Raw genomic sequence first — 56296 nt, forward strand, 5'->3', positions numbered from 1 at the left:
GGTTGCAGCGCTGACTATTCCGATACCCGGCGAGATCAACCGCTTCGTGTTCGCGATGCCCGAGCAGTTGGGCCGGGTGTACCTCGGGCTCACCGACGAGGACGCCCCAGGCCCGGTCCCCGACGTGCCCGAACCCGCGCCCGAGGAGGTCTCGTTCCTGCTCGACACGGTGAACACCGCCCTGGATGTCGCGTTGAGCCCGTCCGACGTGATCGGCGCCTACGCGGGTCTGCGTCCGCTGATCGACACCGGCGCGGGCCGCACCGCCGACGTCTCACGCGAACACGCGGTCGTCGAATCACCCTCGGGCGTCATCAGCGTCATCGGCGGCAAGCTGACCGAGTACCGCTTCATGGCCGAGGATGTGCTGGACCGGGCGATCGAGTGGCGCGGGCTGACCGCGACCGACTGCCGCACCCGTAACCTGCCGCTTGTCGGGGCGCCGTCGAATCCGGTTGCCACGCTGCGTCACCCGACGGAGATGCCGGGTTCACTGGTGGCCCGCTTCGGCGCCGAGGCGCCGAATGTCATCGCCGCCGCCGCGTGCGAGCGGCCTACGGAAGCGGTCGCCGAGGGGATCGACGTCATCCGTGCGGAATTCGAGTACGCGGTGACCCATGAGGGCGCGCTGACCGTCGACGACATTGTCGACCGCCGCACCCGCATCGGCCTGGTCGAGGCCGACCGCGAACGGGTGCTGGCGGTAGCCGACGAGTTCTTGGTGTCAGCGCGCGAACGGTAGCCTCGCGCCTCTTTCGCCGGGGCCGACGAAATGGTCGATTCCGCGCGCGCATTCCCGCCCAAACGTCGGTTTCGACGCTGAAGGTTGCGGCGCCGCTGGAGGTTACAGCGGGATGTTCTTGTGCCGGCCGCGGCGTGCCGGCGCCTCGGCCAGCGCCTGGGTCAACTTGCTGCGGGTGTGCGCCGGGTCGATCTTCTCGTCCACGACGCCGATGTCGATCGCGGAATCGACTCCGCCCGCGATCTTCTCGTGCTCGACGGCCAACTGCTCGTGCAGGGCCTCACGCTCGGCGAGATCTTCCACGGCGGCCAGCTTCTTCTTGTGCAGGATGCCGACCGCGGCCTTGGCGCCCATGACGGCGACCTCGGCATCCGGCCATGCGTAGACCTTCGTCGCACCCAGCGAGCGCGAGTTCATCGCGATGTAGGCGCCGCCGTAGATCTTGCGCGTCACCAGCGTGACCCGCGGGACCGAGCACTCGCCGAACGCGTGCAGCAGCTTGGCTCCGCGCCGCACGACGCCGCCCCACTCCTGATCCACGCCGGGCAGGTAACCGGGAACGTCGACAACGTTGATGATCGGAATCCCGAACGCGTCGCACAGGCGCACGAATCGCGCTGCCTTCTCGGCACTTTCGGAATTCAGGCAGCCGCCGAGACGCAGCGGGTTGTTGGCGATGACGCCGACGGAGCGGCCGGACAACCGACCGAGACCGATGACGATCGACGGGGCCCACTTGGCCTGGAACTCCTCGAACGGCACGCCCTCGTCCAACAATGCCTCGACGAGCGGGTGCACGTCGTAGGCGCGTCGCGCCGACTCCGGCAGCAGCGCGTGCAGGTCGGTGTCGCCCGCTTCGGCCTTGGCCCGGTCGAAATGGCCCTGCTGGCAGAACAATCCGACCAGCCGGCGGCCGCGCTCGTAGGCGTCGAGCTCGTCGTCGGCGACGATGTGGCACACGCCGGACTTCTTATGGTGGGTGTCCGGGCCGCCGAGGCTCGCCATGTCGACGTCCTCGCCGGTGACGCTGCGCACCACGTCGGGTCCGGTGACGAACACCCGGCTCTCCGGCGCCATCACGATCACGTCGGTGAGGGCGGGTCCGTAGGCCGCACCGCCGGCAGCGAAGCCGACGACGACCGAGATCTGCGGGACGTAGCCGGACGCCCGGATCATCGCCTCGAACACCAGGCCGACCGCGTGCAGCGCCTTGACGCCCTCGGCGAGGCGGGCGCCGCCGGAGTGCCAGATGCCCACGATCGGGCTCTGCTCCTCGATGGCCTGGTCGTAGGCGTCGACGATATGGGCACAGCCCTCGACGCCCATGGCCCCGCCCATGACGGTGCCGTCGGTGCAGAACGCGATGGTGCGCAGCCCGTTGACGGTTCCGGCCGCGGCGAGAACGCCCGAACGGTCGCGCTCGTGGAGCAGTTCGACACTGCCGTCGTCGAAGAAGGTGCTCAGACGCAGCAGCGGGTCACGAGGGTCGAGCGATTCGCCGACTGTCTCGGGCGCCATGGTCGTCATTCAATACCTCCTGTTGCGCTGGATCCCGGGGAGTGTCAGTACTTCCCGAAAGCGAGCGCGACGTTGTGCCCACCGAATCCGAACGAGTTGTTGATCGCGTACTGGTAATTGCCTGACCGCGGTTCACCGGCTACCACGTCCAGATCGATCTCCGGGTCGAGATTTCGCAGGTTCAGCGTCGGCGGAATGATGCCTTCGCGCAACGCCATAACGGTCAGGATGGACTCCACGGCACCGACCGCGCCAACCGAGTGGCCGAGCGCCGCCTTGGGTGCGTACACCGCAGGCTTGTGGCCGCCCATCGCGTTGTTGATCGCCTTGCCCTCGGCCACATCGCCGACGCTGGTGCCGGTGGCATGCGCGTTGACGTGGTCGATGTCAGTGGGCTGCAGCCCGGCGAGCTGGATGGCGCGCGTCATCGCGTGACCGGCCTGTTCGCCGTTCGGGTCCGGCGCCACGATGTGGTAGCCGTCCGAGGTGATGCTGGCTCCCATGATCCGAGCCAGGATGTTGGCGCCGCGGGCCTTGGCGTGCTCTTCGGTCTCGATGACCATCAGCGCACCCCCTTCGCCGAACACGAACCCGTTACGGTCCTTGTCGAACGGGCGGCATGCGCCGGCAGGGTCATCGTTGGTGGTGGACAAGACGATTCGCATCTGAGCGAAGCCGGCGATCGGCACCGCCTCGATCTTGGTCTCCACCCCGCCGCAGATCGCGATGTCCGCATCGCCGAGCACGATGTTGCGCCAGGCGTGCGCGATGCCTTCAGAACCCGATGCGCAGGCCGACACCGGAGTGACCACCCCGGCGCGGGCCTTTCGCTCCAACCCCACCGCGGCGGCAGCTGCATTGGGCATGTACATCTGCACCGCCAGCGGGGAAACCGCCTTGAGGCCCTTGGCGCGCATGTTGTCGTAGCTGAACACCAACTCCTCGGTGGAGCCCATGCCGGTGCCGACCGACACCATCAGCCGTTTGGGGTCGACCTCGGGGGTGCCCGCGTCTTCCCAGACCCGCCGGCTCAGAACCGTCGACATCTTCTGCAGATACGACAGCCGGCGCAGTTCCACCCGGGTCAACTCGTGGTCGAAGTCCTCGAGGAGATGCCCGCCGATGCGAACCGGCAGGTCATACTCCTCGACGAATGGGTCCTCGAGCCTGCGGATTCCGCTCTGGCCGTCCAGCAGCTTCTTCCAGGTGTCGTCCGCGCTGGTGGCCAGGGCCGTCGTCATGGCGATACCCGTGACGACGACGTTGGGGAAACCGTCCCCCGTGGAAAGTGCGGCTGACCCTGCCATTCCTGCCCGAAGATTCCTTCCGCTCAGTAGCGTCCGAAGGCCAGGGCGACATTGTGTCCACCGAAGCCGAACGAGTTGTTGATGGCGTACTGGTAGTCGCCATAACGAGGCTCGCCCGCAACCACATCGAGATCGATCTCAGGATCGGGCGTCTCGTAGTTGAGTGTCGGCGGGATGACGCCGTCACGCAGCGAGAGCACGGTCAGAGCTGACTCCAGCGCGCCGACCGCTCCGATGGAGTGGCCGAGCGCCGACTTCGGCGCGTAGACCGCGGCGTGCTCCACCCCAGCCGACCGGATCGCGTTGGCCTCGGCGACGTCACCGATGGACGTGGCCGTGGCGTGGGCGTTGACGTGCTGGATGTCCTGGGGATCCAGGCCCGCGGTCTCCATCGCACGCTTCATCGCCTGACCGGCGCGAAGCCCGTCGGACGCGGGCGCCACCATGTGGAAGGCATCGGACGTGATGCCCGCACCCATCAGGCGGGCCAGCGGCTTGGCACCACGAGCCTTGGCGTGCTCCTCGGTCTCGATGACCATGAGCGCACCGGCCTCGCCGAAGACGAACCCGTCGCGGTTCTTGTCGAACGGGCGCGAGGCGCCCTCGGGATCCTCGTTGTTGGTCGACATCGCGCGCATCATCGAGAACGCCGCGATCGGCAGCGCTTCGATTCCGCCCTCGACGCCGCCGACGACGGCGATGTCGGCGTCACCCATGACAATCTGACGCCAGCCGTGGGCGATGGCCTCCGAACCTGATGAGCAAGCCGAGACCGGGGTGATGACCCCGGCCCTCGCGCCCAACTGCAGACCGATCACCGCGGCCGCACCGTTCGGCATGATCATCTGCACCGCGAGCGGCGACACCTTGCGGGGGCCGCCCTCGTTCATCGCGTCGTAGGTCTCGACGATCTTCTCGCCGCCACCCAGGCCGGTGCCGACGACCACGGCGAAGCGATCCGGATCGACCTCGGGCGTACCCGCGGTCTCCCAGAGCTGGCCAGAGAGGAACTTGGCCATGCGCTGGACATACGACATCCGTCGCATGTCCAGTCGCGTCATGTGGTCGTCGATCGCGTCAACGAGGTGACCACCGATGCGGACCGGCAGGTCCCATTTGGTGACGAACTCATCCTCGAGGACGCGGATGCCGCTTTCTCCGGCCAGCAGCCCCTTCCACGTGCTCTCGATGTCCGCCGCGACCGACGTGGTCGCCGTGACGGCGGTCACGACGACGTTGGGGAAACCGCCGTTAGCAGTGGAAGGTCTACTCATGCCCGATCGGCTTCGATCTGCGCGCGGATGGCCGCGGCCGCTTCGGGGTTCTCTTCCTCGAGCTTCTGGATGTAGGTGACGACGTCACCGACGGTGCGAAGACCGGCGAGATCCTCGTCGGGGATCTTCACGCCGTACTTGTCCTCGGTCTGCACGGCGATCTCGACCATCGACAGCGAGTCGATGTCCAGGTCGTCGACAAAGCTCTTCTCAGGGGTGACCTCGGAAGGCTCGATGCCGGTGACCTCTTCGATGATCTCGGCGAGACCGGTGATGATTTCGTCCTGACTGGCGGGCACGGTGGCTCCTTCTATTTAGTGGTGTTACTTGTTGGGAATGACGATCGTTATGTGGTTGTGTCTGGCGCAGGCCTGCCTATGAGAGTTCGGCGAGCCCGTCCAGGTCAGCGGGGGACTTGACGGCATGCGTCGGCACCCCCCGAAGTTCTCTTTTCGCGATACCCGCGAGAGCCCCGGCCGGCGGGAACTCGACGATCGCGGTCACATCGAGCCGGCGCATCGTCTCGGTGCACAGATCCCAACGGACCGGGCGCGTCATCTGCGCCACCAGCTTGCTCATGGCGTCGGCAGCCGAATCCACCGGCTGGCCATCCGCGTTCGACAGTAGCGTCGTGTTCGGCTCTGTGCTCGTTACACCGTCCGCCGCGGCGGCATAACCGTCGAGGGCCGAGGCCATGTAGTGGGTGTGGAACGCACCGGCGGTCGCCAGCTTGCGCACCCGCGCCTTCTCCGGCGGATCCTCGACCAGCTTGTCCAGCGCGGCGATCGCACCGGCGGCGACGATCTGTCCGGCTGCGTTGCGGTTGGCCGGGACCAGGTCGAGCGCTTCGAGGCGGGCCAGCACATCGGCTTCCTCGCCGCCGAGCACGGCCGCCATGCCCGTGGGCTCGACCGCGCACGCCTTGGCCATCTCGGCACCCCGGGTGGCCGCTAGCTTGACTGCGTCGTCGGCGGAGATGACGCCGGCGATTGCGTAAGCGGCGATCTCGCCGACGGAGTGGCCGGCCACCACGGTCTTCTTGCCGGCGATTAAACCGCGACGGGTTAGTTCCTCATGGGCCAGCAGCGTCGCCGCGACGACGAGCGGCTGGGTCACCGCGGTGTCGGTGATCTCCTCTGCGGAGGCGGTGGTGCCCAAGCGGGCCAAGTCCAGCCCGCTGATCTCGGACCATCCGGCGAGCCGCTCGGCGGCACCGGGCAGCTCCAGCCATGCGGCGAGCATGCCGGGCGTCTGGGAGCCCTGTCCGGGCGCGAGAAGTGCAAGCACTCCTTAAGAGAACACTGTGAAGACGGGTTTGCGCGGTGTAAGAGATTATGAACCTCGTCTTATGTTTTTGTGGAGACTCTACAAAATCGCCTGTGATGCGACGCTACCGAAATCTGGCCGCGATCTACGGCTTGTCCAGCTGAGGGTTGAGCGGTGCTGGTCGCAGCGCTGAACGCGCCGGATTGATCATGTTTGCTGTGCTCGTCTGGTATGGCTGGCGGCCCAATCGGCCGACGGTGATCGCCACCCGCAGCACATAGGCGTCGCGCGGAAGCGTGGGATCCCGCCCGGTGAAGTCGGCGATTCGTCTCAGCCGGTACCGGACGGTATTTGGATGAACGAACAATTTGCGCGCGCAGGCCTCGATGGCCCCACCGGAGTCGAGATAGGCATCGAGGGTCTCCGTCAACGCCGGACCCGCGTCGGCCAGCGGCCTCATCACCTCGGTTTCCAACGCCGCGATCGCCGACACATCGCCCAGCAGTGCGCGTTCCGGGAGCAGTTCGCGCGCCGACACCGGCCGCGGCGCGCCCGACCAGCCCACGACGGCGTTCATGCCCGCGATGGCCTCGGTCGCGCTGCGGTGCGCGCTCGCCAGCGTGGTGGCGGTGGGTCCGACCACGACCGGACCCTCGGCGAACACCGTCATCATGTCGGCCAGGAACTTGTCGGTCGGGGAGAGCGCACCCGACACGATCGCGACCAGCCATGTGCCGTGCACGTCCGACAGCGCGGCGCGGCCGTTGCGCCGCACCACGTCGTGGACGTCGTCGCTGGCCAGATCGATGCGGTCGGGCTGAGGCAGCCCGACGATGACGGTGGCGGGTGCGGTGGCGTCCCAGTTCAGCGTGGCCGCTTGGGACTGCAGTTCGGGACCGACGTCGCCGCGTACCACCGCGTCGACGACGTTGGCCTCCATTCTGGTGTCCCATGCGCCGCGCGCCTCGGCCTGATCGGCGTAGGCACTGGCCGCGGCGAACGCCAGGTCGCGGCTGTAACGCAGGATGCCCGCGGTCAGCGCGGTCAGCTGCTCCTCGGAGCGGGCCAGCAGCGGCACCACTTCTTCGAAGAACTCCATGGTGACGCGCACCATCTCCACCGACTGCCGCAGCGCGATGCGCCGCCGCAGGTCCTGTGGCACCACCTCGAAGGCCTGTGCCGTGTAGCTGACGTTGCTCTGCGGGTCGCGCATCCACTCGACAAAGTTGACCACCGCGGTCTGCACGACCAGCTGGACACTGGCCCGCTGCGAGGCCTCGAGTTCGGCGAAGAACGGCAGGCGTTCCTCCATCGCGCGCACCGCTTCGGTGGCCAGTCGACCCGAATACTGCTGCAACCGGCGCAGCACCGAGTCGGGAACGGCCTCGAGGACCTCCACCGTCGACTTCGGTGGCACGAACCGGTTGTCAGGCACCTCCAAAGGCTACGCCACCGCTATGGAGGAAACCTCTAAGCGGCGGAGGTGGCTGCGCCACGCTTCCGTCCAATCGTGGCTACGCCACTTCAGGCTCAATGTCGTGGCTACGCCACTCCCGGGTCCGACGTCTGCTCGGGGGCGGCCAGCACGTCATCGATCTCGTACTTCTTGGCCGCCTCGACCGCGACGGACTTGTCGATGTTGCCGTCGCGGGCCAGTCCTTCGAGCACGGCGACCGCGATCGACTCGCCATCGGTGTTGTAGTACCGACGCGCGGCGGGGCGGGTGTCGGAGAAGCCGAACCCATCGGTCCCCAGCGTGATGTAGGTGCCGGGAACCCACGCCCGGATCTGCTCGGGGACACCGCGCATCCAGTCCGACACCGCGATGACCGGGCCTTGGGCGTCGGCGAGCACCTTGGTGATGTACGGGGTGCCCGCCGGCTGGTCCGGATGGCGCAGCCGTCGTTTCTCGATCTCGACGCCGTCGCGGTTGAGCTCGCCCCAGCTGGTCACCGACCACACGTCGGCGGCGACATCCCATTCGTCGGCGAGCAGCTCGGCGGCCTTGAGAGCCGACGGCATGGCCACGCCCGACACCAGGATCTGAGCCGCATTGGACCGCTTCTCGGGTGCGGGCTGGTAGCGGTAGATGCCGCGCAGCAGGCCCTCGACGTCGAGGCCCTCCGGCTCCGGCGGCTGGACGTAGGGCTCGTTGTAGATCGTCATATAGAAGTAGACGTTCTCGGGGTCCTCGCCGTACATCCGGCTCAGACCGCTCTCGACGATGTAGGCGATCTCGTAGGCGAACGCCGGATCGTAGGCGACGACCGCGGGGTTGGACGCGGCCAGCAGCAGCGAATGCCCGTCGGCGTGCTGAAGGCCCTCACCCACCAGCGTGGTGCGCCCCGCCGTGGCGCCGAGAAGGAAGCCTCGCGTCATCTGGTCGGCGGCCGCCCACAGGTTGTCGCCGGTGCGCTGGAATCCGAACATCGAATAGAAGATGTAGATCGGGATCATCGGCTCGTTGTGCGTCGAGTAGCACGTGCCTGCCGCGATGAAACTGGCAGAGGACCCGGCCTCGTTGATGCCCTCGTGCAGGATCTGGCCGACCTCGGATTCCTTGTAGGCCAACATCAATTCGGCGTCGACCGAGGTGTACAGCTGACCGTTGCGGTTGTAGATCTTGAGGTTGGGGAACCACGAGTCCATCCCGAACGTGCGCGCCTCGTCGGGGATGATCGGCACGATGCGCCAACCGATCTCTTTGTCGCGCAACAGTTCCTTGAATGTCCGGACCGTGGCCATCGTCGTGGCCACCTCCTGCTTGCCGGACCCCTTCTTGAGCGCCTTATAGGTGTCCCGACCCAACAGTGTCAGCGACTTGGTCTTGGTGCGACGCTCGGGCAGGAACCCGCCGAGCGCGCGCCTGCGGTCGAGCATGTAGCGGATCTCGGGTGCTTCCGGGCCGGGGTGGTAGTACGGCGGAAGGTACGGGTTCTCCTCGAGTTGCTGGTCGCTGATGGGGATGCGCTGGGCATCGCGGAAGTACTTGAGGTCTTCGAGCGCAAGCTTTTTCATCTGATGGGTGGCGTTGCGGCCCTGGAAGTGCGCGCCCAACGAGTAACCCTTGATGGTCTTGGCCAGGATGATCGTCGGTTGGCCCTTGTGCTCCATGGCGGCGCGGTAGGCGGCGTAGACCTTGCGGTAATCGTGGCCGCCGCGTTTGAGGTTCCAGATCTCGGAGTCCGACATCTTCTCGACGAGCGCCTTGGTGCGGGGATCGCGGCCGAAGAAGTGGTCGCGCACGTAGGCGCCGTCGTTGGCCTTATAGGTCTGGTAGTCACCGTCGGGTGTGCTGTTCATCAGGTTGACCAGCGCGCCGTCGCGGTCGGCATGCAGCAGCGCATCCCATTCGCGGCCCCACACCACCTTGATGACGTTCCAGCCGGCCCCGCGGAAGAACGATTCGAGCTCCTGAATGATCTTGCCGTTTCCGCGTACCGGCCCGTCGAGGCGCTGCAGGTTGCAGTTGACCACGAAGGTGAGGTTGTCCAGCCCTTCCAGCGCGGCGACGTGCGCCAGGCCCCGGCTCTCGGGTTCGTCCATCTCCCCGTCGCCGAGGAACGCCCACACGTGCTGATCGGAGGTGTCCCTGATCTCCCGGTCGTGCAGGTAGTGGTTGAACCGGGCCTGGTAGATGGCGTTCATCGGGCCCAGCCCCATGGAGACCGTTGGGAACTCCCAGAAGTCGGGCATCAGCCGCGGATGCGGGTACGACGGCAGCCCGCCGCCGGGGTGGCTGTGCTCCTGGCGGAAGCCGTCGAGTTGGTCGGCCGACAGGCGTCCTTCCAGGTACGCGCGGGCGTAAATGCCCGGTGAGGCGTGACCTTGGATGAACACGTGGTCGCCGCCGCCGGGATGCTGCTTGCCGCGGAAGAAGTGGTTGAAGCCGACCTCGTAGAGCGCGGCCGACGATGCGTATGTCGAAATATGGCCGCCGACACCGACTCCCGGCCGTTGTGCGCGGTGCACCATGATCGCGGCGTTCCACCGGATCCAGGTGCGGTAGCGGCGTTCGACGTCCTCGTCGCCGGGAAACCACGGCTCCAGCTCGGTGGGGATGGTGTTGACGTAATCGGTCGACGTCAGCGACGGGATGGCCACGCGCTGTTCGCCGGCGCGTTCGAGCAGACGCAACATCATGTAGCGTGCCCGCGCGGGGCCGGACTGTTCGAGCAGCTGATCAAACGATTCCAGCCATTCGCCGGTCTCTTCGGGATCGATGTCGGGCAGATACGACGCGACGCCTTCGCGGATCACCCTGACCCGGTCGTGTTCGGCTGCGTTGGTGGAGTTTTGGGCCAGGTCCTGGCGCGCGAACTCGGTGGTCAACTTCCGCTCCTTGGTAGGCGGTTCGGGTGCCCCCGCTCCTCGCGCAGATGTTTTCTGCGCTCGAACCGTGAGCGACGGGTTCCATCCTTCTCCCATCCTGCCCCACACGCACCGGTGGGGGTTGCCGACTGCGATGAACCGGCGGTCGCCGGAGCGACCCGGTAACGTCTGCAGCCGTGGTGATCGGTGCGCTGGTGCAAAAACCGCTGCGGATCGGCGCACTCGTGGTCGGCATCTCGGCTGCGGCCGCCATGGTCGTCGTCGGCTGCAGCAGCGTCACCGAGGGCTCCGCACAGGTGGACGCAGCCGAGGCGCCGGTGTACCGCGCGTCGGTGTCGGCCTCGCTGGCGGAGTCGGCGGCCAGTTCCAGCGCCAGGGAGTCCGAACGTCAGGCTTCGATCACCAAGGAGGCGATCCACTCCTCGTGCGAGACGCTGAGCTCCACCAGCGTCGAGGCGATCACCGCGGTCAACGCCTACGTCGATGCGTTCAACCGGAGCGCGGGGGATGTGCCCGCCAAGGCCGGGCCTGCGATCGACGCCCTGAACCACAGCGCCGACATGGTGGCGCGCTCCATCGCCGATCCGCTGGGTCCTGAGCTGACCGATGCGCTCAACGGCTGGGTGGACGCCGCCAGGGACGTGGCCACGGCGATCGCAGGTAACTACGGGCCCGACGAGTTCAACGCCGCGATCACCGCGCTCAACGACACCAAGACCACCGCGCTCAACCTCTGCGACGCCGCGTATTGACCGGGCGGATATTTGGCAAACCTTGCTGCCAGTCGCGTGCGGGTGCAGTGCTTCGTGCGACGATAGGGCGCAGGACAATCGCCTAATAGATGCCGAGCGCAACGTGCGCCCGAGCCGGCTGAAGGAGGACCGACCGTGGTCGCGGCGGATGACGCCCCGAACTACGCCCACAGACTGGGCATCCAAAAAGATCAGGTTGTACAGGAACTGGGCTGGGACGAGGACGTCGACGACGACATCCGAGCCGACATCGAGGAAGCGTGCGGCGGCGAGCTGCTCGACGAGGATGCCGACGAGGTCATCGACGTGGTGCTGCTCTGGTGGCGCGACGACGACGGGGACCTCGTGGATGCGCTGATGGACGCCATCACTCCGTTGGCCGACGACGGCGTCATCTGGGTGGTGACCCCGAAGACGGGCAAACCCGGCCACGTCCAACCGGCCGAGGTCGCCGAGTCGGCGCCCACCGCCGGCCTGATGCAGACGTCATCGGCCAACCTCGGTGACTGGATCGCCACCCGGCTGGTGCAGCCGAAGTCGAAGGCAGCGGGGAGGCGCGGATGAGCGCTTGCGCGAAGACCAGAGGGCTGCGATGACGATCGAGGTCGGCACCGAGGCACCCGATTTCACGCTCAAGGACCAGAACGGTCAGCCCGTCACGCTGAGCGATTTCCGGGGCGCCAAGAACGTACTGCTGGTGTTCTTCCCGCTGGCGTTCACCGGCATCTGCCAGGGTGAACTCGACGAGATCCGCGACCGGTTGCCCGAGTACGAGAACGACGACACCGCGACGCTGGCGATCTCGGTGGGCCCACCGCCCACGCACAAGATCTGGGCCACCCAGAGCGGCTTCACGTTCCCCGTGTTGTCGGATTTCTGGCCCCACGGAGAGGTCGCGATGGCCTACGGGGTGTTCAACCAGGACGCGGGTATCGCCAACCGCGGAACGTTCGTCGTCGACCGCGGCGGGATCGTCCGGTTCGCCGAGATGAAGGAGCCGGGGGAGGCCCGCGATCAGGCTCTGTGGACGGACGCGCTGACGGCGCTGCGCTCCGGCTGAGGTGATTTCTCGTCGCAGGTCATTGCCGTGTAACTTGCCCAGACGAGGGCGCGTAGCTCAGTGGTAGAGCTCTGGTTTTACACACCAGCGGTCGGCGGTTCGATACCGTCCGCGCCCACCGATGTTGTCCCAGTTCGAGTGCCGTTACCGTCGTGGCGGTCAACCCCCCGCTGTGCCAAGAATGTGCCAACGGGTCAGTGCCTCCGGAAGCAACGGTTCTGCCTTGGGTCGCCTTGGCGGCTGCCACGTCAGGCGGACCTGAACAGGACATGCTCCGCGATCGCGATCTGCGCTGAGCGGCTGTAGCCCTACGCCGGCTGGACACCGAACTCGAAGCAGTGTGCAACGACTTCACCGAAGCACTCGGAAACCCGCAACAGACCTCGGTATCGACTTGAGGCCCTTTGGGCACTGGCCTGGCCCCAGAATCGCATGCGGTCGTCCGTGCAAGGCTAGCCGCTCATCGCCGGCGTTCTTGAATAGTTGTCGGGTCAATACTTCGTGGCGGATCCTTGGGGGCCAGGCGTTTCCCTCGCATTTTCTTGTTGCTGCTTCCATCGCTGACGCGCGGTGCGATCAGCGTCGAGGTGCAGAGAAACAGGCGAAGGCTAGCCCCAATGATTTTTGAGACGCATTGGCAACCGTAATGTCGATCGGTGACGTACTGCATGCTGAGGAGCCGCACACGCGCCCGCTATTATGGATATCAGCGGTTATCCAAAATAAACGGCTCCGTATTCATCAGAATGAATCACGCTCTCGGCGTCGACTTCAGTTGGCGGACATATCAATTCACCAGTTCGGCGTCGGCGAGCGCCGCCCGGACGGGACCCGCTTGTGCCCCGACGAGGCAGAATGAGACACGGATTCGCCGGCTTGCGTCGCCGCCGACCGATACCAGGGCAGCGATTCCCTCGGTGTCGATGCGGTTCACCCGGGTCAGATCGAGCGCCAATAGTGCCGGCGATCGCTTCAGTTCAGTGGCCACGACCTGGCGCATCGTCGCGGTTGCTCCGCGGGCCAGCTCACCGCTCACATGTATGACGCTCTTGTTCGTCGGGGATCGCTTCACGTCGACGGTGACGGAGCAGGTTCGTGTTTGCCTTCCTTCCGCTTGATCGTTCACTTCACTGCCGGTGCGCATTTTTGTGGCATCAGTGGAATCCATTGACGGCAGTGGGATAGCGACGGAGGCTCGATGTGCACGGCGTTAACGGTGGGAAGGCGGGCTCGGCGCCACACCGGCCCGGCGGATCGAAAAACACCGTTGAGGGTAGGCACGCCCGAACAGCATGTGGGCGCGGCAAGAGCGCTCCTCCGTTGCTTCTTCCGAAGTGCGTTCCCGAGCGCGTATTGACCTGTTAGGCCGAACCGGCCCGGCGAGATTGCACCTGCGGGTCCGGTTCGCTATCACCGATGAAATGCCAACGTTAGGCGTCAGCCTGGATCTACGGACTGGAGGTAACGCGTGACCCATCCGTCGGGTATTCCGGTGTTCGAACGGTTCTTCCGCTCGGTCGCAAGCATCAACATCGACAAGAACGACTTACGTCGCTTTCGGGAGTTCGTCGACGAGCAGATCGATGACATTGCCATTGCCGGGCGCAACTCGGCCAAGTGGAACGGACGTGACGTAATCGTGGCGCAGGACCTTCCGATCACCAAAGGCATTCAGGAACGAATGCGCGAGTTCGACAAGCTCGAGGAAGCTGAGCAGATCCGCGAGCTGCTGCGCCATGTGGTGCGACAACCACCTGGGGACGTTACCTTCGCCGAGGACACCGAGCAGCTGCTGCCAGAGCTGTTCGGCGGGTTGAGCATCGCGCTGGCCCGTTCGTTTCGCGTAGTGGACCCAACGGTGTCCAACCCGTCGACTGAGCATTGGAACCGGGTGTTCACGCTATTCCGGCTGGTGTTCTGATGCTGACGGTCCCCACCGATCGTGACTGACCCCAGCGTGTGAAATTGCGGGGCTGAAATCGTCCCGGCAGTGCGAGGCGCCCGGCCGTTTCGGCGGGGCAGTCTTTGACAACATTCGCTGATGAATTGGAAGGGGAGCTGACATGACTCTGTCCGTGAAAGGTTCTGCTGGTCAGGCGCAGTGGCGCCCGTTTCGCGAGTTCGAGAATCTCTATGCGGAGATGGATCGGCTGGCGCAGTCGGTATTCGGTGGCCTCACTGGTGAGGGTGCCTGGTTGCCGGCGGCCGACGTCGTCGAGACCGACAGCGCTTATGTCATCGAAGTCGAGCTTCCGGGTGTGCGACGCGAGGACGTCGACGTCGAGCTGAACGGCGACGAGTTGGTGGTAACCGGCGAGGTGAAGGAGCGCAAGCGCGAGGGTCTGTTCCGCCGCCGGACCCGACGAGTCGGTGAGTTCGAGTTTCGCGTTACGCTGCCGGGCTACCGTCGCGACGGCGACATCGAGGCGTCGATGGCGTATGGCGTGCTGACCGTCTATGTACCGAAGGCGGAAAGCGCCAAGTCAAGCAAGATCACGGTGCGTGAGTCGGGCAACGGCTCACCCTAGACGCCCGTTGCAGCGGATCCCCGCCTAGTCATCGGGGTTCAGGAATCGCCACGCCCGCGTCGCGGCGTGCAGGTTGAACCGGGTATCGACGTTGCGGAGGTCGTGGCCGGTGAGTTCAGCGATGCGCGCCAGCCGGTAGCGCAGCGTGCTGCGATGAATGTGTAGCGCGGCGGCGGATTCGTCATAATTTCCACCGCACTCCAGGTAATCGCTCAGGGTCATCACCAGTTCGGAGTTCTTGCTGTCGTCGTAATCCAGGAGCGTGCCCAGCCATTCGCGCACGAAACTTTCGACCTCGCCGTGGCGATGGGCGGCGTCGATGAGGCGATAGAAACCGAGTTCGTCGAACGCCGCCGCGCCTTGTGGACTGACTGAGCGCAGCCGGATGCTCATGGCCCGACGGGCTTCCATGAAGGACTGTGGAAAGTCGTTGGGCACCAAGCATCGGGAGCCGACACCGATCACGCTGGTGGTCTTGCCAAGGATTTCACTGACCGCGTGGTGTAACGCCTGCGGGTCCGGGCGGCCGTCCGTGAGCAGCACAACCAGGCCCCCGTGGCGCCCTTGCAGGTAGTTCAGATGCAAGGCGGTCGCGGCGCGCCCGGCGGCGGTTGCCAGCGCGCTCTCTGCGCGACCGGCGGTTTGCATCACCACCACATGGTGCGGTCGCCGCAGGTCATGGCCCACGGCATCGGCGCGAGCGTAGGCACCGTCCCGGTCGGTGCCCGCCAACAGATCATCGACAAGATCGCGGCGCAGACTGAGCTCGATCTCAGCGACGGCTCGCTTGTGGGAAAGCTCCAGCGCCAAAACGGTGCTTCCGTAGCGCAGGGCAAGCAAGTTGTCCTCGGTCACCGTGTCTTCCGGGTCGTCCAACGCGAGGACACCGAGGATCTCGGCACGGGGTTGGACGAGTGTGAGTACTCGACGTCCGATTCGTGCCTGACCGGTCTGTGCGGCCAGCTCGTGCAGTAGGAGTTCGCGCTCGTCCGGCATCTGTTTGGGGTAGGGCTGCGGTTGCCCGGAACCGGCCCAACAGCGCAGGTTGCCGAACCGATCCTCGATACCCACCGAATGCCCCGTCAGGTCATTCAGAGCATCCGCGATACCCTGCTCGCCCATACCCGCGGCCACTGCCGCGCTCAGGGCTTCGTGCACGTTCATCTGCCGCTGAAGCCGCGTCACCGTGGTGCGGAGTTCACGGTTCGCTGCCTTCAGATCGGCGTTCAATTTTGCCAGCTTCGCCGAATCAGCGGAGTCGCGGTGGAAGATCTCGCCGGCGTTGGAGTCACCGAAAGTGAGACGCGACAACGCCACCAAACCCGCTGACGAAGCCTGTTTGTCCTGGCGTGTGCCCTGTGCCGGGCTGTGCGATTCATCGTCCATTTTGGAGCGGCCAGACTCCGCTCCTCCTCTCGAACCCACGCGGGGCCGGAGTGCCCGCCACGGCGACACCGAGGAACATTTTACCCGAAGCTGGAGTTTCCGAACCGCCTTTCCGGGTCCGAAAGTGACGACCCGGCGTCCGAAATGCAAACCCTACTCCAGTGTGGTGCTGACAGGACGAATCGGAGTCCAGATTTTCGGCTCAGCGGGAGCACGCGACAGCCGCTACGGGTTGCCAGACTACTTGTTTGGGAGCGAAATACGACGCGCATTACAGCGCGACTGCTGCCGTCCGCCGTTGTCGGCGGTTGCGTGTAACGACCTTCGCAACTTAGGAGAAGTCATGGCTTTAATGCGTATGGCCTACAGGCATAGGGGGAGTGATGGCTGACCATTCGACGGTTGCGACATCGGCGGTGCGGCCCAATGAGCCCGCCCGCCAGGTGATCGCCACCTTCGACAGTTACGCCGACGCTGAACGCGCGGTCGACTACCTGTCCGATCAGCGTTTCGAGGTAAACCGGGTGGCCATCGTGGGCCGGGACTTGGAGTACGTGGAACAGGTGCTGGGCCGGCTGAACTACGGCGGGGCGGCGCTGCGCGGTGCCGGCTCGGGCGCTCTGGTGGGCGCGCTGATCGGGTGGATCTTCGGGTTGTTCAACTGGGTCGAACCATTGATCTCGGCCCTGGTGCTGGCCGGCTACGGCTTGGTCTTCGGCGCCGTCGTGGGTGCGCTGTTCGGGCTGCTGGTGCATGCGCTGCAGCGCGGCCAACGCGATTTCCACTCCGTTAGTGGGCTGCGACCCAAGTATTACGACGTCGTCGCGGACGTGGAGGTGGCCGATCGTGCGCTGCAACTCCTCGCCGGCGGCAATCGAAAGGAATAGACGATGGCAACAGCGGTAGGCATCGATCTCGGAACAACGAACTCGGTGATCGCCGCCTGGCAGGGCGGGGAGCCGATTGTGATTCCCAACGCCGAGGGCGCGCGAACCACGCCCTCGGTGGTGGCCTTCACGGAAAACGGCGAGCGTCTGGTCGGGCAACTGGCCAGGCGGCAGTCGATCATGAACCCGAAGGGCACCATCTACTCGGCGAAGCGGTTCATCGGCCGCCGCTTCGATGAAATATCGGAGGAAGCCAAGGCGGTCAGCTTCGACGTCGTCGAGGGCGACGGTGGCGCCGCCCGGTTCGACGTGCGCGGCAAGCAGTACTCGCCCGAAGAGATCAGTGCCCAGGTGCTGCGCAAACTCGTCGACGACGCCGGCAAGTTCCTCGGCGAACGGGTCAAGGAGGCGGTGATCACCGTTCCGGCGTACTTCAACGACGCCCAACGCAACGCCACCAAGGACGCCGGCCGGATCGCCGGGCTGGATGTGCTGCGCATCATCAACGAGCCCACCGCCGCGGCACTGGCCTACGGGCTGGACAAAAAGGGCCACGAGACCGTGCTGGTCTTCGACCTCGGCGGCGGCACGTTCGACGTCAGCCTTCTCGACGTCGGTGACGGGGTGGTCGAGGTTCGCTCCACCGCCGGTGATTCCCATCTGGGTGGCGACGACTTCGACCGCCGGCTCGTGGACTATCTGGCCGATGAGTTCCAGCGCGAGAACCACATCGATCTGCGCAAAGATTCGCAGGCGCTGCAGCGGCTGTTCGAGGCGGCCGAGAAGGCGAAGGTGGAACTGTCGTCGGTGACACAGACGCAGGTCAATCTGCCGTTTGTTACCGCCGACGCCAACGGCCCCAAACACCTCACCATGACCATCAATCGGTCGAAGTTCGAGGAACTCACCCACGATCTGGTGGAGCGCTGCATGGGCCCGGTCAAGCAGGCGATGGACGACGCCAAAGCGACGGCCAACGACATCGACGAGGTCATCCTGGTCGGCGGGTCGACCCGCATCCCCGCCGTGCAGGCCCTGGTCCGCCGGCTCACCGGCGGCAAGGACCCGAACATGACCGTCAACCCCGACGAGGTGGTCGCAATGGGTGCCGCCATTCAGGCGGGCGTGCTCAAGGGCGAGGTCTCCGACGTCTTGCTGCTCGATGTCACCCCACTGTCGCTGGGTGTGGAGACCGCCGGCGGCGTGATGACCAAGATCATCGAGCGCAACACCACCATCCCGGCACGGCGCAGCGAGGTGTTTAGCACCGCCGCAGACAACCAGCCGGCCGTGGATATCGTTGTGCTGCAGGGTGAACGCGAGATGGCCACGGATAATCGCATTCTCGGCAGGTTCAAGCTGGAGAACATCCGACCTGCCCCGCGCGGTGAGCCGCAGATCGAGGTCACCTTCGACATCGACGCCAACGGCATCCTGCATGTCACCGCGCGCGACAAGGACACCGGCGCCGAGCAGAGCATCACCATCAGCGAACAGTCCAACCTCGATCAGAGCGAGGTCGAGCGGATGCTCGCCGAGGCCGAGGCGCACCGCCGCGAGGACGAACAGCTGCGTAAGCAGGTCGATGCACGCAATGAACTCGATTCGGCCGCTTACCAAGTCGAGCGCCGCCTCGCCGAGCTAGGCGACTCCGCGGCGCCACATGACCGGGCCCGCGCCGAGATGCTGATCGCCGACGCTCGGCAAGCCATCAAGGAAGAGGCCCCGCTGGAACGGGTGCAATCACTGACATCCGAACTGCAGCAGGTGCTTTACGGGCTACAGCCTGCCCCAGCGGGCGGCGGCGATGGGCAGCGGGGGCCGTCTGGTAACGGCCACGGCTCGCGAGTCGGTGACGACGACGTGGTCGACGCCGAGTTCGACCGGGGCTGAGCCGCCATGGTCAGCCCCGCGGATCAATCCAAGACCGACGAGGACCGCGACGCGATTGGCGAAAGCCCGCCTGAAGCGGTTGCCTCCCAAACCGATTCGGACGATGAGCTGGCCAAGCTCGAGGACCGCTGGCGACGCGCTGTCGCCGATCTGGACAACCTGCGAAAGAGATATGCCCGCGAACTGGACCACGAACGAACAACGGAAAGGTCCAGGGTGGCCGGCGCCTGGCTGCCCATCGTGGACAACCTGGAGCGGGCGATCAGTCATGCTGGTGACCAGTCCGACGCGTTCGTCGAGGGCGTGCGGAGCATTCTCGAGCAAGCGCTACAGGTTCTCGAGCAGCTCGGCTATCGGCGCGATGCGCAGGCAGGGGTGCCCTTCGACCCGGAGCGTCACGAGGTGGTGGGTGTGGTGGACCACCCGGACAGCGCGCCCGGGACGGTTGTCGAAGTACTTCGACCGGGCTACGACGACGGATCGAGGCAACTGCGGCCGGCGGCCGTGGTGGTCAGCCGACGCGAGGAGTGAGATCGGGTGGCCCGCGACTACTACGAAGTCCTCGGGGTGTCGCGGGACGCGACCGCCGACCAGATCCAGCGGGCGTTCCGCACACTGGCCCGCAAGCATCACCCGGACGTCAACAAGGATCCAGCGGCCGAAGAACGGTTCAAAGAGGTCAACGAGGCCTATCACGTGCTGTCGGACCCCGAAACCCGCAAGCGCTACGACCGATTCGGCGAAGACTTCCGCAAGGTGCCCGAGGACTGGGAAGAGCGGGTGGGCGCCGGTGTCGGTGGCGTCGGTGGCTTCGGCGGCGCAGGGCCCGCCGGCGCCCGGGTGCGCTACGGCCAGGGCTTCGGCGGCGCCGGCGGCATCAACATCGAAGACCTCTTCGGCGACATGTTCGGCGGCAGTGGCGGATTCGGGACGATTCCGGGCGCCGACCAGGAAGCGGTGCTGGAGCTGACCGTCGAGGAGGCCTACCGGGGCGGCAAACGGCAGATCTCACTGGATGGCCGCAACTACGGGGTCAACATTCCCGCTGGCGTCATCGACGGTCAGCGGATACGGCTGGCGGGAGAGGGCGGCCGAGGTAGCGGCGATGGACCGGCCGGAGATCTGTACCTGAGGGTGCGAATCAAGTCGCATCCCCGATTCCGGCTCGACGGACGCGACGTCACCGTCGATCTGCCGGTGTCACCCTGGGAGGCGGTGCTGGGGACCACCGTCGCTATTCGAACTCCCGGCGGCGAAGTGAAAGTTGCAGTGCCGCAAGGGTCGTCGACCGGCCGGCGGTTGCGGCTGCGCGGCGAAGGCATGCCCAACCCGCGCGGTGCCGCAGGCGACCTCTACGCAGAAATCAAGGTGATGGTGCCACCGAAACCCACTGCGCGGGAACGCGAGCTGTTCGAGCAACTGGCGGCGGAGTCCACGTTCGACCCCAGGAGGGGACGATGACCGCATCACGCTATGTCCTGGCGCGGCGGCCCGGAATGCAGCTCGACGACTTCGCAACACGCTGCGGGCTGCATCCCGACATGGTGCGCCGACTGGTCGCGCTCGGCCTCGTCGCTTGCCAGCAGGATGCCCGCGGCGATCTCCGGTTCGAACCGTCTGCGTTGGTGACAGTCGGCCGTATCCAGCGGTTGAGGGCCGGTCTGGGACTGAACTACGCGGCGATCGGGCTGGTGCTCGACCTGCTCGACCACATCGAAGAGCTGGAATCCGCTTCTCGCCGAAGGAGGACATCCCGGTGGACATCAACAAGCTGACGCAGAAGTCGCAGGAGGCGTTGGCCGAAGCGCAGAGCATCGCGACCCGGATGGGTCATATCGAGGTCGACGGCGAACATCTGTTGATGGCGCTGATCGACCAGCCCGAGGGTCTGGTACCGCGGCTGCTGGATCAGACCGGCGCCGACACCGCGGCCCTGCGCGCGGACCTGGAACGCGAACTGAACCGCCGCCCGAAGGTGAGCGGCCCCGGCGCCGCGCCGGGCCAGGTCTCGGTCACCCGGCGCCTGGCGAACGTTCTGGAGGCCGCCGAGCGGGAGGCCAAGCGGCTCAAGGACGAATACGTGTCGGTGGAGCACCTGGTGATTGCCCTCGCCGAAGAAGGTACGTCCACCGCCACCGGCAGGATCTTGGCCAACCACGGCGTGACACGAGATTCGTTCCTGAGCGCGCTGACCAAGGTGCGTGGCAACCAGCGGGTCACTTCCGCGACGCCCGAGGGTTCCTACGAGGCGCTGGAGAAGTACGGCCGCGACCTGGTCGCCGAAGGCCGCGCCGGCAAGCTCGACCCGGTGATCGGCCGAGACGCCGAGATCCGCAGGGTGATCCAGATCCTGAGCCGCAAGACCAAGAACAACCCGGTTCTGATCGGCGACCCCGGAGTCGGCAAGACGGCGATCGTCGAGGGGTTGGCCCAGCGGATCGTGCGCGGCGATGTCCCAGAAGGCCTGCGGGACAAGACGATCTTCTCCCTCGACATGGGTTCGCTGGTGGCCGGTGCGAAGTACCGCGGCGAGTTCGAGGAGCGGCTGCAGGCGGTCCTTTCGGAGGTGAAGGCGGGCGAAGGCCGAATCCTGCTGTTCGTGGACGAGTTGCACACCGTCGTCGGCGCGGGCGCGACGGAGGGGTCGCTGGATGCCGGGAACATGCTCAAGCCGATGCTGGCCCGCGGCGAGTTGCACATGATCGGCGCCACCACCCTCGACGAATACCGTAAGCACATTGAAAAGGACGCCGCGTTGGAGCGCCGGTTCCAGACCGTGCTGGTCGACGAACCTGACGTCGAGGACACCATTTCGATCCTGCGCGGCCTCAGGGAACGCCTCGAGGTGTTCCACGGAGTGAAGATCCAGGATGCCGCCCTGGTGGGCGCCGCCACGTTGTCGCATCGCTACATCACCGACCGCTTCCTGCCCGATAAGGCGATCGACCTGGTGGACGAGGCTTGCGCGCGGCTGCGCACCGAAATCGACTCGATGCCAGCGGAGTTGGACGAGATCACCCGTCGCGTGACGCGACTGGAGATCGAAGAAGTATCGCTGGCCAAGGAATCCGATCCCGCGAGCAAGGCGCGCCTGGAAGAGTTGCGCAGGGAGCTGGCCGACCTGCGCGCTGAGGCCGACGCCAAGCACGCGCAATGGGACGCCGAGCGGCAGGCGATCAAGCGGGTACAGGAACTGCGCGGACAACTCGAGCAGGTGCGACACGAGGCCGAGGAAGCCGAGCGCAACTACGACCTGAACCGGGCCGCCGAGTTGCGATATGGCCAGATCACCGAACTGGAACGCAAACTGCAGGCCGCCGAGGAGCAGCTGAAGTCCAAGCAGGGCGATCGGCCGTTGCTCCGCGAGGTCGTCACCGAGGACGAGATCGCCGAGATCGTGTCGGTATGGACCGGTATCCCGGTGTCGCGGCTGCAGGAGGGCGAGCGCGAGAAGCTGCTGCGACTCGACGAGATCCTGCATGAGCGGGTGATCGGCCAGGAAGAAGCGGTCCAGCTGGTCGCCGATGCGGTGATCCGGGCCCGCTCCGGAATCCGGGATCCTCGCCGCCCGATCGGCTCGTTCATCTTCCTCGGACCCACCGGGGTGGGTAAGACCGAACTCGCGAAAACGTTGGCCGCCGCGCTGTTCGACAGCGAGGACAACATGGTCCGTTTGGACATGAGTGAGTACCAGGAGCGGCACACGGTCAGCCGGTTGGTCGGTGCGCCACCGGGATACGTCGGCTACGACGAGGGTGGCCAGCTCACCGAAGCGGTGCGCCGCAAGCCCTACTCGGTGGTGCTCTTCGACGAGATCGAAAAGGCCCACGCCGACGTGTTCAACACCCTGCTGCAGGTGCTCGACGATGGCCGGCTCACCGACGCACAGGGACGCCAGGTCAACTTCCGCAACACGGTGGTCATCATGACCTCCAACATCGGATCGCACTACCTACTCGACGGCGTCACCCCACACGGCGAGATCAAGCCCGACGCGCGCGAGCGGGTGATGGCCGAGCTGCGCGGGCACTTCCGGCCCGAGTTCCTCAACCGGGTCGACGACATCGTGTTGTTCACTCCGCTGTCGATGCCGCAGATCGAGCGGATCGTCGAGCTTCAGCTGGCCGAGCTGCGGGATCGGTTGGCGGAAAGGCAGATCGAGCTCGAGATCACGGCCGACGCGCGCCGGCTGATCGCCGAACACGGCTACGATCCGGTGTACGGGGCGCGGCCGCTGCGCCGCTACATCGCCCACGAGGTGGAGACCAAGATCGGCCGGGCGTTGCTGCGCGGTGACATCGCGGGCGGTGGCAAGATCCGCATCACCGTGGAGAATGGCGAACTCGCCGTGGGCTATTCGGAACCGGCCCTGGTGGCCTGACCGAGGAGGCGCCATGGAAACAGACATCGTGACGTGCCCGCACTGCGGAAAACGCAATCGGGTACCCGCGGCGGCCGCGGGGAAGCCCCGGTGCGCCAACTGTCACCAGTGGCTGCCGTGGATCGCCGCGGCCGGCGACGGGGACTTCGCCGACGTTGCCGAAAAGTCCTCGGTTCCAGTGCTTGTCGACCTCTGGGCGACGTGGTGCGGGCCGTGCCGGATGGTGAGCCCGGCGCTCGAGCAGCTCGCCACCGAACGGGCCGGACAACTCAAACTGGTCAAGGTCGACGTGGACAAGGCACCGGCGATTTCGCAGCGGTTCGAGGTGCAGGCTGTGCCCACCCTGCTGCTCCTTGATCGCGGGCAGGTGCTGGCGCGACAAGCGGGTGCCGCTCCCGTTGCAGCGCTGCGCAATTGGTTGGACCAGGCGCTATCGGCCAGCAGCGCGAAGGAGGCACGGTCATGACATCCGTGGGTATCGATCCACACGTGGCGGCGATTCGTCAGGTGCGCCCGCGCACGAACGGCTGTGAGGAATGCCTGCAGCTCGGCACACCGTGGGTGCACCTGCGGTTGTGCCTGACGTGCGGGCACGTTGGCTGCTGCGATTCTTCGCCGATGCGGCATGCTCGGGCGCATGCTCACACGATCGGGCACCCGATCGTGCAGTCCTTGGAGGCCGGCGAGAACTGGCGGTGGTGCTATGTCCACGAGAACTATGTCTGAGGTCGCCGCCACAGACGAGCGCCCATCGATTCCGCTGGCCGAATCCCCCGACAGATACGGCGCGTACCCGCGACTGTCTGACGATCAGATTGCCGCGCTCGAGGCGGGCGGCGCGCGGCGAGCAGTCGACGCGGGAGAGATGCTGGTTCGCGAGGGTGAGCGCGCCGACTACTTTTTCGTCATTCTGTCCGGCAAAGTCGCCGTCAGCACCACGGACGACGCGGGCAACCGGCACGTGATCCGGGTCCACGGCCCCGGGCGGTTCCTCGGGGAGCTCGGCGACCTCGAAGGCCAAGCCGCGTTCTACACCGCCGAAGTGGTGGAACCCGGCGAAGTGCTCGTGGTCCCGACCGAGCGGGTGCGGGCCTTGGTCGCCCACGATCCGGTGCTCAGTGACCTCATCCTGCGCGCGTATCTGGTGCGCCGCTCGCTGCTCATCCAGGAGGGATCCGGATTCCGGCTCATCGGCTCCTGCTATTCGCCGGACACCGCTCGGTTGCGCGAGTTCGCCGCGCGAAATCGATTGCCGCACCGCTGGCTTGACTTGGAACGTGACAAGCACGCCGAACGGCTGCTGCAACGGTTCGGAGTATCGCCCCAGGACACCCCGGTGGTGATCTGGGGCAGTGACCTGCTGCGCAACCCGACCAACACCGAGCTGGCCCGCCGGGTCGGGCTGCCGGTACCCGACACGGTGCCCGACGAATCCGACGTCGTCGTGGTGGGCGCCGGTCCGGCGGGGCTGGGCGCTGCGGTGTATGCCGCGTCGGACGGCCTGACCACCGCGGCCATGGAGCGGATCGCAACCGGCGGGCAGGCCGGGACGTCGTCGAAGATCGAGAACTATCTGGGATTCCCCGGCGGAATCTCTGGAGCCGACCTTGCCGAACGGGCAGTTCTGCAGGCCGGCAAGTTCGGAGCGCGGATCATCGTCTCCGCGGAAATCACCCGGCTGGAATCCGGCGGCGGCCAGCACCGGGTAATGCTCGCGGACGGTAGGTCGGTGGTGGCCAGGGCCGTGGTGCTGGCCACGGGAGCCAGGTATCGCAGGCTCGCCGTCCCGGGAATCGAATCGTTCGAGGGCAACGGCGTGTACTACGCCGCCACCTTTCAAGAAGCGTTGGTGTGCGGCACCGGGCCGGTCGTCATCGTCGGGGGTGGTAACTCCGCGGGCCAGGCGGCGATCTTCCTCGCTGCGCGGGTTTCCCGGGTGTACGTGGTGATCCGCGGCGGCGACCTGAACAAAACCATGTCCCGGTATCTCGTCGACCAGATCAACCGGCACCCCCGCGTGACTGTCCGGTCATGCACCGAGATCCGGGAGGTGCACGGAAACGGTGCACTCAGCGCGGTGGTGACCGAGGACAAACGAACAGGCGAGCGGCACTCGATCCAGACCCGCGCCCTGTTCGTCTTCATCGGCGCGGATCCCAATACCGCATGGCTCGCCGGCGCCATCGAACTCGACGACCGCGGCTTCGTGCCGACCGGCCCGGCCGCGTTGTATTCGGACGCCGACGGTGCCCGGCGCAGCACCCAGCGCGACCCGATGATGCTGGAGACCAGCCAACCCGGTGTGTTCGCGGCGGGCGACGTGCGTAGCGGCTCGGTCAAACGGGTAGCCTCCGCGGTCGGCGAGGGATCGATGGCGATCCGCCAAATCCACGAGTACTTCGGGACGTAGTCGGCAGCGCGGACCGCGGCCGGCCGGACCAACATGAACACGAACGGGAGAGCAATCATGACCAACGCCGAGGATGTCCCGCTCCCCGAGGACAAGCCCGAAGCCGATGTGGCAGAACAGCAGATCCCCGTCGACCCCACCGTCGATGAGGCAGGGCTGGATCCCACCCATATCGCCAACCGCAGCGATGCAGAGGCCAACCTCGCCGACCTGATCGACCAAGCCATCAGCGTCCCCGTCCCCGACGATGACCACCCGGCGCAGTATTGATCCCGACCCGGGGCACGGCCCACCAAACCCAAATGGCCGCCCAAGCCTGGGCGCGTCATCACCAGCCAGTCACGGCAACGCGGTAGCGCACACGCATACCGATGGCTGGCACACCTCTTCCGCCATCGACGATCACGTCTCGCCGTTGCGGGAAGACTATGCCGTCCGATGGGTTCCCTGCCGTTGACCAGCCGGCTACACGCTGCTGCGGTCGCGCACAGGCGAGCGCCGCCAGGTTCGACGCTCATACTCACAGGACGAATCGGTGTGGAGGTTTCTGGCTTGGTGGGTGCACGCGGCGGTCGCATCGGGTTGCCAGACTCGTTGTCCGGTGGCGTTTCACGGCGTGCTGGCCGCGGTGGTTCTCACTCCGAGATACGAAGGACTTGGTTTGGGGCGAGCTTCGACGCAACCACTTGGATGGTGGGTGACCCTCGTGACAACCGAAGCGCCCCCGCTGGCGGGCGCGGCTGAGGTTTACGGGCACGCTGGCCTACAAGCTGGCGACCACCACCGATCACAAGGTGATAGGGATGATGTACCTGGTCGCCTCTTCCATGCGAGGCATGACTGCCGTGGACGCTTCTTCTTGTGGCCGCCTTGCGCAGGTCCCGGACGGCTCCCACTCACCCCGATCCTCTTGCGGACGCCATCGTTGCTTTTACCGCCCGAGTAACCCTTCGCGCACACCTTTGTTCGGCGCCCGTGAGTGAAGCGGGGGAGCAGTCGAAGGTGCTAGTGGCCGGTTGGATAGGTTTCGGGCAGCTCTACGGCGATCCACTCACTGGTCAGCTCGAGCGGCTCCAAGGCGCGTCTGGTCAATGTGGATCATCGCATCAAACTGCTCGGCCGGCCGGACATGGAAGTAGTGGCTCTGCCGTTCGGTCTCGGGTCGGTAGATCACCCCGGTCGCGCGTCCCAGCCGGACATCGTCCAAAGGCTCGGCCGACACGCGATCGTCCACCCGCATCGGCACGTAGAACGACTTCTTGTCGGTCTCGTGCATCAATTCCTCCACGCTGTTGGGCAAGCCCGGCCGGACGACTTTGCGCTCCGCGATTCCGCCCCACTCGCTGGCCGCGGTGACGGTTCCGGTCTGGGTGCTGAAACCGATCAGGCGTGCCTCGTCGCCGTAGTTCTCTCTTGCGAGCTGACCCAACGTGAGTTGACCGTCCGCCGACACCTCGGTCGCGCGGGATCACCGACGTGGGAGTTATGGGCCCACACCACGATTCGGGCGGGTTGGCGATCGTCGTGGTGACCCAGGTGGGTCAGCAAGGCGTCCAGGGTTTCTGCCATGTGCTGGTCCCGCAGATTCCAGGTGTTGACTCGCCCGGTGAACATCGCGCGGTAGTAGACCTCGGCGTTGCGAACGACATGTGCGTTGCGCTCGGCGTAGAACGCGTCGTCCTCGGCGAGCAGTCCGTCACGGCGCGCGTAGTCCAGCGCGTTGCGCTGTACGTCGACCAACTGGGTGCCCACTGCAGCGATTGCCGTCGCCGAGAACGGGCGCCTGAGCCGAAGTTCACCCGAGGGGCGGGCTTCAACTGTCACGAGATACCCCCGATACACCCGCGAACAGCCATGCCGCGTGGTGTCCGTTCGGTGTCATTACTGTGCCAGCTAGCCGGGGTCAGCGCGTCGTCCCACCAGTCGCAAAACATGACCACCGAACAGACCTGAGGGTCCCAGGACCCTAATGGACGTGGCAGTATTCAACCGAACACCCGCGGCAGCTCTTGATCGCAGACCCTGCAACCTTTGTGGTGCCGCACCTGCGCAATCCTCAACTGCAGCAACGCTTTTCGATGCGTGAAAAGTGGGTATTGCCAACGCTTCTGGTCCGGTATGGGCGTGATTGATGGAATCGTTGCGTTAGGCCACCGTCCAGCTAATCGTGCTGGTCAGCGCGTGGGACAGTTGTCCCGCCCGCGTGGGACAGCCCGGTTTTGTTTTGCTGGATGGCGTGCAAGGATCCGATGACATGACAACGTCGATACCGATGCAGCCAGGAATCACGATGCTCGGATGCAATGCTGCGGCGAGAGTGCTGCTAAAACTTCATCGGATACGCGGTCACCCGATGTTTGTGACGATCGACGAAACCGATTGGCAAGGAGTTCGGTGGCGGGTTGAAAGGCCGATCAAAAGCGTCAGGCTAACGCCCGTCCAGACCGTCGAGGTGGAGTTCGCAGACGAGACGCCTACCCGCCAGTTCGGTGCGGAGCAGATGATCGAGATACACACGGTCTACTACGTAGTCGCACCAACCGCTTAGGCAAGGGAATGCTGGCGGGTCGTGTACGCGGCGCGCGCCGAGCAACCACCCGCGTGTGTTGGTGTGATGATGTGCTGGTGGAGCGTGCTCATCGACACCGGATAAGATCCTAATCGGACGGCCGTCAGTTGTGGAGTCATATTGGAAATCGATCGCCCACACCACATTTGGTGCCTTCGCCGTCGGCACCGGGAGATGAGTCGAAAATCCCGCGGGCTTGCGGCGCTGCGGCACCGGCCTGCACAGGCGCTCCTGGCGCCACAACCGCTGAACCTTCGTGTGGTTAACCACCCAACCCTGGGCGCGCGCGTCGTGACAGGCGCGGCGATGACCCCAGCGTGGATGCTGGCGGGCATAGTCGCGCAGCCACTCCCGCAGGCCACGATCCCGGGTCCTCGATCGTGTCACTAGCCGGCATGTGGCGCTGTGGACCGATGCTGCCCGACCACCCGACACGCGAACCGCTCACTCACACCCATCACCCGCTGCAAGTGGTGAACCGCGATGCGACGGCGCGCCGGGCTTAGAATTCCTCCTTGGCAATCGCCTTGGGCGCAGCCTTGTCCAACTCTGCCTCCGCGAGCAGGCGCTTCACCGTGGAAGTCTCCCGCTCCAACTGCCGCAACCGCTTCACATCATCCGCCTTGAGCCCACGAAATTGGTTCCACCAGCGGTAGTAGGTCTGCTCCGAAATCCCAAGCTGGCGCGCCACCTCCGGCCCGTGAACGCCCTCGGCCAGCAGCCGATCCGCCTCTTGTAACTTTCGCACCACCTGCTCTGGGGTGTGCCGCTTGGGTTGTCGTGTGGACATTCATCGAGCCCTCCTGCCCGCCACTACGGGCCGTAAGACTCTCATAAAGCCTAGACCGACGATCGGGGCTCAGGTCATCACGACGACGCCTTGGGTGCCGCCACCAGTGTCGGTTGATCCAGTCCGCGCAGCACCACCTCATCGCCCAACTCCCAATGACGGCGCTCACCCTCGCTGGCCCGCTCGACCGCGGCCGCCGAGGCCAGCAGGCGCTGCGGTGTGGACTTGGCCAGTTCGCACAGCCGGGCGGCCTCGTTTACCGGCTCGCCGATCACGGTGTATTCGAACCGTTCGTCCGCGCCTACGTTCCCCGCGATCACCTCACCCGCGGCCACCCCGATCCCGGCGGGGCACTCCGGCACGTCGTCGCGCAGCCGGCATGCGATAGCGCGCGCCGAGGCAAGCGCATGGTCCTCGGGACGCTCCAGCGGAACGGGGGCGCCGAACACCGCCAGCGCCGCGTCGCCTAAGAACTTGTTGACCAGCCCGTGGTTACGGTCGACCTCCTCGACGATGACCGCGAAGAACCGGTTGAGCAATTCGACCACCTCGATCGGCGGCATCCGGGCCACGAGCTGCGACGAGCCGATCACGTCGACAAACAGCACGGCCACATGGCATTCCGCGCCGCCCAGCTCCAGCTGGCGCTGCACGGCGGCGGCGGCGACCTCCCGACCAACGTGGCGGCCGAACAGGCGGTCCTTTCACCGACGACGGTCGGCGGTTCGATACCGTCCGCGCCCACCAGATTTCTCATACGATCGGATGGCCCGTAGGTCCCTTCGACGGAACGAGGCGACCCATCTCCGACACCGCGTTCCAGATGACGGCGATCGGCCTGTACTTCGCCGTGATGATCGCAATCGGCTTCTACGCCTACCGCCAGACCAGCGATCTCGACGACTACATGCTCGGTGGCCGAAGGCTCACCCCGACCGTCGCCGCCCTGTCGGCAGGCGCGTCCGACATGTCCGGATGGCTGCTCCTCGGGGTTCCCGGCGCGATCTACGCCTCGGGTCTGCTCGAGTCGTGGATCGTGATCGGCCTGGTGATTGGCGCCTGGCTCAACTGGAAGTTCGTCGCGCCGCGGCTGCGGGCTTATACCGAGATCGCCAACAACTCGATCACCGTGCCGAGCTTCTTCGAGAACCGGCTGCGCGACAAGTCGCATGTCCTGCGGATCTCGGCAGGCACGATCATCCTGGTCTTCTTCACGTTCTACGTGTCGTCCGGCATGGTCGCCGGCGGCGTGTTCTTCGAGTCATCGTTCGGCTCGTCGTATCTGACGGGCATGCTGCTGGTCGCCGGAGTCACCCTGTGCTACACGCTGTTCGGCGGTTTCCTGGGCGCCTCGCTCACCGACGTCGCGCAGGGACTGTTGATGCTCGCGGCGCTCGTCACGGTCCCCGTAGCCGCAATACTTGCCATCGGCGGGCCCGGCGAGTTGGTCGATCTGGTTCAGGCCGCCGACGCCGTTCACAACGTCGGTAATCCCGGCGACGAAATCCACCGCACGTCACTGTTCTTCGGCGGAAGTTTCCTCGCCATTGTGTCGGCGGCGGCCTGGGGAATCGGCTACTTCGGACAACCGCACATCATCGTCCGGTTCATGGCGATGCGCTCCTCGGCCGACGCGAAGGCCGGACGTCGCATCGGCATCAGCTGGATGATCCTCACCTCCGCTGGCGCGATCACCACCGGCTACGCCGGCCTGGCGTACTTCTTCAAAGAAGACGTGACGCTGGAAAATCCGGAGACCGTGTTTCTCCGCCTCGCGCAGGTGATGTTCCACCCCTTCGTCGCCGGGGTCGTGCTCGCCGCGGTGCTGGCGGCCATCATGTCGACGATCTCGTCGCAGCTGATCGTGTGCTCGTCGGCACTGGTCGAAGACATCTACCGGGCATTCGGCAAGGAAGCCAGTCCGACGAGGTTGGTCCTTTATGGTCGGCTCGGGGTGTTAACCGTCGCGGTGGTAGCGGTCCTGTTGGCGCTCAACCCGGATGGGACGATCCTCGACCTCGTCGGATTCGCGTGGGCAGGTTTCGGCGCCGCGTTCGGTCCCCTGATCATCCTGTCGTTGTTCTGGCGCAAGCTCACCTCGGCCGGGGCGATCGCCGGCATGATCGCCGGTGCCGTGGTGGTCGGCGTCTGGGGTCAGACCGAGGCGCTGTCGAGCGCGATGTACGAGATCGTTCCCGGCTTCGTCGCGTGTTTCGCCGTCGCGGTCGCCGTATCGCTGGCGACCGCCCGCGAGGATGACGAGATTCAGCGCGAATTCTCCGAGACGGCGGAGAAAGCACACGAGTCCGCGGCGTCGGGCTGACGTTCAGCGCACCCGCCCGTGTTTGGTCGTTCGGCGCACGGATACGCGATGCGGATGCCGGACGAGCCGTCGTCAATCTTGCTGATCGCGGATCCCGGTGCCCCTGCGGCAATCGCCGAGCGTGTCTCGGATTCATTGCGAAATGCGGTGGAGAATCAGTCTCCGAGCAACAACGCATGGAACGTGTCGGTGCGAAGTCACGCGTATCCGGTCGACGAGTACGCCGAAGTCTCCCAGGTGATCCGCACGATAGAACCGAGTGACAGCCCCGAAGACGTCGTCATCTACCTCACTGATCTTCCCCGGCGTCAAGGGAAGACGCCGGTGATAGCCGATATCAGTGTGCCTGACAGGTTGGGAGTGATTTCGATTCCCGGGGTAGGCGGCGTGTTCATCGATCGCCCGACAAGGAAACTGGCGCAGACCGTCGTGGCCGAGATTGAGTGCCAATCAGAGAAGCCGACGCCCTCACTGACGCGACTGAAGCGGATTCAAGACAACGATGTGGTCCGTTACGTCGCGCCGTCTGCACTGTCCCGTCTCCGGCTCCTGATCGGCATGGTTTATGCCAACCGTCCGTGGCGGTTGGTCGCTGGTCTGTCCAAGGTGATGATGGCCGCGTTCGCCGCCGGCGCCGTGAGCCTTGCCTATCCGACGATTTGGCAGTTGTCCGACACCATGGGCCCCTGGCGGCTGACCGCGGCGACCTTGTTGGCGAGTGCCGCCTTGATTGCGTGGCTCATCCTCGATCACGAATTATGGGAGCGACCGCATTCGGCCGGCGAACGTAAACGAGCCGTGTTGTACAACGCAACGACTGTCGTCACATTGACGATCGGCGTCGTCATCTTCCACATCGGCCTGTACGTCTTGATCCTACTTACGGCCTGGTGGCTCCTCCCGCCGGACTTGGTCGCTCGAAACATCGGCCATCCCGTGGAGTTTTCAACCGTGCTGATCGTGGCCTGGCTGGTTGCGGCAGTCGCCACGTTGGGCGGTGCACTGGGATCGGGTATGGAGGACGGCGATGCCGTCAGGGCGGCGGCCTATGGGGTGCGGCAAACGCCAGCGGTTCGACCAAGCAGATTGACGCAGTGTGCCTCCAGATTTTCTGATCGACTCACACGACTCGTCTGCCGCGCCGTGCCCGCGCGCGCATATCCCACAGGTACAGCCGGTAGCCGAGAATCCAGACGTCGCGCGGGATGATGCGGTCGGCGACACGCAGCGCGGTCAGCAGCGCCTCGAACCTGCGCTGCTGGCGCCCCGACCACGGCAGCCGCATGTGCTCACGAAACTCATGCGGCAGGAACCCCGTCGTGGCGAACAGGTTGAACCGGCCGGCGAGAAGCCGCAGCGGAGCGGGCAGGAACGCCATCGCGGCCACCCCGTGCAGGTGTTCGCGGACGGGTTCGTCGATGCGCAATTCGTCGAGTGAACGCTTCCAGTACTCGTCGAACGCGGCGCGATCCGCCGGCCACATGTCTTCGCGCACCTGCAACGTGGTGCCGAGCTTTCTGGCGTCGAGATAGATCGCGTCGGCCGCTTCGTCGTCGAGCGGTCCGTACAGGAACTCGTGCTGGTCGATGTAGTAGCGATACAGGCAGGCGGTGCCAGCGCTGCAGCCGGATTGAGCAAGTCGACGACGCGTCTCGGCCGACGCGGTGGCCCGAACCTCACGCGTTCGAGTAGATCACCTTGTGAGACGCTCGCGGAGTGTTTGCGCCGACCTCACGCCCGCGCATAGTGGGGATCGCGGCCGGTTGTGCCGCCGACTGGGTGTTCGGCGATCCCCGTCGCGGACATCCCGTGGCGCTCTTCGGAAGTGCGGCAGCGGCTTTGGAGCGGCGCACCTACGCCGACACCCGCGCGGCGGGCGCGCTGCACACCGCCGCGCTGCTCGGCGCGCTGACACTGCTCGGTATCGCGGCGGAGCGGGCGCCGCGGCGGGGCGTTGTTCAGGCCGCCGTCACCACGGCCGCGTCGGTGTTCGTCGCGCTGGGCGGTACCTCCCTGGCCCGCGCCGGAAACCAGATGGCGGGCCACCTGGAGCGGGGAGACCTCGACGCGGCGCGTCGCCTCCTGCCCGCACTGTGTGGCCGCGACCCCTCGGTGCTCGACGAGGCGGGACTCGCGCGGGCGGCACTGGAGTCGGTCGCTGAGAACACCTCCGACGCCCATGTGGCGCCGCTGCTGTGGGCCGCGATCGGCGGCGTGCCCGCGGTGCTGGTGTACCGCGGTGCGAACACATTGGACGCGATGATCGGTCACCGCTCGCCGCGCTATTTGCGCTTCGGTTGGGCGGCAGCGCGTTTCGACGATCTGCTGAACCATCTCGCCGCCCGCGCGACCGCGGTGCTGGTGGCCGCATGCGCTCCCGTGGTCGGCGGCTCTCCCGTCGCGGCCCTGCTCGCGTGGAAGCGCGACGCCGGCCGCCATCCGAGTCCAAACGCAGGCGTGGTGGAGGCCGCATTCGCGGGCGCGCTGGGCGTGCGGCTCGGCGGCCCCACTCAGTACGCGCACGAACTGGAGATCCGGCCGACGCTCGGCGACGGCCCGCCGCCACGGGCGGCCGACCTGCGCAGGGCGGTGCGGCTGTCGCGGGCGGTCCAACTGGCCGCCGCCGGGGTGGCGATCGTACTCAGCGCCGTCGGCCGTACCGGTCGGCGAGCTTCTCCTCCGTCGTGAGCGGAGCCTCTGGCTTCGCCTGCGCGGCCTCCCGAGCAGCCTTCTCCCGTCTGCGCTCGCGCAGTTCGGCATAGATGAAGTAGCCCAGCCCGATCGGCGCGATGATGCCGAACGCGATCCACTGAATGCCGTAGGACAGGAACGGTCCGGCGTCGAGGTGCGGCAGCGGGATCGCGCCCAGTCCGCCCGGCTGATCGGCCTCCAGCTGCAGATAGGAACCGGCCAGCGGGACACTCGTGATCGCCGAGATCTGCGCGGTGTTGATCGAGTACACCTGCTGGATGCCGTCCTGCCGGAACGGCTCCTTGCCTTGCGCCAGCCCCTCGGAGTCGCGCAACCGCGCCGCGATCGTCACCGTGCCGTCCGGCACCGGTTCGATCTCCGGCACCCCCGAAGCCTGTACCGGCCGCACGTATCCACGGTCGACGAGCACCGTCGGCCCGCCGTCCACGGCGAACGGAACCAGCACCTCGAATGCGGGCTCGCCCTCGACGATCCGCAGCCTCGCGAGCACCTGAGCCTCGGGTAGGTAGCGTCCGGTCGCGGTGACCCGCCGCCACTGGTCGTCCGGGGCTGCCGAGTCCTGGTTCGGCAGAAGCGAGGTCACGGGGACCGGCTCGGCGGTCAAGGAGTTCGCGATCTGCGCGTTTTCCCGCGAGGTCTTGGTGTTCTTGCCCAACTGCCACGGCGCCAGCACGGTGAAACAGAGGTACGCGAACGCGGCCACGACGACGAACAGCGCCAGCCATGACGGCCGCAGCAGGAAGGACCACCGGCGCATCAGCTGGCGATTCCCCGGTCGGCAAGCTGGTCGTCGACCCACTCGTGCAGACCCGGCAGCGACGCTTCGATGACCGTGTACACGTCTTCGAAGTCGGAGTGATCGCCGTAGTAGGGGTCCTCGACGTCCAGTGCATGAGCACCCGAACGCGGGTCGAACGAGCGCAGCATCCGAATCCGCTCGGCGGGCACACCGAGATCCTTGAGCATCCGAACGTGGTTGCGGCCGAGTGCGATCACCAGGTCGGCGGACATGTGGTCCTCGTTGACCTGGGCGGCCCGGTGCGCGGTCGGATAGCCGTGCTCGCGCAGAACGTGGCTGGCCCTGCGGTCCGCGGGCTCGCCGGCGTGCCAACCGCCGGTGCCGGCGCTGGTCACGCGGACCGTGTCACCCAGCCCGCGCTCGTCGATCTGATGGGCGAACATCTTCTCCGCCATCGGCGATCGGCAGATGTTGCCCGAGCAGATGAACGTCACATGCAGGGGTTTAGACACCAAGCACCTCACGCAGGTCTGCGACCGAGGCGACGTGCGCGGCGGCGGCAACGGCGTCGGGTCCGTCGAAATCGTCCTTGCCGTAGCCCCATCCGACGATCACGGTCTCGATACCGTGCGCGGCGGCACCTTCGACGTCATGCGACCGGTCGCCGACCATCAGTGTGGGCTCGGGGATCTCGCCCAGCTGGGCCAATGCGTGGGCGACGACGTCGACCTTGTGTGCGCGCGAACCGTCGACGCTTGCGCCCGCGATGACCTCGAAGCAGTCGGCCAGGCCGAAGTGGGCGAGGATCCGCTGCGCGGTCGGCTCGGCCTTCGAGGTGGCCACCGCCAGGCGCACGCCGGCCGCGCGCAGATCGGCCAGCAGCGCGGGGATGCCGTCGAAGACCCGGTTCATCGCCCACCCTCGGGTCCGGTAATCGGTGCGGTATGCCTCGATGGCGTCGGCGGTGCGGTCGCCGAGCCCGAGGCTTCGCAGCGTGTGGTGCATCGGCGGGCCGATGATCATGCTGGCCAGGTCTCCGTCGGGCACGACGGCGCCGACCGACCCCAGTGCATGACGGAAACTCGAGACGATGCCCTGCGCCGAATCGGTCAGGGTGCCGTCGAGGTCGAAGATCACCAGTTGGGGGCGGGTCGCCGTAGTCGTGGAGGCCAGCATGTCGGTCACGGGTCCATTCTCCCCGATCGCAGAACGACCGCGGCCAGCGCACTAGGGTCGTGATGTGGTGAGTCCGTTGCGTGCTGCCGCGCGGTACCACGGCGATCAGGCTGTGGTCCCCGGGATGCTGGACTTTGCCGTCAACGTCCGCGCTGATGAGCCCCCGTCCTGGCTGGTCGACCGCCTCTCGGCCCGGTTGGCCGATCTGGCCCGGTATCCGAGCGCGACCGATTCTCAGCGGGCGCTCGACGCGGTCGCCGGAAGGCACGACCGCGCCGCCGACGAGGTCGTGCTGCTGGCGGGGGCGGCCGAGGCGTTCGCGCGGTTGCCGGACCTGCAGCCGCGACGGGCCGCCCTCATCGCCCCGTCGTTCACCGAACCGGAGGCGGCGCTGGCCGCGGCCGGGGTGCCCTTCGCGCACGTGGTACTGGAAGCGCCGTACACCCTGACCCCGGACGCGGTGCCCGGCGACGCCGACCTCGTCGTCGTCGGCAATCCGACCAATCCGACCGGCGTACTGCACACCCGCGAGCAGGTGCTCGCCCTGCGCAGGCCCGGGCGCATCGTGGTGGTGGACGAGGCGTTCGCCGACGCGGTTCCCGGCGAGCCCGGATCGCTGGCCGCCGACGCCCTGCCCGACGTCGTCGTCCTGCGCAGCCTGACCAAGACGTGGGCGCTGGCCGGGTTGCGCGTCGGCTACGCGCTGGGCGCGCCGGACGTGCTGGCACGGCTGACCGCACGGCGTCCGCACTGGCCCCTCGGCACGCTGCAACTCGAGGCCGTCGCGGCGTGCAGCACACCCGATGCGGTGGCCGAGGCCGACGATGCCGCCCGGCGGCTGACGGAGGTGCGCGCGGAGATGGTGGCCGGCTTGACTAGCATCGGCGTGCATGTCGTCACCGGTTCGGCCCCCTTCGTCCTGTTCTGTGTGCCGGATGCCGAACTGATGCGAAAACACCTGGATCGCAGAGGTATTGCTGTGCGTCGCTGTGACACGTTCGTCGGGCTGGACGGTCAGTTCCTGCGCGCGGCGGTACGCCCGGAGTGGCCCGTGCTGGTCGACGCGATGGCCGAGGTGCTGCGATGAGCGCCCGGCTGGCCGACATCATCGACGTGCTGGAGGCGGCATACCCGCCGGAGCTGGCGCAGGACTGGGACTCGGTCGGCCTGGTCTGCGGGGACCCGTCGGAGACCGTCGAGACGGTCACGGTTGCTGTCGACGCCACCGCCGATGTCGTCGCCGAGGTTCCCGAGGGCGGCCTACTGCTGGCTCACCATCCGCTGCTGTTGCGCGGCGTGGACACCGTGGCCGCCAGCACTGCCAAGGGCGCCCTGATCCATCGCCTGATCCGCAGCGGCCGGGCGCTGTTCACCGCCCACACCAACGCGGACTCGGCTTCGCCCGGCGTCTCCGACGCGCTGGCCGAAGCGCTCGGGCTCACCGTCGAGGAGGTGCTCGCGCCGGCGAGTGCGGAATCCGACCTGGACAAGTGGGTCGTCTTCGTGCCTGCGGAGAACTCGGAGGCGGTGCGCGAGGGCATGTTCGCGGCGGGGGCAGGGCGTATCGGTGACTATTCGCACTGCTGCTGGACCACGACTGGCACCGGGCAGTTCCTGCCGCACGACGGCGCGTCACCGGCGATCGGCAGCGTCGGATCCGTCGAACACGTGCCAGAGGACCGGGTGGAAGTCATCGCCCCCGCGCGGTTGCGCGGGCACGTGCTGGCCGCGCTGCGGGCCGCGCATCCCTACGAGGAACCCGCGTTCGACGTCTTCGCGCTGGCGCCGATTCCCGGCAATGCCGGGTTGGGACGCATCGGCGTGCTGGATCGTCCTGAACCGTTGTCGGCGTTCGTGTCTCGCGTGCGCGAAGCACTACCCCCCACGTCGTGGGGCGTGCGCGCATCTGGTGACTTGGACGCCGAGGTGTCGCGGGTCGCGGTGTGCGGCGGTGCGGGTGACTCGCTGCTCGGCCTCGTCGCACGCATGGGTGTCGACGCGTACGTGACGTCGGACCTGCGGCACCACCCCGCCGACGAACACCGACGCGCTTCGCAGGTCGCGCTCGTGGACGTCGCGCACTGGGCCAGCGAATACCCGTGGTGCCGCCAAGCCGCAGACCTGCTGCAAGCCCATTTCGGTGACGCGCTGCCTGTGCGGGTGTCCGACGTGCGCACCGATCCGTGGAATGTCGAGAGATGAGCATGAAAGCCGAAGTAGCTCAACAACAGACGCTATCCGAGTTGGCCGAGCTCGATGCTTCCCTTGCCCGGCTGGAGTATCGGGTGAAAAACCTCGCCGAACAGCAGCGGCTCGAGGAGGTACAGGCCGCGCATCGGGAGGCCAACGACCGACTAGCGGCACTGCAGATCGCCATCGAGGATCTCGACGCCCAGATCGCCAAGTTCGAATCCGAGATCGACTCGGTCCGCCAGCGTGAAGACCGTGACCGCAAGCTGCTTTCGGGCGGCTCGGTGGACGCCAAACAGCTCACCGAGTTGCAGCACGAACTCGACACCCTGGAGCGCAGGCAAGCGGCGCTGGAAGATTCGCAACTCGAGGTGATGGAGCGACGCGAGGAACTGCAACGCGACCAGCAGGCCGCGCTCGCGAGGATGGACGAGCTGCAGAACGAGCTGCGCTCCGCGCAGACCGCATCCGACGACGTCCGTACCGAGCTGGTTCAGCAGCGCCACCAGAGCCTGTCGCGCCGCGACGAACTCGTCGCGGCACTCGACGCCGACTTGGTCAGGCTCTACGAACAGCAGCGCGCCCGCGGCGGCGCGGGGGCCGGCCAACTGCAGGGGCGCCGATGCGGAGCGTGCCGCCTCGAGATCGACAAAGGGGAGCTTGCGCGCATCTCCGCGGCGGCCGACGACGAGGTGCTCCGCTGCCCCGAGTGCGGCGCGATCCTGTTGCGTCTCAAAGGGTCTGGCGCGTGAAGGTCATCGTCGAGGCCGACGGTGGCTCGCGCGGCAACCCGGGTCCGGCGGGCTACGGGGCGGTGGTCTGGTCGGCGGATCACGCCACGGTGTTCGCCGAGCGCAAGGAGGCGATCGGTCACGCGACGAACAATGTCGCCGAGTACCGCGGGTTGATCGCCGGCCTGAGCGAAGCCTCGAGCCTGGGCGCCACCGAGGTCGACGTGCGAATGGACTCCAAGCTCGTGGTGGAGCAGATGTCGGGCCGGTGGAAGGTCAAGCACCCGGACATCGCGGCCCTGCATCAGCAGGCCACAGCGCTGGCCACCCGTTTCGACCGGGTCACCTACAAGTGGATTCCGCGTGCGGAGAACAGCCACGCCGACCGGCTGGCCAACGAGGCGATGGACGCCGCGGCCGAAATTCCTTCGGGCGTCGCGGGAACCGAACCGCATCAGGCGTCGAACCCCACCGCGTGGAGCGGTGCGCGTGGGGCGCCGACGCGGTTCCTGCTGCTGCGCCACGGCCAGACCGAGTTGTCGGTCGACCGTCGATACTCCGGGCGCGGTAACCCCGCGCTGACCGATCTCGGGCGTCGTCAGGCCGAAGCCGCCGCGCGCTATCTCGGACAGCGCAGGGGTGTCGCGGCGGTCGTCACGTCACCGCTGCAGCGGGCGTACGACACCGCGGCGGCGGCGGCCAAAGTGCTGGGCCTGGACGTGACCGTCGACGACGACCTGATCGAGACCGACTTCGGGGCCTGGGAGGGCCTGACGTTCGCCGAAGCGGCCGAACGCGACCCCGACCTGCATCGGCGTTGGCTGCGCGACACCTCGCTTGCGCCTCCGGACGGCGAGAGCTTCGACTCCGCTGCCGAGCGCGTCGGCAGGGCGCGAGCACGGATCCTGGCAGAGCGTGCGGGGGAGACGGTGCTCGTGGTCTCGCACGTGACGCCGATCAAGACGTTGCTGCGGATGGCGCTCGACGGTGGCCCGAACATCTTGTACCGGCTGCACCTCGATCTCGCGTCGCTGTCGATCGCCGAGTTCTATCCCGACGGCGCGGCATCGGTGCGGTTGGTCAATCAGACGGCCTACCTGGATTAGTCGTGTAGGTGCAGTCGCTCGCCGTGCGGCCCGAAAATCGTGATCGCCTCGACCGGCCCGTCCACCACGCCGAACCAGTGCGGCGTCCACGTCGAGAACTCCACCGCCTCACCAGGTTTCACGGTGAAGTCGCGCTCACCGAGGATCAGGCGCAGCTGGCCGGACAGGACGTACATCCAGTCCTGGCCTTCGTGTACCGGAAGTTCAGCGGGCGGGTTGCGCCGCCGGGCGCTGATCCGGATCTTGAAGGCGTGCAGACCGCCGGCGGCCTGGCGGGTCAACGGCCAATACGTGATTCCGTGTGCGGTATGGGATCCGCTGCGCACGCGTGGGTCCTCGGCCTCCGGTGCGCGCAGCAGCTCGTCGGTGCTCACCGACAACGCGGCCGCCAGTCTGGGCAGGTGGTCGAGGGCGAGGCGGCGCTTGCCGGACTCCAGCCGGCTCAACGTGGACACGTCGATGTTCGACCGCCGAGCGACATCCTCCAGAGTCAGGCCGTGCTGGGTGCGTAGTTCGCGCAGCCTGCGTCGCACCCGCGCGTCGACGCCGTCGTCATCTTTTGCCTGCATAGCAAGAAAGCTTGGCAGTTTCTCGCGGCCGCTGCAAGGTGGTCGCATGGACAGGATTTGGGATTGCGTGGTCGTCGGTGGCGGTGCCGCCGGGCTGAGTGCCGCGCTGGTGCTGGGTCGGGCCCGTCGTCGCACACTGCTGATTGACGGCGGCGCACAGAGCAACCTCCCCGCGCACGGCATCGGTGGGCTTCTGGGCCACGACGGCCGGCCGCCGGCGGAGCTGTACGCGTTGGGACGTCGAGAGTTGTCGGCGTATCCGTCGGTCGAAGTGCGAGCGGCAGAAGTCACCGGCGGGGAGCGCGCGGACGAACTGTTCGTCCTGCGGTTGGACGACGGCGGAGTCGAGCGGGCCCGGAAGGTGGTGTTGGCCACTGGCATGGAGTACCGGCCGCCGCCGCTTCCCGGCCTGGCGGAGCTGTGGGGTCGGTCCGCTTTCCACTGCCCGTTCTGCCACGGCTGGGAAGTCCGCGATCAGCCCCTGGCCGTGCTGGCCAGCGGTGAGCGTGCGGTGCATACGGCGCTGTTGCTGCGTCTCTGGAGCAACGACGTCGTCCTGCTCACCGACGGTCCCGCTGATCTCGACCTCGCACAGCGCGAGCGGCTGGCGGCTGCGGGTGTGACGATCGACGAACGGCCGGTGGCCGAATTGGTAGGTGCCGCAGGCACTCTGGAGGCCGTGGTGTTCACCGACGACAGCCGGCTGCCCCGGGCGGGCATCCTGGTCGCCACGACGCTTCACCAGCGCACTTCGCTGGCCGAACAACTCGGCGCCACAACGGGCGAGCCGACTCCGGTCGCGCACAATCCGGTTCACGTCGACGCGTTCTATCGCACCAGTGCGGACGGGGTTTTCGCCGTAGGCGACCTGGTGGCGCAGATGCCGCAGGTGGCCGCCGCGGTGGCGGCTGGTTCAGCGGCAGCGGCCGCTGTCGTGCAGAGCCTGGTCGAAGCGGATTTTCCAGCAGTCGTTCCGGAAGGGAGCCGACATGTCAACGCCTGACGCCAAACAGCATTGGGAGGAGCGCTACAGCGAACGCAATCGCATCTGGAGCGGTCGGGCGAACGTTCGGCTCGTCGAGATGGTGTCGGACCTCGAGCCCGGCACCGCGCTCGATCTGGGCAGCGGTGAGGGCGGCGACGCGATGTGGCTCGCCGAGAGGGGATGGCGGGTCGTCGCCGTCGACATCGCCGAAACCGCTTTGCGGCGTGCGGCCACCGATGCCGTCGCGCGCGGGGTGGGGGACCGGATCGACTTTCAGCAACACGACCTGTCGGAGAGCTTCCCCGACGGCGAATTCGATTTGGTGAACGCGCAGTTCCTGCACTCGACGTTCCCGCTTTACCGGACGGCGATCTTCCGCTCGGCCGCGCGGGCGGTCCGGGCGGGCGGGCTCCTGCTCATCGTCGATCACGGCACACCGCCGCCGTGGCTTTCCGAACTTCATGGTCACCACCAGACGTTCACACCGCCCGAGGAGGTCGTGGCCGCGCTGAACTTGCCGGAGTCCGAATGGGAACCGGCAAAGATCAGTACGCCGATGCGTGACGTCACGACGCCGGACGGCGAGCCGGCGCAGTGGTCCGACAACGTGATCCTGCTGCGGCGCCGGTAGACGCCGGTCGCGGTCGCATTTAGTGAGGTTCTCCACAGGCCGAAACTCATTCACAGAGAAATGCTTTCGTCGTTAAGACTTGTCAGTGGTCGGGCGTAGTGTCGGAAGCATGTTCGAAGAGGCTTCGGATGCGGACTTGGTCACCTTGATGGGTGAGGAGGCGCGTGAGGAGGCCGCGGCGACGGGACGGCGGTTGTCGTTAGTGGGGGAGCTGTGCGCGCGGCGTCACCCCGAGATGGTTGGAGCCGAGTTCTATGTCGCTGATGCGATCTCGGCGGTAGCAGCTGAGATCTCGGCGGTACACAACATCAGCCACGCCCGGGCGGTGAGTCAGGTCGAGATGGCCCTGAGCCTGCGGGATCGGCTTCCGCAGGTGCTCCGGAGGTTTCGTCGGGGGGTGATCGACTATCGGATGGTGTCGACGATTATCGCGCGCACCCAGAACGTCGATGACGAGGTGATGGTGGGCCTGGATGAGGCGTTGGCGTGGCGGGTTGAGAAGTGGATGAAGCTGTCCAAACCCAAACTGCGCGATCGCATCGATGTGTTCATCGCCGAGTTCGATCCGGCCGCGGTGCGCGTGCCGCCCGAAACCGACAAGCACCGCTATGTCGAGATCAATCCTGGCGACGTCGCGGGGATGGCCTTGATGTCTGCACAGCTCCGTGCTGAAGATGGCGCCGCGCTCGATGCTGGGTTGGATGCGTTGGCGGCCACGGTGTGCGACAACGATCCGCGCACCAAGGCCCAGCGCCGCGCTGATGCGTGCGGGCCGCTGGGGCGCCGGGAAGCCACACTGGCTTGCCAATGCGGGCTCGACGATTGCCCGGCGGCTGGGCGGCGGGCCGAGGCGGCTGCTGCGGTGGTCCATGTGCTGGCTGAGCAGGGCACCGTGGAGGGCACCAGCGCAAAACCGGGATATCTGCCCGGTTTCGGGGTTCTGCCTGCCGAGTCGGTGCGTGAGCTGGCGCGCAACGCTGAACTCAAGCCGGTGATCGTGCCCTCAGCCGATGACGCTGCGCGCGCCGGGTATCGTCCCGGCGCCAGGTTGACTGAGTTCTTGCAGTGGCGCGACGTGACGTGTCGCTGGCCTGGTTGTGACAAACCGGTGTGGGGCTGCGATGTGGACCATACGGTGCCGTGGCCCTACGGCCCGACGCATCCGTCGAACACCAAGCACTACTGCCGCATTCATCACCTGATCAAGACGTTCTATAGCGGCAGCGGTGGCTGGCGGGAAGAACAATTGCCTGACGGTGCAGTCGTTCTCACCGCCCCGACCGGACACCAGTACCGATCCGAACCCCACGGGGCGAGCTTGTTCCCGGTGCTGCGCCAACCCACCGGAGCCATCCGAGCCACCGCGCCCCCACCGAACGACAGCGCCGAGCGGATGGCGATGATGCCGCGCCGCAGGCAAACCCGCGAACAGGTGCGCCGTGAACGCATCGACACCGAACGACGGCGACGCAGCGAACTCATCGGAGAAGAGCAACGCCAACATCAGGCGTGGCTCGCCGCGAATTACAAGCCACCGCCGTTCTGAACTCGGCGTCACGCGCATCTTGCCGGTGGGCCAATTGATCATGAAATTGATGAACCTGCCAATATTCGGTCTCCGCGGCCCTAAGCTCGTGTCCAGATCTTGCCTCGTGATTCGGACAAGCGACCGTAGGAGACAGGAGTCGATGAGAAATCTCCCTGTAGGAACGACGGCTGGTCTCTGCGCCGTTGCTTTGAGCTTGGGGCTTGTGGGCTGTGGTTCCAGTGATGACACCGCTGCCACGACAACGACCTCGGCGACGAGCACGACCGGCACGTCGGCCGCGCCCAGCCCCCAGGCCGACGACGAAGACACGATCAGCGAGTACATCACCGAGAACGGGATCGCCGAGACGCCGATCAGACCGGGTGAGCCGGGAACCCCCGATTTCGATTTCCCCATTCCACCCCGATGGAGCGATGCGGGGGAGGCGACGCCGGAGTGGGCCTACGGAGCCATCGTCTACGACGCCCCCAAGGATCCCAACGATCCGCCCGACATGTACGCGATCGCCTCCAAACTCACCGGCAACGTCGACGCGGCGAAGATCTTCGAGTACGCGCCGGAGCAGCTGGAGGACATGGCCGAGTTCAAACCATTGGGAGAACCCACGAGGAGCTCCTTCGGCGGCTTCGACTCGATTTCGTTCGCCGGCAATTTCATGGACAACGGCAAGCCGCGATTCGTCGCTCAAAAGACGGTCGTCGTGCCGGCCGCCGACGGCCTATTCGTCCTTCAGCTGAATGCGGACAGCCCCGAAAGCGAGCAGAACGTGGTGCTCGATGCCATCAAGGTGATCGACGAACAGACGACCATCAGGCCCCCGTCGTGATCACCGGCATCCGAGACCCATGGACCCCGCTTACCGACGGAGACACATCGATATGAGAATCCGGACATCGGCTCCAGCCGCCCTGTTGGCTTCGGTGTGCAGCGCCGTAGTGATCTCGTCGTCCCTGGTGACCGCGCCTGCGGCGGTTGCGCAATGTACGGCCGGCGAGGTGTGGGACCAGCGCACCGGGGTGTGCTGGGACCAGTCCCAGACCTCACTTGGGGTCTCGGGCACCGGCGGCTGGTGTAAACCGGGCCGGATCGGACTGTGCATCGCGGCTTGGCAGAACTCACAGGTCCCCGGCGCGAACCTCAGTCCCGCGCCGCCCGCGGGCCCGGCGCCACGCTCGACTTGGCCCCGCGGCTGACGTCCGCCTAAAGCATCACGACGGCGCCGTCCACGGGGTCAACCGAGGAATCCACGCGCGCACGTTTGCACGGTACGTCTCGTACTGCGACCCGTAGGTCCGGACTAGCGTGGGCTCTTCGTACCACCGCACGAACGACGCGGTGACCACCCATGCGATCGCGGCGTACAACACCAACCACAGGTTGGCGAAAAGCACTGCTTGGCCGAGGATCGCGATGATCAGACCGACGTACATCGGGTTCCGGACCACCCGGTTGAACCCGGTGACGACCAGCCGCTGGGTCGGCGCAACAGGCATGGGAGTGCCGCCTGCCCTGACGAATTCGATGAACGCGTGGATAGGCGGTATCAGGCCGGCGACGATCACGGTCCCGCCCAACACCACGCGCCACGCCGCAGCGTCGGAAAGCTCCCAGCGCGTGATCAACCACGGGCCGACCCCGACGACGGTGCCGGGCGCGATCACGAAGAAGGCAGCCGAGGCGAGTGCAGCGGTGCTGGTCCGCACGTGCACTACCCCGTGATGGCCGAGATGTCCGCGAGTTGGGTCAGGCGCACGCTGTTACCCGACGGATCGCGGAATCCACAGTCGATGCCGTAGGGCATCTCGTGGGGCTCCTCCGTGAACTCGACTCCGCGCGAACGCATTTCCTCGTAGGAGGCCTGGCAGTTCTCCGTCGTGAGAAACACGGTGCCCGCGAAGCCTTTGGCCGTCAGGTCCAGTACCTGCTTACGGGTCGGCTCGTCCATGACCGGTTGGCCGGGTACGGCCATCAGCACGATCGACACGTCGTCCTGGCCCGGCGGTCCGACAGTCAACCATCGGAAGAGGCCGTCGACATCGGGCAGTGAAACATCCTGCCGCACTTCCATACCGACCTTCTCGGTCCAGAATCTCAGTGCGGCTTCTTGGTCATGTACCCACAGGTGGGCGCTTGCGATTTTGATCATGGCTCGACGCTACGATCGCCCGGGTTTGTTCGTCTTCTCCCCGTGTGCTGTCTTGGGCACCCGACTGTCCGCGGGCGGCCGGGTGTCGCGCTTGAGGATGCAACTCGGAACCCGGGCGTGGATCGCCGCCGGCGGCAGGCTCGCGCGGTACGCGGCCGGCGGCAGCCCGTACACCCGGGCGAAGCTGGTGGTGAACGACCCCACGCTCTGCAGGCCCACCATCACGCAGATGTCGGCGATCGAGCGGTCGGTGTTGCGCAGCAGCGCCGCGGCGCGTTCCAGGCGGCGGGTCTGCAGGTAAGCGCGCGGTGTTTCGCCGAAGGTGCGGGTGAACATTCTGCTGAAGTGCGCGCGAGACAGGCCCGCGGCCGCGGCGAGGTCGTCGACGGTGATCGCCTCGGCGTACCGCGCGTCGACCAGATCCTTGGCGCGCATCAGATAGCGCGCCGGAGGCACCTGTGCCATGCGCCAAGTATGTCGAACTCGCGGAACAGCGGCGACAGGCGCTACGTTGAACCAGCGGATGAGTTGGCTGGGCGGCCGCGGGATCCAGGTTCGCCTGGGTTTCGAGGAAAGTCCGGACTTCACAGAGCAGGGTGATTGCTAACGGCAATCCGAGGTGACTCGCGGGAAAGTGCCACAGAAAACAGACCGCCACCACCGGGTCTTCGGACTCGGGGTGGTAAGGGTGAAACGGTGCGGTAAGAGCGCACCAGCATTCCGGGTGACCGGGGTGGCTAGGCAAACCCCACCCGAAGCAAGGCCAAGAAGGCCGCAACCTGGTTGCGGCCGCGCAGACGTCCGAGGGTTGCTCGCCCGAGCCTGCGGGTAGGCCGCTCGAGGCACCCGGCGACGGTGTGTCCAGATGGATGGTCGCCACCTCGCCGCCGCGGTCAGCCGCGGTGGTGAGGGACAGAATCCGGCTTACAGGCCAACTCATCCGCCCTGCACCGGTCCACAGTGTGTCCGGAGTCCGGCGAGCGAATGTCGACGGGAGGACCAGCTAACCTGCTCCATCGCGGGCCGGGGTGCGGTGTGCCAGCCGCCGCGACACCGGCAAAAGGACCAGCAAGCTGACGATGGCCACGACCACGACCATGACGACCACGCTGGGGTCGGTGAAGCTTTGTCCGCCGACTACCAGTGCTGCGGCGATGTTGCGTTGGGCGGTGCCCAATGCCAGCACGGGTCGGGTGCCGGCGGCCGGTCCGCCCAATGCCCAGCCGGTCCCGTAGCCAATTGCAATGAACAGCAGTCCGGCCAGGATGGCGCGGGTGCCGAACACTGAGAGCACGTTCTGGAAGTTGACCACCACCAGCAACACCACCACGGCTATGAGTCCGAGGCTGGACAGCCGTTCGCACCAGGGTCTGACCACGGCGGCGGCACGGGGCAGTTTGGCGTTGACCGCGAGCGCAACGGCGAGCGGCAGCAGCATCAACACGATCAGCGAGCGGGCAATCTGTCCTGAGTTCACCGACACGCCTGGCAGGAGCAGAGGCAGCACCAGCGGGAGGTAGGCGACGGTGATAACCATAAGCACCACCATCAGCGCGACGCCGTAGGCGAGATCACCCCTGGCTATCTGCGCCAGTTTGGGTAGGAATGGTGCCCCCGCGGCGGCGCCGAGCAACAACAAACCCACGCCGAAGGGTTCATCGAGGCCCAGCACCTTCGCCAGGAGCACCGCGACGGCGGGCATGAGTAGGAAATTGGCCAGCAGCGAGAGGCTCACGAGGCGCAGGTTGCGCAGTGGAGCGGCGATCTCACCGATCTTGAGACCCAAACCCATCGCAATCATGCTCGACACGACGAAGATCAGGGTGGCGATCGGCACGGCATGCTGCAGGACGGCCATCATGGCGCTGACCTCGATTCTGAGGGCGGACCGTACGCTATTCGTCGGGTGAGTGTTCTCCCAAACATTCGGTCCGCCTTCATGATCGGACGCCGGCCGCGAGGATCAAGACTGCGGCTGCACCCGCACTGTACTCAGGCCGCGGTGTCTCTCAATGCGTTTCCGCTGTCCGGGCGCGATCGGCGGCAATCGGGCTGTCGCGATTGTTTGACATTGCAACAGAGGCCACGCCAGTTCGGCCGGGCGAACAGCGCCGAGCGGGTCGGCAGTGCATTGGTGACAGCCAGGGAAATCGGCAGATGAAGCGGCTGCGGCGGTGTTACTGTCCGGCTGGTCGGGGGTCGAGATTTAGGAGCTGCTCATGCCCAGCGATCAAAACTGGACCAAACCCGCGATGATGGCCATCCCCAAAGAGGGCTACTTCGAGGAGCAGCGCGGCCGATACGGGCCGATCTTCCCCAGAACGCCTGCCTGCTACGGGTTTACGATCTTCGCCAAAGTTTTGCCCGGCCGCGAGGAGGCCATCCGCGAGCACGGCCGAACGCTAGAGGCTGCCGTAACGGCCGATCCGACGGTGCTGGAAGTCTTGAAGCTGCATTACCTGAAATGGCAACTAATACCGGTCGGTGACGACCTGTACTTCCAGTATCAAGGCATCTTCGACACCGACTTCGACAAGTACACCGAAGACGCCGTGGCCTTGTTCAGTAAGACCGGTATCGACACGGTGTTCACCAATCTTGTGGGTTTTCCAGAGGACTGGAAAGAGAATCCCGCCTCATTCGTCCAATTTGTCCGCGAGCATCACGTGCCGAGCTTCGTTGAGTACGGCGAGTACCCGTACGTGACAGCCGACGAGATAAAAAAGGCGCTGCGGCTGAAGGATTCATTCTCCGACATGCTGGACCAGATGCAGTGACGGGCACCCCACTCGCTGCGGTTCAGGCATACCTGGACGCGTTCAACGCCGGCGATCCGTCGGCGATGTCGGCGGCGTTCGACGCGGACGGGTCAATCCTCGACGGCATGGCGCCTCACGTTTGGCTCGGGCCGACGGCCGCGGCGGACTGGTACCGCGACGTGCTGGCCGAAGGTGAACATCTGCGTGCGTCGGGCTACCACGTCAGCATCGGTGAGCCGGTGCACAACGACACCACGGGCGACGCCGCGTATGTAGTGGTGCCGGCCAAGATGACGTTCGACCTCAACGGAACGACGGTGACCCAAACCGGCGCGACGTTCACGGTGGCGCTGCGGCGCAGCGCCGACGGGTGGCGCCTAGCGGCGTGGGCGTGGGCGAAGGGCCGGCGCGCAGCGTGACGGACGAGACCACGCTCGACCTCGACGATATTCAGCACATACTGCTGACGCGCACTCCGGCGATCACCGGCCGTTACGAGTTCCTCACGTTCGAAAATGCGGCGGGCGGGCGGGCGTGGCTGTCGGAACTGCTGGACAAGGTGCAGTCGGCCGCCGATGTAGAGGCCACCCTCGACTCCTCGGACCGCTGGGTCACCCTGGCGTTCACGTGGACCGGGCTGCGCGCGCTCGGCGTACCCGAGGACGCGCTGGCCAGCTTCCCCGATGCTTTCCGGGATGGGATGGCCGCGCGCGCCGACATTCTTGGCGACAACGGCACCAATGCACCCGAACACTGGGTCGGCGAACTGGCCGGCGAGGACCTGCACGCCATCGCGATCCTGTTCTCGCGCACCGACGAACAGTGCCGAAAATCGATCGACGAGCACAACAAGCTGCTGGCCCGCACCGACGGGGTGCGCAGCCTGTCGCATCTCGACCTGAACGCCACACCGCCATTCAATTACGCGCACGACCATTTCGGCTTCCGCGATCGGCTCTCTCAGCCGGTGATGAAAGGGTCCGGCGAGGAACCCACCCCCGGATCGGGGGATCCGTTGGAACCGGGGGAGTTCATCCTGGGCTACCCCGACGAGAACGGGCCGGTCGTCAATCTCCCCCAACCCGAAGTGCTTTCCCGCAATGGAAGTTACATGGCCTACCGCCGGCTGCAAGAACACGTCGGACGCTTCCGGGACTATCTGCGCGAACACGGGGAGACCTCCGAAGGTCAGGAGTTGATGGCCGCGAAGTTCATGGGTCGTTGGCGCAGCGGTGCACCGCTTGTGCTCGCGCCGGACCACGATGATCCCGAGCTGGGTGCGGATCCCATGCGCAACAACGACTTCAACTACAAGGAGATGGACCCGTTCGGCTACGCGTGCCCACTCGGCTCGCACGCCCGTCGGCTGAACCCGCGCGACACCGCTCACAACATGAACCGGCGTCGGATGATCCGGCGTGGCGCGACATACGGAGCAGCGCTTCCTGACGATGCACCCGACGACGGCGCCGATCGAGGCATCGCCGCGTTCATCATCTGCGCCGACCTGGTCCGTCAGTTCGAGTTCGCGCAGAACGTGTGGATCAACGACAAAGCCTTCCATGAACTGGGCAACGAACACGACCCGATCGCCGGCACCCAGGACGGCACTCTGGAATTCACCGTCCCGAAGCGCCCGATCCGCAAGGTGTACAAGGGACTTCCCGCGTTTACGACCCTCACCGGTGGCGCCTACTTCTTTCTGCCCGGGCTGAACGCCATGCGCTACCTGGCGTCGCTTCAACCATCGAAGGACTGATCATGATGCGCGCTCGCACCTACAATCAGAGCCACGTCGCCCGCCCGCACAGTGGCGGCCGGCGTATCAGCATCTACTGGACATGGAGTTATCCCTGGGAGGCGCAGCGGCCGCCCGAGGTGATCGAGAACCGGTTCTCCACGATCACCGAGGTGCGCAACGTCTTATGGCCGGCCTACGAAACGCCCGAGTACAACGAGGCGAATTTTTTGCAGGGCGTCGCGGGAACCCTCGAGCTTTTTCACCGGTCCGCCCTGGCGTTCCAGGAAGTCGCCGAGGAGGCCACCGGCCACTCCGTCGCCGTCTTCCAGCGCATCGACCAGGCCGGCTACAAGCTCCCGATCGACGAGCGGATTCTCGCCGACACCGACACGCTGATGGTGTTCGGGCTCGACCACCTGCTCGCCCAGGAAGTAGCCGCGCCCGAGGAGATCGCCGCGATCGAGGCATGGTTGCAGCGGGAGGGCACCTGCCTGCTGCTCGCCCCGCATCATGATGTCGGCTTCACCGATGATTTAGAGCAGCGCCAGGTGGAGTACGAACACCACGGCGACCGGCTTGTGCCACGTCAGCAACGCTTCACCGCGTATACCCGGTCGCTGATGAAGGCCCTCGACGTGCCGGTGCACAACACGTGGGGGCTTCGTCCCGCTGTCGTCGAGGGTACCAAGGAGATCGCGCCGCTGACCGGATTCCCAGACCTGGACAGTCCGCGGTTGCTGGACAACGTCAGCACCCTCAATTTCCACCCGCACCTGCCGCACTACGAACTGACCGCGCCGGAAGGCAAGGACTTGGTCGTGCTCGGACGCCAGCGCGTCGACCCGAACCGGCCGCATCCCTTTACCGCGGCGGGGAACACTGAGTTCAACGCGCTGATCTGGATGCCACCCATAGGCAAGCGTGCCGGCGATATCGTGCTCATCGACTCCACCCACTTCACCACCCTGTTCGGCGGCACAGACAGCCTCAAGAACCTCTGGTACAACCTCGCAACAATGACCTGACCGGGCTCAGCGCGCCTTGCGCACCGCCTTGGCAAGCTTCTTCAGCGCGCCGTCCAACTGCTCCCGAGAGCGGTGCGCGAGTTCCTCCTCCATCCGGAAGAGCAGACCGTAGGTGAACGTGTCCTCGCCCGCGGCGTGCGCCGCGTCGGCCTGCTGGCTGAGGTGGGTCCGGCTGACGACGCTGTCCTGGTGGTCACCGAGCAGCGACTGAATGCTCTTGGCCCGATCCGAGACCTTGGACTCGCCGGTCGCCGCGGCCGTGTATCGAAGACGTTTAGCGCCCTTGCGAATTCGATGCAACGCCTCGTCTTTGTCGTCGTCGGCTTCAGCCGCGGCGGCCGCCTTCGCCGCCTTGCGTACCCGCTTGTAGGCCGCGCCGATCGTCGCCTGGGTGCGCTCATCTTCGTCCTGTGACAGCGCCGGCTCCGCGGCGACCAACCCTTCGAGCGCGTCGAGCAGCCGGAAGTAACGCTGGGACCGCATGGCGATCAGCGACCGGCGCAGTCCAGCCGCATAGCGCCGGTTGGCCCCGTCGACCAGCCGCTCCCGCACCGGCCCGCGGACCAACTCCGTCGGCAACTCATCGAGGGCCTCCTCATAGCGTTCGGCCAGCACTTCGGCATCCCGCGCCACTCCCAGAATTGCGGCCAGTTGCTTGAGCTCGTCGAGAATCCAGGCGTCGTCGGAGATGCCGAACGCGTCCCGGGAGGTCTGCAGCAGGCTTCGGATCTTGCGCGTCGTCACCCGCATCTGGTGCACCGAGTCCGGCACGTCAGCGCGAACCGCGCGGTCCCACTCGATCAGCTGCTCGACCTGTTCGGCCACCGCCCGGTGCACGGCGTCGCTCGATGCGGAGGCAGTCTCCGGCGCCGACGACTCCGCCAAGACGCGCGCCAACTTCGAACCGCTGGCCGCGGCTTCGGCGCCGGCGTCGATCAGCCGGTTCGACAGCCGGTCGAGCAGTTCCCGGTCGGCGCCGTCGGTGAGTTCGAGTTCCCATTCACGCCACGCCTGCTCCGGACCGCCCGGTCCGGCCGACGCCGTCACGTGGTCGTCACAGAACTCCGCGACCGGCGTCCCGTCGGGACCGTAGAGCATGTTGACGGTGCGCCGGGTCGAGATGCGCGCGACGGGACGCAGCGGATGGTCGCGCACGATGGCCAGCACGATGTCGCGCAGCGCCTCGGGCACCTCGCTCTCATCACCGAGCGGCTCCCTGACCTCCGTGCGGGCGTCGGGGCCCGCGGGAAGTTTGAGATGCCATCCTTCGTCCGAACCACCGGTGCGCCTGCGCAGCGTGATGCGCCGCGCCGCGAGGTCGTGATCGGGGGTGTCGAAGTACACGGCCTCCAGATGGTGCGCAGGTGATCCTTCGACCCGGGCTACCGCGGACAACCCTTCGAACGACGGTGACACGGTCGATTCGCCGACGTCGAACTTGCGCTCGACCTCCAGATGCCGCGTCGACTTGTCGCTGGATTTGCCCATGGTGCGAGACAGATTGCCACATGCAGGTGAACACGGGGAGACGGATGCCGAGGCCGGAGAAGATAGTGTCCCTCTGTGACCGAATACGAAACGCTGACCTTCGAGCAGACCGGTGCCATCGCCCGCATCACGCTGAATCGGCCGGATGCCGCAAACGGCATGAACGGCACCATGACTCGTGAGCTGGCCGCGGCCGCCAAGCGGTGCGACACCGATGCGACCAAGGTCGTGGTGCTCACCGGGTCGGGCCGGTTCTTCTGCGCCGGTGGTGATTTGAAGGACTTCGCCTCGGCGCCGGATCGCGGCGCGCAGATCAAGGGCGTCGCCGACGATCTGCACCGGGCGATCTCGACGTTCGCCCGGATGAACGCGGTCGTGATCACCGCCGTCAACGGCACCGCGGCCGGCGCGGGGTTCTCGCTCGCGGTGACCGGCGATCTGGTGCTGGCCGCGGAGTCGGCATCGTTCACGATGGCCTACACCCGCGTCGGCCTGAGCCCCGACGGCAGCGCCTCCTACTACCTTCCGCGGCTCATCGGGATCACCAAGACCAAGGAGCTCATGCTCACCAACCGGACCCTCACCGCGCAGGAGGCCTCGCAGTGGGGCCTGGTGACCGAGGTGGTCCCCGACGCCGAGCTGGCCGACCGGGCCTCGAAGCTGGCCGATCAGATGGCGGCCACCTCGGCCGGTTCGAACGGTGGGGTCAAGCAGCTGCTGCTGGGAACGTTCGGCAACGGGCTCGAGGAACAGATGGAACTCGAGGGACGGCTGATCGCCGCCCGCGCTGTCTCCAACGACGGCCGAGCAGGCGTCGACGCCTTCCTGGCCAAGCGAAAAGCCGAGTTCGCCTAGAAGGAGTGCTCGTCGGCGGGGAACACCCCGCTGGCCACCTCGTCGGCGTATTGCTCTGCGGCGCGGCGTAATTCGGCACCGACATCACCGAAGCGCTTCACGAACTTCGCGGTCTTGCCGTTGGTCATACCGGCCATGTCCTGCCACACCAGCACCTGCGCGTCGCAGTTCGCGCCGGCACCGATGCCGATGGTGGGGATGGTCAGCTTGCCGGTGATCTGAGTGGCCAGTTCGGCGGGCACCATCTCCATGACGACGGAGAACGCGCCGGCTTCCTGCACGGCGATCGCGTCGTGGATGGTCTGCTCGGCGGCGTCGCCGCGGCCCTGGACCCGGAAGCCGCCCAGACCGTTGACGCTCTGCGGGGTGAACCCGATGTGGGCCATCACGGGGATGCCTGCCGCGCTCAGCGTTGCGATCTGCTCGGTCACGCGCTCGCCGCCCTCGAGCTTGACCGCATGCGCACCGGTCTCCTTCAGGAAGCGGGTCGCGGTGGCCAGCGCCTGCTGGGGCCCGCCCTCGTAGCTGCCGAACGGTAGGTCGGCCACGACCAGCGCATGCGGCGCACCGCGCACGACGCCGCGTACCAGCGGGATCAGCTCGTCGATCGACACGGGCACGGTGGTGTCGTAGCCGTAGACGACGTTGGCGGCCGAATCGCCGACCAACAGCACCGGGATGCCTGCGTCGTCGAAGATGCGGGCAGTGGAGTAGTCGTAGGCCGTGAGCATGGCCCATTTGTGGCCTTCGGCCTTCCACTTCTGTAGATGCAGGGTGCGGACCTTCGTCCGCGGAGCGGACAATTCGGCTGAGGTGCGTGGTTTGGCCTCGGCAGCCCCGTACACGGTCTGCTCAGACATCGTTGTCCCCCAATTGGGTGGGTCGGGTCGAATCCTCGAGGCCGAAATCGGTCCCCGGGTTCGCTGACGCCCCTCAGTCTGCCACTCTGTGCGCGAGATGTTAAAAGGCCTGTTGAGTGGATTTGCTCACACCCGCCGTCACCGGGCATAGCATTCCGACATGCAACGGCTCAGCGGGCTCGACGCCAGCTTCTTGTACCTCGAGACCGCGCAGCAGCCGCTGCATGTGTGTTCGATCCTCGAACTGGACACCTCGACGATGCCCGGCGGCTACACGTTCGACCGGTTCCGGGACGAGTTGAACATGCGGATCAAGGCGATGCCGGAGTTCCGCGACAAGCTGGCCGACAGCCGGTTCAACCTCGACCATCCGGTGTGGGTGGAGGACAAGGACTTCGACGTCGACCGCCATCTGCATCGCATCGGCCTGCCCGCGCCCGGCGGCCCCCGCGAGCTCGCAGAGATCTGCGGACATATCGCGTCGTTGCCGCTCGACCGCAGCCGCCCGCTGTGGGAGAAGTGGGTGATCGAGAACATCGACGGAACCAACCCGCAGGAGGGCGGGCGTCTCGTGGTGATGACGAAGGTGCACCACGCAGGCGTCGACGGCGTCACCGGCGCGAGCATGATGTCGCAGCTGTGCAGCACCGAACCCGACGCGCCGCCACCGGATCCCGTCGACGGTTCCGGGGACGCAAGCTCACTGGAGATCGCGGTTTCCGGTGCGGTCAAGTTCGCCACCCGGCCGCTGAAGCTGGCCAGCGCGGTGCCTATGACCGTCTCCTCCGTGGTCGACACGGTCCGTCGCGCCCGTTCCGGCCTCTCGATGGCGCCGCCGTTCGCCGCCCCGAGGACGGTGTTCAACGTGAACGTCACCGGGCACCGCAACGTCGCGTTCGCGCAACTGGATCTCGAGGACATCAAGACCGTCAAGAACCACTTCGGGGTCAAGGTCAACGACGTGGTGATGGCGCTGGTCTCCGGCGTGCTGCGCAAGTACCTCGCCGACCGCGGCCAACTGCCGGAGAACTCCCTCGTCGCGATGGTGCCGGTCTCCGTCCACGACAAGTCCGACCGGCCCGGGCGCAACCAGGTGTCGGGGATGTTCTCGCGGCTGGAGACCCACATCGAGGATCCGGCGGCTCGGCTGAAATCGATAGCCGAGGCGAATTCGGTTGCCAAGCAACATAGTTCGGCGATTGGGGCGACGCTGCTGCAGGACTGGACGCAGTTCGCCGCCCCGGCGGTGTTCGGTGTCGCGATGCGCGTCTACGCCTCGAGCCGGCTCAGCGGTGCGCGGCCGGTGCACAACCTCGTCATCTCTAACGTTCCCGGCCCGCAGGTGCCGCTGTACTACCTGGGCTGCGAGGCCAAGGCGATGTATCCGCTCGGGCCGATCTTCCACGGGTCGGGCCTCAACATCACCGTGATGTCCCTGTCCGGTTCGCTGAACGTCGGCATCGTGTCCTGCCCGGAACTGCTGCCCGACCTGTGGGATATGGCCGACGACTTCTCCGCCGCCCTCGACGAGCTGTTGGCCGCCACGCGATAGCGCCCTAGCCAGCGGCGATGAGGGTTCATGGCAGCATGTTGAGCCATGAACGCCAAGATCGGGG

Annotated in this window: 54 protein-coding genes, 1 tRNA gene, 1 other RNA gene and 4 pseudogenes (2 of these 60 only partly in view); 37 read left to right on the forward strand and 23 right to left on the reverse strand. The window is 66.3% G+C overall.

Going from position 1 to position 56296, the window contains the following annotated elements; all coding sequences use genetic code 11:
* On the forward strand, positions 1 to 742 hold the 3' portion of the coding sequence (locus A5790_RS05430) for a glycerol-3-phosphate dehydrogenase/oxidase (protein WP_066841748.1). The gene continues 803 nt to the left of window position 1, outside the view; only the last 742 of its 1545 coding nucleotides appear in the window; its start codon lies beyond the left edge, outside the window; the stop codon is at positions 740 to 742.
* A 102-nt stretch (positions 743 to 844) separates the two neighbouring features.
* On the opposite strand, the gene A5790_RS05435 is transcribed toward A5790_RS05430, so the two are convergent.
* From A5790_RS05435 to aceE, 7 genes are all read right to left on the reverse strand, one after another.
* Positions 845 to 2269 (reverse strand): acyl-CoA carboxylase subunit beta, encoded by a 1425-nt coding sequence (locus A5790_RS05435; RefSeq protein WP_066841749.1) that lies wholly within the window; start codon positions 2267 to 2269, stop codon positions 845 to 847.
* Positions 2270 to 2304: 35 nt separating this feature from the next.
* Positions 2305 to 3567: a 3-oxoacyl-ACP synthase KasB gene (kasB, locus tag A5790_RS05440; RefSeq protein ID WP_066841750.1), complete on the reverse strand. Its 1263-nt coding sequence runs from the start codon at positions 3565 to 3567 to the stop codon at positions 2305 to 2307.
* Between the two features lie 23 nt (positions 3568 to 3590).
* Positions 3591 to 4841: a 3-oxoacyl-ACP synthase KasA gene (gene kasA / locus A5790_RS05445; protein WP_066841751.1), complete on the reverse strand. Its 1251-nt coding sequence runs from the start codon at positions 4839 to 4841 to the stop codon at positions 3591 to 3593.
* On the reverse strand, positions 4838 to 5140 hold the full coding sequence (gene acpM, locus A5790_RS05450; protein WP_064394089.1) for a meromycolate extension acyl carrier protein AcpM: 303 nt from the start codon (positions 5138 to 5140) through the stop codon (positions 4838 to 4840). The genes kasA and acpM overlap by 4 nt, the downstream gene beginning before the upstream one ends.
* Positions 5141 to 5216: 76 nt before the next feature.
* Positions 5217 to 6128, reverse strand: a complete 912-nt coding sequence (locus A5790_RS05455; RefSeq protein WP_082961586.1) for an ACP S-malonyltransferase — start codon at positions 6126 to 6128, stop codon at positions 5217 to 5219.
* A 124-nt stretch (positions 6129 to 6252) separates the two neighbouring features.
* A complete protein-coding gene (locus A5790_RS05460; protein ID WP_066841753.1) occupies positions 6253 to 7542 on the reverse strand; it encodes a CdaR family transcriptional regulator in 1290 nt (429 codons plus the stop codon).
* A 107-nt stretch (positions 7543 to 7649) separates the two neighbouring features.
* Positions 7650 to 10439 carry a pyruvate dehydrogenase (acetyl-transferring), homodimeric type gene (gene aceE, locus A5790_RS05465; RefSeq protein ID WP_066841754.1) on the reverse strand — a complete coding sequence of 930 codons (2790 nt, stop codon included), beginning with the start codon at positions 10437 to 10439 and terminating at the stop codon, positions 7650 to 7652.
* 251 nt (positions 10440 to 10690) lie between these two features.
* Between aceE and A5790_RS05470 the strand changes: the two genes are divergently transcribed.
* The 4 genes from A5790_RS05470 to A5790_RS05485 all read left to right on the forward strand — a co-directional run bounded on the left by A5790_RS05470 (position 10691) and on the right by A5790_RS05485 (position 12369).
* Positions 10691 to 11191, forward strand: coding sequence for a hypothetical protein (locus A5790_RS05470; RefSeq protein ID WP_066841822.1), 501 nt, complete (start codon positions 10691 to 10693; stop codon positions 11189 to 11191).
* A 135-nt stretch (positions 11192 to 11326) separates the two neighbouring features.
* Positions 11327 to 11755 carry a DUF3052 domain-containing protein gene (locus A5790_RS05475; protein ID WP_064347257.1) on the forward strand — a complete coding sequence of 143 codons (429 nt, stop codon included), beginning with the start codon at positions 11327 to 11329 and terminating at the stop codon, positions 11753 to 11755.
* Positions 11756 to 11783: 28 nt separating this feature from the next.
* Positions 11784 to 12251: a peroxiredoxin gene (locus A5790_RS05480; protein ID WP_066841755.1), complete on the forward strand. Its 468-nt coding sequence runs from the start codon at positions 11784 to 11786 to the stop codon at positions 12249 to 12251.
* A 46-nt stretch (positions 12252 to 12297) separates the two neighbouring features.
* A tRNA-Val gene (locus A5790_RS05485) sits at positions 12298 to 12369 on the forward strand.
* A 669-nt stretch (positions 12370 to 13038) separates the two neighbouring features.
* Here A5790_RS05485 and A5790_RS26140 read toward each other — a convergent pair.
* Positions 13039 to 13395, reverse strand: coding sequence for an STAS domain-containing protein (locus tag A5790_RS26140; RefSeq protein ID WP_231987604.1), 357 nt, complete (start codon positions 13393 to 13395; stop codon positions 13039 to 13041).
* 324 nt (positions 13396 to 13719) lie between these two features.
* On the opposite strand from A5790_RS26140, the gene A5790_RS05495 reads away from it, so the two are divergent.
* Positions 13720 to 14172, forward strand: a complete 453-nt coding sequence (locus tag A5790_RS05495) for a DUF1931 family protein (RefSeq protein WP_066841756.1) — start codon at positions 13720 to 13722, stop codon at positions 14170 to 14172.
* 142 nt (positions 14173 to 14314) lie between these two features.
* Positions 14315 to 14779: an Hsp20/alpha crystallin family protein gene (locus A5790_RS05500; RefSeq protein WP_066841757.1), complete on the forward strand. Its 465-nt coding sequence runs from the start codon at positions 14315 to 14317 to the stop codon at positions 14777 to 14779.
* A gap of 24 nt (positions 14780 to 14803) precedes the next feature.
* On the opposite strand, the gene A5790_RS05505 is transcribed toward A5790_RS05500, so the two are convergent.
* A complete protein-coding gene (locus A5790_RS05505) occupies positions 14804 to 16165 on the reverse strand; it encodes a CdaR family transcriptional regulator (protein ID WP_082961587.1) in 1362 nt (453 codons plus the stop codon).
* Between the two features lie 383 nt (positions 16166 to 16548).
* Between A5790_RS05505 and A5790_RS05510 the strand changes: the two genes are divergently transcribed.
* From A5790_RS05510 to A5790_RS05555, 10 genes are read left to right on the forward strand one after another with little or no spacing between them, the layout of a single operon-like run.
* Entirely contained in the window at positions 16549 to 17052 is a 504-nt protein-coding gene (locus A5790_RS05510; protein ID WP_066841758.1) for a general stress protein, read from the forward strand.
* Positions 17053 to 17055: 3 nt separating this feature from the next.
* Positions 17056 to 18945 (forward strand): molecular chaperone DnaK, encoded by a 1890-nt coding sequence (gene dnaK, locus A5790_RS05515; RefSeq protein WP_066841759.1) that lies wholly within the window; start codon positions 17056 to 17058, stop codon positions 18943 to 18945.
* A gap of 6 nt (positions 18946 to 18951) precedes the next feature.
* The gene (locus A5790_RS05520) at positions 18952 to 19476 is read left to right on the forward strand and encodes a nucleotide exchange factor GrpE (RefSeq protein WP_066841760.1); all 525 of its coding nucleotides are present in this window, start codon (positions 18952 to 18954) and stop codon (positions 19474 to 19476) included.
* A 6-nt stretch (positions 19477 to 19482) separates the two neighbouring features.
* Positions 19483 to 20406: a DnaJ C-terminal domain-containing protein gene (locus A5790_RS05525; RefSeq protein ID WP_066841761.1), complete on the forward strand. Its 924-nt coding sequence runs from the start codon at positions 19483 to 19485 to the stop codon at positions 20404 to 20406.
* Positions 20403 to 20720 carry a chaperone modulator CbpM gene (locus A5790_RS25340; protein ID WP_082961588.1) on the forward strand — a complete coding sequence of 106 codons (318 nt, stop codon included), beginning with the start codon at positions 20403 to 20405 and terminating at the stop codon, positions 20718 to 20720. The genes A5790_RS05525 and A5790_RS25340 overlap by 4 nt, the downstream gene beginning before the upstream one ends.
* Positions 20702 to 23326, forward strand: a complete 2625-nt coding sequence (clpB, locus tag A5790_RS05535) for an ATP-dependent chaperone ClpB (RefSeq protein ID WP_066841763.1) — start codon at positions 20702 to 20704, stop codon at positions 23324 to 23326. The genes A5790_RS25340 and clpB overlap by 19 nt, the downstream gene beginning before the upstream one ends.
* A 13-nt stretch (positions 23327 to 23339) precedes the next feature.
* Entirely contained in the window at positions 23340 to 23792 is a 453-nt protein-coding gene (trxA, locus tag A5790_RS05540; protein ID WP_066841764.1) for a thioredoxin, read from the forward strand.
* Positions 23789 to 24052, forward strand: a complete 264-nt coding sequence (locus A5790_RS05545; RefSeq protein WP_066841765.1) for a UBP-type zinc finger domain-containing protein — start codon at positions 23789 to 23791, stop codon at positions 24050 to 24052. The genes trxA and A5790_RS05545 overlap by 4 nt, the downstream gene beginning before the upstream one ends.
* Positions 24030 to 25736 (forward strand): FAD-dependent oxidoreductase, encoded by a 1707-nt coding sequence (locus A5790_RS05550; RefSeq protein ID WP_066841766.1) that lies wholly within the window; start codon positions 24030 to 24032, stop codon positions 25734 to 25736. Before A5790_RS05545 ends, A5790_RS05550 begins: the two co-directional genes overlap by 23 nt.
* Before the next feature lie 57 nt (positions 25737 to 25793).
* On the forward strand, positions 25794 to 26006 hold the full coding sequence (locus A5790_RS05555; protein WP_066841767.1) for a hypothetical protein: 213 nt from the start codon (positions 25794 to 25796) through the stop codon (positions 26004 to 26006).
* 735 nt (positions 26007 to 26741) lie between these two features.
* Here A5790_RS05555 and A5790_RS05560 read toward each other — a convergent pair.
* Positions 26742 to 27578, reverse strand: a pseudogene (locus tag A5790_RS05560) (erythromycin esterase family protein).
* Between the two features lie 325 nt (positions 27579 to 27903).
* Here A5790_RS05560 and A5790_RS25925 point away from each other — a divergent pair.
* Positions 27904 to 28284, forward strand: a complete 381-nt coding sequence (locus A5790_RS25925; RefSeq protein ID WP_197696719.1) for a hypothetical protein — start codon at positions 27904 to 27906, stop codon at positions 28282 to 28284.
* 84 nt (positions 28285 to 28368) lie between these two features.
* Here the strand turns inward: A5790_RS25925 and A5790_RS26145 are convergent.
* A pseudogene (locus tag A5790_RS26145) lies at positions 28369 to 29095 on the reverse strand (transposase); the annotation flags it as partial.
* A 77-nt stretch (positions 29096 to 29172) separates the two neighbouring features.
* Positions 29173 to 29790: pseudogene (locus A5790_RS05575) on the reverse strand (adenylate/guanylate cyclase domain-containing protein); the annotation flags it as partial.
* 107 nt (positions 29791 to 29897) lie between these two features.
* Between A5790_RS05575 and putP the strand changes: the two are divergent.
* Both putP and A5790_RS05585 read left to right on the forward strand, forming a co-directional pair.
* Positions 29898 to 31418 carry a sodium/proline symporter PutP gene (putP, locus tag A5790_RS05580; protein ID WP_066841770.1) on the forward strand — a complete coding sequence of 507 codons (1521 nt, stop codon included), beginning with the start codon at positions 29898 to 29900 and terminating at the stop codon, positions 31416 to 31418.
* A gap of 48 nt (positions 31419 to 31466) precedes the next feature.
* A complete protein-coding gene (locus A5790_RS05585) occupies positions 31467 to 32627 on the forward strand; it encodes a hypothetical protein (RefSeq protein ID WP_231987605.1) in 1161 nt (386 codons plus the stop codon).
* Here the strand turns inward: A5790_RS05585 and A5790_RS05590 are convergent.
* A pseudogene (locus tag A5790_RS05590) lies at positions 32539 to 33099 on the reverse strand (oxygenase MpaB family protein); the annotation flags it as partial. The gene A5790_RS05585 and the pseudogene A5790_RS05590 sit on opposite strands and share 89 nt — an antisense overlap.
* 35 nt (positions 33100 to 33134) lie before the next feature.
* Between A5790_RS05590 and A5790_RS05595 the strand changes: the two are divergent.
* Complete coding sequence (locus A5790_RS05595) at positions 33135 to 34106, forward strand: cobalamin biosynthesis protein (protein ID WP_066841771.1); 972 nt, start codon at positions 33135 to 33137, stop codon at positions 34104 to 34106.
* On the opposite strand, the gene A5790_RS05600 is transcribed toward A5790_RS05595, so the two are convergent.
* The 3 genes from A5790_RS05600 to A5790_RS05610 are packed head-to-tail and all read right to left on the reverse strand — an operon-like array spanning position 34060 to position 36045.
* Complete coding sequence (locus A5790_RS05600) at positions 34060 to 34887, reverse strand: SURF1 family protein (RefSeq protein WP_066841772.1); 828 nt, start codon at positions 34885 to 34887, stop codon at positions 34060 to 34062. The two genes, A5790_RS05595 and A5790_RS05600, sit on opposite strands and share 47 nt — an antisense overlap.
* Entirely contained in the window at positions 34887 to 35381 is a 495-nt protein-coding gene (locus A5790_RS05605; protein WP_066841773.1) for a low molecular weight protein-tyrosine-phosphatase, read from the reverse strand. Before A5790_RS05605 ends, A5790_RS05600 begins: the two co-directional genes overlap by 1 nt.
* Complete coding sequence (locus A5790_RS05610; RefSeq protein WP_066841824.1) at positions 35374 to 36045, reverse strand: HAD-IA family hydrolase; 672 nt, start codon at positions 36043 to 36045, stop codon at positions 35374 to 35376. Before A5790_RS05610 ends, A5790_RS05605 begins: the two co-directional genes overlap by 8 nt.
* Positions 36046 to 36109: 64 nt before the next feature.
* On the opposite strand from A5790_RS05610, the gene cobC reads away from it, so the two are divergent.
* The 4 genes from cobC to A5790_RS05630 are packed head-to-tail and all read left to right on the forward strand — an operon-like array spanning position 36110 to position 40072.
* A complete protein-coding gene (cobC, locus tag A5790_RS05615; RefSeq protein WP_066841774.1) occupies positions 36110 to 37132 on the forward strand; it encodes an Rv2231c family pyridoxal phosphate-dependent protein CobC in 1023 nt (340 codons plus the stop codon).
* Positions 37129 to 38247 carry a Nif3-like dinuclear metal center hexameric protein gene (locus A5790_RS05620; RefSeq protein ID WP_066841775.1) on the forward strand — a complete coding sequence of 373 codons (1119 nt, stop codon included), beginning with the start codon at positions 37129 to 37131 and terminating at the stop codon, positions 38245 to 38247. Before cobC ends, A5790_RS05620 begins: the two co-directional genes overlap by 4 nt.
* A 2-nt stretch (positions 38248 to 38249) precedes the next feature.
* Positions 38250 to 38987, forward strand: coding sequence for a zinc ribbon domain-containing protein (locus A5790_RS05625; RefSeq protein ID WP_066841776.1), 738 nt, complete (start codon positions 38250 to 38252; stop codon positions 38985 to 38987).
* A complete protein-coding gene (locus tag A5790_RS05630) occupies positions 38984 to 40072 on the forward strand; it encodes a bifunctional RNase H/acid phosphatase (RefSeq protein ID WP_066841777.1) in 1089 nt (362 codons plus the stop codon). Before A5790_RS05625 ends, A5790_RS05630 begins: the two co-directional genes overlap by 4 nt.
* On the opposite strand, the gene A5790_RS05635 is transcribed toward A5790_RS05630, so the two are convergent.
* A complete protein-coding gene (locus A5790_RS05635; RefSeq protein ID WP_066841778.1) occupies positions 40069 to 40641 on the reverse strand; it encodes a helix-turn-helix domain-containing protein in 573 nt (190 codons plus the stop codon). The genes A5790_RS05630 and A5790_RS05635 overlap by 4 nt on opposite strands.
* A gap of 46 nt (positions 40642 to 40687) precedes the next feature.
* On the opposite strand from A5790_RS05635, the gene A5790_RS05640 reads away from it, so the two are divergent.
* The 4 genes from A5790_RS05640 to A5790_RS05655 all read left to right on the forward strand — a co-directional run bounded on the left by A5790_RS05640 (position 40688) and on the right by A5790_RS05655 (position 44632).
* Entirely contained in the window at positions 40688 to 41644 is a 957-nt protein-coding gene (locus A5790_RS05640; protein WP_066841779.1) for an NAD(P)/FAD-dependent oxidoreductase, read from the forward strand.
* Positions 41631 to 42257, forward strand: a complete 627-nt coding sequence (locus tag A5790_RS05645; protein ID WP_066841780.1) for a class I SAM-dependent methyltransferase — start codon at positions 41631 to 41633, stop codon at positions 42255 to 42257. The genes A5790_RS05640 and A5790_RS05645 overlap by 14 nt, the downstream gene beginning before the upstream one ends.
* Positions 42258 to 42366: 109 nt before the next feature.
* On the forward strand, positions 42367 to 43803 hold the full coding sequence (locus A5790_RS05650) for an HNH endonuclease signature motif containing protein (protein ID WP_066841781.1): 1437 nt from the start codon (positions 42367 to 42369) through the stop codon (positions 43801 to 43803).
* A gap of 190 nt (positions 43804 to 43993) precedes the next feature.
* A complete protein-coding gene (locus A5790_RS05655) occupies positions 43994 to 44632 on the forward strand; it encodes an LpqN/LpqT family lipoprotein (RefSeq protein WP_231987606.1) in 639 nt (212 codons plus the stop codon).
* A gap of 382 nt (positions 44633 to 45014) precedes the next feature.
* Here A5790_RS05655 and A5790_RS05660 read toward each other — a convergent pair whose 3' ends face one another.
* The 3 genes from A5790_RS05660 to A5790_RS05670 are packed head-to-tail and all read right to left on the reverse strand — an operon-like array spanning position 45015 to position 46417.
* Positions 45015 to 45509 carry an isoprenylcysteine carboxylmethyltransferase family protein gene (locus A5790_RS05660; RefSeq protein WP_066841825.1) on the reverse strand — a complete coding sequence of 165 codons (495 nt, stop codon included), beginning with the start codon at positions 45507 to 45509 and terminating at the stop codon, positions 45015 to 45017.
* Between the two features lie 5 nt (positions 45510 to 45514).
* Positions 45515 to 45952 (reverse strand): VOC family protein, encoded by a 438-nt coding sequence (locus A5790_RS05665; RefSeq protein ID WP_066841783.1) that lies wholly within the window; start codon positions 45950 to 45952, stop codon positions 45515 to 45517.
* Between the two features lie 9 nt (positions 45953 to 45961).
* Entirely contained in the window at positions 45962 to 46417 is a 456-nt protein-coding gene (locus A5790_RS05670) for a helix-turn-helix transcriptional regulator (RefSeq protein WP_066841784.1), read from the reverse strand.
* A gap of 59 nt (positions 46418 to 46476) precedes the next feature.
* Between A5790_RS05670 and rnpB the strand changes: the two genes are divergently transcribed.
* Positions 46477 to 46895, forward strand: an RNA gene (rnpB, locus tag A5790_RS05675) — RNase P RNA component class A.
* Between the two features lie 60 nt (positions 46896 to 46955).
* Here the strand turns inward: rnpB and A5790_RS05680 are convergent.
* Positions 46956 to 47813 carry a bile acid:sodium symporter family protein gene (locus A5790_RS05680; protein WP_066841785.1) on the reverse strand — a complete coding sequence of 286 codons (858 nt, stop codon included), beginning with the start codon at positions 47811 to 47813 and terminating at the stop codon, positions 46956 to 46958.
* 358 nt (positions 47814 to 48171) lie between these two features.
* On the opposite strand from A5790_RS05680, the gene A5790_RS05685 reads away from it, so the two are divergent.
* From A5790_RS05685 to A5790_RS05700, 4 genes are read left to right on the forward strand one after another with little or no spacing between them, the layout of a single operon-like run.
* A complete protein-coding gene (locus A5790_RS05685) occupies positions 48172 to 48729 on the forward strand; it encodes a hypothetical protein (protein ID WP_231987607.1) in 558 nt (185 codons plus the stop codon).
* Positions 48726 to 49130: a nuclear transport factor 2 family protein gene (locus tag A5790_RS05690; protein WP_066841786.1), complete on the forward strand. Its 405-nt coding sequence runs from the start codon at positions 48726 to 48728 to the stop codon at positions 49128 to 49130. The genes A5790_RS05685 and A5790_RS05690 overlap by 4 nt, the downstream gene beginning before the upstream one ends.
* The gene (locus A5790_RS05695) at positions 49127 to 50470 is read left to right on the forward strand and encodes a peroxidase (RefSeq protein WP_066841827.1); all 1344 of its coding nucleotides are present in this window, start codon (positions 49127 to 49129) and stop codon (positions 50468 to 50470) included. The genes A5790_RS05690 and A5790_RS05695 overlap by 4 nt, the downstream gene beginning before the upstream one ends.
* Before the next feature lie 5 nt (positions 50471 to 50475).
* Positions 50476 to 51477 carry a hypothetical protein gene (locus A5790_RS05700; RefSeq protein ID WP_066841828.1) on the forward strand — a complete coding sequence of 334 codons (1002 nt, stop codon included), beginning with the start codon at positions 50476 to 50478 and terminating at the stop codon, positions 51475 to 51477.
* Between the two features lie 6 nt (positions 51478 to 51483).
* Here the strand turns inward: A5790_RS05700 and A5790_RS05705 are convergent, their stop codons facing one another.
* Complete coding sequence (locus A5790_RS05705; RefSeq protein ID WP_066841787.1) at positions 51484 to 52965, reverse strand: CYTH and CHAD domain-containing protein; 1482 nt, start codon at positions 52963 to 52965, stop codon at positions 51484 to 51486.
* A 75-nt stretch (positions 52966 to 53040) separates the two neighbouring features.
* Here A5790_RS05705 and A5790_RS05710 point away from each other — a divergent pair, with 75 nt between their 5' ends.
* The gene (locus tag A5790_RS05710; RefSeq protein WP_066841788.1) at positions 53041 to 53820 is read left to right on the forward strand and encodes an enoyl-CoA hydratase/isomerase family protein; all 780 of its coding nucleotides are present in this window, start codon (positions 53041 to 53043) and stop codon (positions 53818 to 53820) included.
* Here the strand turns inward: A5790_RS05710 and panB are convergent.
* The gene (panB, locus tag A5790_RS05715; RefSeq protein ID WP_066808497.1) at positions 53817 to 54680 is read right to left on the reverse strand and encodes a 3-methyl-2-oxobutanoate hydroxymethyltransferase; all 864 of its coding nucleotides are present in this window, start codon (positions 54678 to 54680) and stop codon (positions 53817 to 53819) included. The genes A5790_RS05710 and panB overlap by 4 nt on opposite strands.
* A 160-nt stretch (positions 54681 to 54840) precedes the next feature.
* Between panB and A5790_RS05720 the strand changes: the two genes are divergently transcribed.
* Positions 54841 to 56232 (forward strand): wax ester/triacylglycerol synthase family O-acyltransferase, encoded by a 1392-nt coding sequence (locus tag A5790_RS05720; protein WP_066841789.1) that lies wholly within the window; start codon positions 54841 to 54843, stop codon positions 56230 to 56232.
* A gap of 45 nt (positions 56233 to 56277) precedes the next feature.
* Positions 56278 to 56296, forward strand: partial view of an alpha/beta hydrolase gene (locus A5790_RS05725; RefSeq protein WP_066841790.1) — the beginning only. It continues 1499 nt past the right edge of the window; the window shows 19 of its 1518 coding nt (coding positions 1–19); it begins with the start codon at positions 56278 to 56280; the stop codon falls past the right edge of the window.

This window comes from Mycobacterium sp. 852002-51152_SCH6134967, assembly GCF_001667105.1.
Classification (GTDB): Bacteria; Actinomycetota; Actinomycetes; order Mycobacteriales; family Mycobacteriaceae; genus Mycobacterium; species Mycobacterium neumannii_A.

Excerpts from the sequence above, each read along its gene's own strand:
- A5790_RS05435 (WP_066841749.1), bottom strand. The coding sequence starts at position 2,269 with ATGACGACCATGGCGCCCGAGACAGTCGGCGAATCGCTCGACCCTCGT.
- kasB (WP_066841750.1), bottom strand. The coding sequence starts at position 3,567 with ATGGCAGGGTCAGCCGCACTTTCCACGGGGGACGGTTTCCCCAACGTC.
- kasA (WP_066841751.1), bottom strand. The coding sequence starts at position 4,841 with ATGAGTAGACCTTCCACTGCTAACGGCGGTTTCCCCAACGTCGTCGTG.
- A5790_RS05470 (WP_066841822.1), top strand. The coding sequence starts at position 10,691 with ATGGTCGTCGTCGGCTGCAGCAGCGTCACCGAGGGCTCCGCACAGGTG.
- A5790_RS05480 (WP_066841755.1), top strand. The coding sequence starts at position 11,784 with ATGACGATCGAGGTCGGCACCGAGGCACCCGATTTCACGCTCAAGGAC.
- A5790_RS26140 (WP_231987604.1), bottom strand. The coding sequence starts at position 13,395 with ATGCGCACCGGCAGTGAAGTGAACGATCAAGCGGAAGGAAGGCAAACA.
- A5790_RS05500 (WP_066841757.1), top strand. The coding sequence starts at position 14,315 with ATGACTCTGTCCGTGAAAGGTTCTGCTGGTCAGGCGCAGTGGCGCCCG.
- A5790_RS05505 (WP_082961587.1), bottom strand. The coding sequence starts at position 16,165 with ATGGACGATGAATCGCACAGCCCGGCACAGGGCACACGCCAGGACAAA.
- A5790_RS05510 (WP_066841758.1), top strand. The coding sequence starts at position 16,549 with ATGGCTGACCATTCGACGGTTGCGACATCGGCGGTGCGGCCCAATGAG.
- dnaK (WP_066841759.1), top strand. The coding sequence starts at position 17,056 with ATGGCAACAGCGGTAGGCATCGATCTCGGAACAACGAACTCGGTGATC.
- A5790_RS05520 (WP_066841760.1), top strand. The coding sequence starts at position 18,952 with ATGGTCAGCCCCGCGGATCAATCCAAGACCGACGAGGACCGCGACGCG.
- A5790_RS25340 (WP_082961588.1), top strand. The coding sequence starts at position 20,403 with ATGACCGCATCACGCTATGTCCTGGCGCGGCGGCCCGGAATGCAGCTC.
- trxA (WP_066841764.1), top strand. The coding sequence starts at position 23,340 with ATGGAAACAGACATCGTGACGTGCCCGCACTGCGGAAAACGCAATCGG.
- A5790_RS05545 (WP_066841765.1), top strand. The coding sequence starts at position 23,789 with ATGACATCCGTGGGTATCGATCCACACGTGGCGGCGATTCGTCAGGTG.
- A5790_RS05550 (WP_066841766.1), top strand. The coding sequence starts at position 24,030 with ATGTCCACGAGAACTATGTCTGAGGTCGCCGCCACAGACGAGCGCCCA.
- A5790_RS05555 (WP_066841767.1), top strand. The coding sequence starts at position 25,794 with ATGACCAACGCCGAGGATGTCCCGCTCCCCGAGGACAAGCCCGAAGCC.
- A5790_RS05585 (WP_231987605.1), top strand. The coding sequence starts at position 31,467 with ATGCGGATGCCGGACGAGCCGTCGTCAATCTTGCTGATCGCGGATCCC.
- A5790_RS05600 (WP_066841772.1), bottom strand. The coding sequence starts at position 34,887 with ATGCGCCGGTGGTCCTTCCTGCTGCGGCCGTCATGGCTGGCGCTGTTC.
- A5790_RS05610 (WP_066841824.1), bottom strand. The coding sequence starts at position 36,045 with ATGCTGGCCTCCACGACTACGGCGACCCGCCCCCAACTGGTGATCTTC.
- A5790_RS05620 (WP_066841775.1), top strand. The coding sequence starts at position 37,129 with ATGAGCGCCCGGCTGGCCGACATCATCGACGTGCTGGAGGCGGCATAC.
- A5790_RS05625 (WP_066841776.1), top strand. The coding sequence starts at position 38,250 with ATGAAAGCCGAAGTAGCTCAACAACAGACGCTATCCGAGTTGGCCGAG.
- A5790_RS05635 (WP_066841778.1), bottom strand. The coding sequence starts at position 40,641 with ATGCAGGCAAAAGATGACGACGGCGTCGACGCGCGGGTGCGACGCAGG.
- A5790_RS05640 (WP_066841779.1), top strand. The coding sequence starts at position 40,688 with ATGGACAGGATTTGGGATTGCGTGGTCGTCGGTGGCGGTGCCGCCGGG.
- A5790_RS05645 (WP_066841780.1), top strand. The coding sequence starts at position 41,631 with ATGTCAACGCCTGACGCCAAACAGCATTGGGAGGAGCGCTACAGCGAA.
- A5790_RS05650 (WP_066841781.1), top strand. The coding sequence starts at position 42,367 with ATGTTCGAAGAGGCTTCGGATGCGGACTTGGTCACCTTGATGGGTGAG.
- A5790_RS05665 (WP_066841783.1), bottom strand. The coding sequence starts at position 45,952 with ATGATCAAAATCGCAAGCGCCCACCTGTGGGTACATGACCAAGAAGCC.
- A5790_RS05670 (WP_066841784.1), bottom strand. The coding sequence starts at position 46,417 with ATGGCACAGGTGCCTCCGGCGCGCTATCTGATGCGCGCCAAGGATCTG.
- A5790_RS05680 (WP_066841785.1), bottom strand. The coding sequence starts at position 47,813 with ATGATGGCCGTCCTGCAGCATGCCGTGCCGATCGCCACCCTGATCTTC.
- A5790_RS05685 (WP_231987607.1), top strand. The coding sequence starts at position 48,172 with ATGCCCAGCGATCAAAACTGGACCAAACCCGCGATGATGGCCATCCCC.
- A5790_RS05700 (WP_066841828.1), top strand. The coding sequence starts at position 50,476 with ATGCGCGCTCGCACCTACAATCAGAGCCACGTCGCCCGCCCGCACAGT.
- A5790_RS05705 (WP_066841787.1), bottom strand. The coding sequence starts at position 52,965 with ATGGGCAAATCCAGCGACAAGTCGACGCGGCATCTGGAGGTCGAGCGC.
- panB (WP_066808497.1), bottom strand. The coding sequence starts at position 54,680 with ATGTCTGAGCAGACCGTGTACGGGGCTGCCGAGGCCAAACCACGCACC.
- A5790_RS05720 (WP_066841789.1), top strand. The coding sequence starts at position 54,841 with ATGCAACGGCTCAGCGGGCTCGACGCCAGCTTCTTGTACCTCGAGACC.